The organism is Enterobacter nematophilus, assembly GCF_026344075.1.
Classification (GTDB): Bacteria; Pseudomonadota; Gammaproteobacteria; order Enterobacterales; family Enterobacteriaceae; genus Enterobacter; species Enterobacter nematophilus.
This window is the reverse complement of record NZ_JAPKNE010000004.1, coordinates 342,873-395,227: the sequence shown is the minus strand read 5'-3', so window position 1 is coordinate 395,227 and position 52,355 is coordinate 342,873. Positions and strand designations below refer to the sequence as shown.

Below are 52,355 nucleotides of genomic sequence, written 5' to 3'. Positions count from 1 at the left end.
GCCTCAGCTGCCCTCTGTAAATTGAAATGAATTAACGACGTACGGCAATCGCTTCAATTTCAATTTTCACGTCTTTTGGCAGACGAGCCACTTCAACACAGGAGCGCGCCGGGAAGGAGGCGTTGTGCTCGGTGAAGAAGGCTTCGTAGGTGGCGTTAACGGTCGCGAAGTCATTCAGATCTTTCACGAAAACGGTCGTTTTCACGATGTCGCCCACTTTCAGACCGGCAGATTCAACGATCGCCTGCACGTTTTCCAGCGACTGACGCGCCTGCGCCGCTACGTCGGCTGGCACTTCACCGGTTTTTGGGTTCACCGGGATCTGGCCAGAGGTAATGATCATGCTGCCCAGATCGACGCCCTGAACGTAAGGGCCGATAGCCGCTGGTGCACTTTCCGTCGCGAGTACTTTGGTCATGATTTCTCCAGAATAACAGCTGATTAAATGTTCCCGGCCATTATAGGGAGGCCGGGATCCTTTACCAACCTCAATTAGTTGGCCAGCACCACATAATGAGAAAACTCTTTTTCGCAGTATTTGCATTTGAGCGCGATGTCATCGGCGCGTTTTTTCACTGCAAAACTGGAGGAAACCGGCTCAGCATGACTGATGCAGTTGCTGTTCGGGCAGACCAGCACGCTTTCGATGCGATCCGGCAGGCTCGGGCGAGATTTACCCACCACGTCGTAATCGTCGATGCGGTTAACGGTGGCCTCCGGCGCGTACAGCGACAGCTGGTTGACCTGCTCGTCGGTCAGGAAGGTGTTCTCGATCTTGATCAGATCTTTGCGGCCCATTTCTCCCGACGGCAGGTTCAGGCCGATGGTGATGCGCTGGTCGGTTTCGGTCAGTTTGAACAGCGTCAGCAGCTTAAAGCCGACCTGCGCAGGGATGTGGTCAATCACGGTGCCACGCTTGATGGCTTCAACCTGGAGTTTGTTATCGTGTGTCATTGTCGTTTCCCCTTACAGTGCCAATTCGCGATTCAGAACCAGTGCCAGTAACGCCTGGCGGGCGAAGATGCCGTTTCCGGCCTGCTGGAAGTACCAGGCGTGCGGCGTTTTGTCCACGTCGGTTGCGATCTCATCGATGCGCGGCAGCGGGTGCAGGACCTTCATGTTGTCGCGCGCGCCCTCGAGGTCGCTTGCGCGCAGGACAAACTGCGCCTTCACGTTGGCGTACTCGGACGGGTCCAGACGCTCCTTTTGCACGCGGGTCATGTAGAGAATATCCACGTTGCCCACCACCTCTTCGATGCTGGCGTGCAGGCTCCACTGAATGCCTTTTTCGTCCAGCATGTCGAGAATGTACTGCGGCATCGCCAGCGCGTCCGGGGCGATGAAGAAGAAGCGGTTGCCGTTAAACTTCGCCAGCGCCTGAGTCAGGGAGTGAACGGTGCGGCCGTACTTCAGGTCGCCGACCATGGCGATGTTCAGGTTCTCAAGCGTGCCCTGGGTCTCCTGAATGGTGAACAGATCCAGCAGGGTCTGCGTCGGATGCTGGTTGGCACCGTCACCGGCGTTCAGCACCGGAACGCCGCCGGAAAACTCGGTCGCCAGACGCGCCGCGCCCTCCTGCGGGTGGCGCATCACAATCGCGTCCACGTAGGTGCCGATCACTGAAATGGTATCCGCCAGGGTCTCGCCTTTTTTGCCCAGCGACGTGTTGCTGCTGTCCGAGAAGCCCACCACGCTCGCGCCCAGGCGGTGCATGGAGGTTTCAAAGGAGAGGCGCGTGCGGGTCGAGGCCTCGAAGAAGCAGCTCGCAATCACCTTGTGCTTCAGCAGCTCCGGTTGCGGATTGGCCTTCAGTTTTGCCGCGGTTTCCAGAACCAGTTCCAGCTCTTCGCGGCTGAGGTCGTTTATGGAAATGATGTGTTTTTGATAAAGCGGATTCATGTTTATCTCCTGACGCCGGGCAAAAAAAAGCCCCTCAAATGAGGGGCTCTGGGAATAGGTTTAGCAACGGGAAGAAAAACGGCAGGCCAGCGTCTGATTTCAGACGCGGTAAGACGTTATGTCGTACACGCTTGACCATGCTTCCTCCCGGCAAATTGTCGGGCATTATACGCAGCTCGCTTTGCGGATCAAGCGATTTAATGCACGCTTTACTCAATGCAAACGGTTCTTTATGAATATTAATGCGTTCTGAGTAAATAATTAATTTGCTTATGCACCAGGGCGGTGCGCTTCACGACCCGAGGGGCGACCCAGACAATACTGCTTCCGGCCACCACGCCTAAAATTTCCGGTAACTGGTGATAATCCAGAATACGCGCCACCGCGCGGCCATATCCGGCGACGGTATGGATAAGGATAAATTCGCTATTATGCTCCACGCTCACCACCATTTCGGAGACGGTGCGCGCGGCGTCGGGGGCAGGGCGCAGCTGGGGATTCAGCGAATAAATCTTTAGCCCTTTGGCATTTCGAATTTTTATGACACCGAGCAGCTTGAGCAGACGTGAAACGGTGGACTGGCTGATGGTCTCAAAACCCCGCTCCTGCAGGTCGCGGCGGATCTCCTCCTGAGAGAGATAGCTCTTTTCCGCGATCAGACGCTGGCAGACCGTTAGCTGTAGTTGCTCTTTGGGAGAGTACTCTTCGTAATCCATCATAGTTCCCATATCAGTTCCCGAAATAACCGGTGGCACTGCACCGATCCGTAGGCCGGATAAGCGCAGCGCCATCCGGCAAATCACAACACGGCGCCCAGGCTTAACGCCACCATAATCACCACCGTTAATATCCCCAGCAGCGGCGCCACCCATTTCAGATAACGCACGTAGGGCACGCGGGCGATAGCCAGCCCGCCCATCACAACGGCAGAGGTGGGAGTAACAAGGTTAACGATACCGGACGCCGACTGGTAAGCCGTAACCACCAGGTCGCGGTTGACGTTAGCGAAATCGGCAAGCGGCGCCATGATCGGCATCGTCAGAACGGCCAGGCCGGACGAAGATGGCACAAGAAACGACAGCACCACCTCCAGCCAGTACATCACGTTGATAAACGCCACCGTCGACAACCCGGTGACCATCCCCTCGGCGCTGTGCAAAATGGTGTGGGTAATCATGCCCTTATCCATGATCACTACGATACCGCGCGCGATGCCGATAATCAGCGCGACGCCCAGCAAATCTCGCGCGCCGTTGATAAAGGTTGAGGTCAGCTCCTCTTCGCTCATCCGCGCAATCAGCCCGACGATAATGGCGCTGGCGAGGAACACTGCCGAGATCTCCGCCATCCACCAGCCCAGCACCGCCACGCCGTAGATCATCACCGCGAAGGCGAGGGCGAAAATCACCAGGATAATTTTGCGCACCGGGGTAAATTCCAGCGACCGTTCGCCCTTGTTGCCGAGGAAGTGGGCGAGGTTCTCCTCCTGCTTATCCGCCACGATCGACAGCGACGGATCCTTGCGCACCTTGCGGGCGTAGCGCATCACCCACGCCACGCAGATGACCCAGCCAATCACCAGCAGCGCGATGCGCAGCATGATGCCGTTGGTGAAGGGGATCCCGGCAGCGTTGGCGGCGATCACCGTCGCGAACGGGTTAATAGTCGAGCCGAGGGTGCCGATCCCCGCCCCGAGCAGCACGGTAGAAGCCGCAACGACCGGATCGAAACGCGCCGCCAGCATCACCGGCACCAGCAGGGTGTAGAAGGGCAGAGACTCCTCGGCCATGCCGTAAATCGTGCCGCCTGCGGCAAACAGCGCCATCAGGATCGGGATCATCCACTCTTCGCGACCGCGCAGCTTAGTGGTGACGCGTTCGATCCCGGCGTCAATCGCTCCGGTTTTGGTGACGATCCCGAGGAATCCCCCGATGATCAGGATAAACAGCGCGACGTCGATCGCCCCGGCCTGGCCGGATTCCGGATCGTATAGCCCGGCAATCGGCGCCATCAGCACCGACACCAGCCCCTGAGGATGCGCCGCCACGTGCGCGTAGGTGCCGGCAACCGGCACGTCCTTGCCGAGCGCCTCGTTCATCGCCATATGGTACTGCCCGGCCGGCACAATCCACGTCAGCACGGCGACCACGGCAATCAGAAAAAAGAGAATGGTGTAAGCGGAGGGAAACTTGAACTTGCCCATGATGTTCTCCTGAAACCCGGCGCACCCGCGGCGCGCCGGGCGGTGATTAGTCGCCGAGTGTCGCCACCATGACCGCTTTAATGGTGTGCATGCGGTTCTCTGCTTCGTCGAAGACGATTGAATTCGGTGATTCAAAGACCTCTTCCGTCACTTCCAGCCCCTTCAGGCCGTACGCCATTTCGATCTCGCGGCCCACTTTGGTGTGCTCGTTGTGGAACGCGGGCAGGCAGTGCATAAACTTGACGTTGGGGTTTCCGGTGGCCTTCATCACGTCCGCGTTGATCTGATACGGCTTCATCAGGCTGACGCGCTCGGCCCAGGCCTCCTTCGGCTCGCCCATGGAGACCCACACGTCGGTGTAGAGGAAATCGGCCCCCTGCACGCCTTCTTCCACGTCGTCGGTGAGGGTGATGCGCGCGCCCGTCTCTTTGGCGATAGCGCGGCACTGCTCAACCAGCCCGGCCTCCGGCCAGAAGGATTTCGGCGCCACGAGGCGGATATCCATCCCCATCTTGGCCGCGCCGACCATCAGGGAGTTGCCCATGTTGTTGCGCGCGTCGCCCAGATAGGCAAAGCTCAGCTCCGGCAGGGTTTTGCCCGGCGAATACTCCAGCATGGTCATCAGATCGGCGAGAATTTGGGTGGGGTGGAACTCGTCGGTCAGGCCGTTCCACACCGGCACGCCCGCGTACTCGCCCAGCTCCTCAACGATGGCCTGGCCGTAGCCGCGATATTCGATGCCGTCATACATGCGGCCTAATACGCGGGCGGTGTCCTTCATCGACTCTTTATGGCCAATCTGCGAGCCGCTTGGGCCGAGGTAGGTCACCTGCGCGCCCTGGTCAAACGCGCCCACCTCGAAGGCGCAGCGGGTGCGGGTAGAGGTTTTTTCAAAGATCAGGGCGATGTTTTTCCCGACCAGAGTTTGCTTTTCGCGCCCGGCTTTTTTGGCGGCCTTCAGCTCGATGGCGAGGTCGATCAGGTACTGGATCTCCGCCGGGGTGTAGTCCAGCAGTTTCAGGAAGTTGCGGTTTTTCAGGTTGATGGTCATGGGTAAATCCTTTTTAAAATTATAAAAACCTTTCCCCTCACCCCGGCCCTCTCCCCAAAGGGGAGAGGGTGTAATCGTCCCCTCTCCCCTTTGGGGAGAGGGTTAGGGTGAGGGGGGGAGTTCTCAGTTACGAATCAACGTGCCTTTCTCGCCCGCCAGGATCTCCGCGCCGTCATTCAGCGCGCCGATCCCGGCAATGCCGCCGCAGGCCTCAACAAACTCGCGGCAGGCGGCCACTTTCGGCCCCATCGATCCGGCGTCGAACTGCATCCCTCTGAGCAGCTCCGGCGTCACCTGCGCCAGCGGGCGATGGGTCGGCTTGCCCCAGTCGAGGTACACCGCGTCGGCATCGGTCAGGATCAGCAGGGCGTCGGCCTCGATCTGGCGCGCCAGCAGGGCGGCGGAGAGGTCTTTGTCGATCACCGCCTCAATGCCGCGATAGCCGTTGTCGCTCTCCACTACCGGCACGCCGCCGCCGCCGTTGCAGATCACCAGGTGGTCGCGCTGGATCAGCGCCGTGATGGCGTCGCTCTCGACGATGCGCTTCGGCTGCGGCGACGGCACCACGCGGCGGAAATAGCTCCCGTCGGCCTTGAACACCCAGCCTTTTACCGCGGCCAGCGTTTTCGCCTGCGCTTCGCTATAGACCGGGCCGATGTACTTGGTCGGGTTGCTGAAGGCCGGGTCGGCCGCGTCCACTTCCACCTGGGTGAGCAGGACGCTCACCTCGCGCTGGGGCAGGTTGTTTTTCAGCGCCTGCTGGAGCATGTAGCCGATCATCCCCTGGCTTTCGGCACCGAGAACGTCCAGCGGGTAGGGGGTGACTTTGTCGTAGGCGCTGTTCTGTAATGCCAGCAGCCCGACCTGCGGGCCGTTGCCGTGCACCAGCACCACGCGCCACTGCTCCGTTAACCCGGCGATGGTGCGGGCGGCCTGCTCGATGTTCTGGCGCTGGATCTCCGCTTCCAGCGGCTCGCCGCGCTTGAGCAGCGCGTTGCCGCCCAGGGCCACAACCAGAGTGGGTTTTCGTTCCATGATGGCTCCTTTAAATTCCGTCGCGTTCCAGCGGGCAGCTCATGCAGCGCGCGCCGCCGCGGCCGCGTCCGAGTTCATCACCGGGGATGGGCAGCACGGTGATGCCCGCTTTGTCGTACTTCTCGTTGGTCCAGACGTTGCGCTCGTAGCCAATCACCACGCCCGGGCGGATGGTCAGGACGTTGTTGGCGTCGTTCCACTGCTCGCGTTCGGCTTCAAAGGCGTCGCCGCCGGTGGTGATCAGTCGCACCTGGTTAATGCCGAGCGCTTTCTCGATGGCGTGCAGCAGGTCGGTTTCCTGCGTGCGCAGCAGGCCGCCGCGTCCGTCCGGGGTGAGCGTCCAGCACTGGGCGTCTTTGCGCACCACTTCCGGATACACGGAGAAGGTGTCCACGTCGATGTGGGTCATGACGGTGTCGAGGTGCATGCAGGAGCGGTGTTTGGGCAGCTCAACGGCAATCACGCGCTCGGCCTGGCGGTGTTTGAACAGGCTGTTGGCGAGGAACTCCACGCCCTGCGGGGTCGTGCGCTCGGACATGCCTATCAGCACCGCGCCGCGGCCAATCACCAATACGTCGCCGCCTTCTAAGGTGGCGTGGTCGTAATTAATATTCTCGTCGCCGAAATATTTAATAAAATCGCCGTCGGCAAACGCCGGGTGCCAGCGATATATTGCCCGCAGGTTATTGGTTTCACGCTGACGGGCCGGTTTGGCCATTGGGTTAATCGAGACGCCGTTATAAATCCAGCAGGAGGTATCGCGGGTAAATAAATGGTTCGGCAGCGGTTTCATAATAAAATCATTCGCCGTGTGGGTATCGACCACCATATTTTTAATCGCCGCCGGAATTTCGCCGTAGGTTAATCCGCCGCTCAGCCTGCGCGCCAGTTCTCGGTGCGGCATATCCGCCAGCCAGCCGCGCACGTCGCCAGCAAAGGTTGGGCCGAGGCGATAGTCAGAGATTTGCGTTTCAAGAAGCCAGGATTTTGCCTCTGCGATATCAAGGGTTTGTGTCAGGAGGTCGGTCAACAGCAGGACTTCCACACTCTGCTCGCGCAGCGTGTTTGCGAAGATGTCATGCTCCTCACCCGCCCGTTCAACGGAGAGCACGTCATCAAATAACAGCTCCTGACAGTTTGACGGGGTTAAACGTTTCAGACTTAAATTTGGGCGGTGCAGCATAACGCTACGCAATTGACCAATTTCAGAACCGACGTAATGCTTTTCCATAATTATTCCTTTAACTTTTTTCAGAATAAAAAGGGCATGCGCCATGCGTTTTGCTTAATTACATGGCGGCTAAGCTCAATTGATTTCGAGATTTATACTAGGCAGTTAAATAATCCGTAATGTGATATTGCTCACGCGAAAAAGGATATTGAAAGGTTTGTTTTCATTTGCATGATTCGCATCAGATAATGATTAATTTCATATTATTGGGATATGAATAGCTAAGCAGGATCCGGGGGCATTATTTGATGTTGTTATTATTATGTAGAATTACACACTTTGTAATTATTAGTTATCCATTTGATTTTAAACGATTAAATAAAATGAAAAGAATGACTATGCAATAATGACAATTAACTATTTTTGACTTAAGGAAAATCCATAAATAATTATGAGTTTATAACGTAAATTATCAAAGTCATAAAATGTGATACGGCAGTGGGTTTTGTTATTAAGCGCTTTATTTCAATGGGTTATGTTAGCGCCTTAGCGCGCGCGAAATGAGGTTATGCATAACCCCTGCATAATTGCCCGGGCAGGATTAACAGCGGGTTAACACCTTTCCCGATAAACATGCGCTGGCGCAAACCTCATCGAAAAAGGGCTGGTATGGCAGGCTTAACTCTCGTATAAAAGACCAAAATGAAACGTTGTTTTACATTGAGGGGTTTCTCATGATTATCGGCAACATCCACCATCTGCAGTCCTGGCTGCCTGACGCGCTGCGCCAGGCGATTGAGCACGTTAAAGCCCACGTCACCGACGCCACGCCGCTCGGCAAGCACGACATCAACGGCAACAGCCTGTTCTATCTGGTCTCGGAAGACACGACCCAGCCGTTCGCCGAGCGCCGCGCCGAGTACCACGCGCGTTATCTGGATATCCAGATTGTGTTGAAGGGTCAGGAAGGGATGACCTTCAGCACCCTGCCGCACGGCGCGCCGGACACCGACTGGCTGGCGGACAAAGACATCGCGTTCCTGCCGGAAGGCGAGCAGGAGAAAACCGTGGTGCTGAACGAAGGGGATTTTGTGGTGTTTTACCCGGGCGAAGTGCACAAGCCGCTGTGCGCGGTGGGAGCACCTGCTAAGGTCAGGAAAGTGGTCGTTAAAATGTTGGTTGAGTAATTTGCCCTCACCCTAACCCTCTCCCACAGGGAGAGGGAACTTTTACACCCTCTCCCCGTGGGAGAGGGCCGGGGTGAGGGCATCAGGCCGCACCCTCTAATATGTGATCCAGCTTAAATTTCCCGCACTCCTTCTTCCCTTCCCATTTACCTCTCCTTTTTCTGCGTCATAGTATGATCGTTAAATTAATGAACGCTGTTCTATAATGTAGAACAAAATGATTCAGCAAGGAGATCACATGCCGCAGTCCGCGTTGTTCACGGGAATCATTCCCCCTGTCTCCACCATTTTTACCGCCGATGGTCAGCTTGATAAGCAGGGCACCGCCGCGCTGATCGACGATCTCATCAAAGCGGGCGTTGACGGCCTGTTCTTCCTGGGCAGCGGCGGCGAGTTCTCCCAGCTCGGCGCCGAAGAGCGTAAAGCCATTGCCCGCTTTGCTATCGATCGCGTCGATCGCCGCGTGCCGGTGCTGATCGGCACCGGCGGCACTAACGCCCGGGAGACCGTTGAGCTGAGCCAGCACGCGCAGCAGGCGGGGGCGGACGGCATCGTGGTGATTAACCCCTACTACTGGAAAGTGTCGGAAGCGAACCTGATCCGCTATTTCGAGCAGGTGGCGGACAGCGTCACGCTGCCGGTGATGCTCTATAACTTCCCGGCGCTGACCGGGCAGGATCTGACCCCGGCGCTGGTGAAAACCCTCGCCGACTCGCGCAGCAATATTATCGGCATCAAAGACACCATCGACTCCGTCGCCCACCTGCGCAGCATGATCCATACCGTCAAAGGCGCCCATCCGCACTTCACCGTGCTGTGCGGCTACGACGATCACCTCTTTAATACCCTGCTGCTCGGCGGCGACGGGGCGATCTCGGCCAGCGGCAACTTTGCCCCGCAGGTCTCGGTAAATCTTCTGAAAGCCTGGCGCGACGGGGACGTGGCGAAAGCGGCTGAGTATCATCAGACCCTGCTGCAAATTCCGCAGATGTATCAGCTTGATACGCCGTTTGTGAACGTGATTAAGGAGGCGATTGTGCTCTGCGGTCGCCCGATTTCTACGCACGTGCTGCCGCCCGCATCGCCGCTGGACGAGCCGCGCAGGGCGCAGCTGAAAACCCTGCTGCAACAGCTCAAGCTCTGCTGAGCCGGACGATAACGATGACCATTGAGAAAATTTTCACCCCACAGGACGACGCGTTTTATGCGGTGATGACCCACGCGGCGGGGCCGCAGGGCGCGCTGCCGCTGACCCCGCAGATGCTGATGGAATCCCCCAGCGGCAACCTGTTCGGCATGACGCAGAACGCCGGAATGGGCTGGGACGCCAACAGGCTCACCGGCAAAGAGGTGCTGATCATCGGCACCCAGGGCGGCATCCGCGCCGGCGACGGACGTCCGGTTGCGCTGGGTTACCACACCGGCCACTGGGAGATCGGCATGCAGATGCAGGCGGCGGCGAAGGAGATCACCCGCAGCGGCGGGATCCCGTTCGCCGCCTTCGTCAGCGATCCGTGCGACGGGCGCTCGCAGGGGACGTACGGGATGTTCGACTCCCTGCCGTACCGCAACGACGCGGCGATTGTGTTTCGCCGTCTGATCCGCTCCCTGCCGACGCGCCGGGCGGTGATCGGCGTGGCGACCTGCGATAAAGGGCTGCCCGCCACCATGATTGCCCTGGCCGCGATGCACGACCTGCCGACCATTCTGGTGCCGGGCGGGGCGACGCTGCCGCCGACCGTGGGGGAAGACGCGGGCAAGGTGCAGACCATCGGCGCGCGCTTTGCCAACCACGAGCTGTCATTACAGGAGGCCGCCGAGCTGGGCTGTCGCGCCTGTGCGTCGCCGGGGGGCGGGTGTCAGTTCCTCGGCACGGCGGGCACCTCGCAGGTGGTGGCGGAGGCGCTGGGCCTGGCGCTGCCGCACTCCGCGCTGGCCCCGTCCGGGCAGGCGGTGTGGCTGGAGATCGCCCGCCAGTCGGCGCGGGCGGTGAGCGAGCTGGATAACCGCGGCATCACCACGCGCGATATCCTCACCGACAAAGCCATCGAAAACGCCATGGTGATCCACGCGGCGTTCGGCGGCTCGACGAATTTACTGCTGCACATTCCGGCCATCGCCCACGCGGCGGGCTGCACGATCCCGGACGTTGAGCACTGGACGCGCGTCAACCGCAGAGTGCCGCGCCTGGTCAGCGTGCTGCCCAACGGCCCGGACTATCACCCGACCGTGCGCGCGTTCCTCGCGGGCGGCGTGCCGGAGGTGATGCTCCACCTGCGCGATCTCGGCCTGCTGCATCTGGACGCGATGACCGTGACCGGCCAGACGGTGGGCGAGAACCTCGACTGGTGGCAGAGCTCGGAGCGCCGGGCGCGCTTCCGCCAGTGCCTGCGCGAGCAGGACGGCGTGGAGCCGGACGACGTGATCCTCCCGCCGGAGAAGGCAAAAGCGAAAGGGCTGACCTCGACGGTCTGCTTCCCGACGGGCAACATCGCGCCGGAAGGATCGGTGATCAAGGCCACGGCGATCGACCCGTCGGTGGTGGGTGACGATGGCGTTTACCGCCACACCGGCCGGGTGCGGGTGTTTGTCTCGGAAGCTCAGGCCATTAAGGCCATCAAGCGGGAAGAGATTCAGCGGGGCGATATTATGGTGGTGATCGGCGGCGGGCCGTCCGGCACCGGCATGGAAGAGACCTACCAGCTCACCTCCGCGCTGAAGCATATCTCGTGGGGCAAGACGGTGTCGTTAATCACCGATGCGCGCTTCTCGGGCGTGTCGACGGGCGCCTGCTTCGGCCACGTGTCGCCGGAGGCGCTGGCGGGCGGGCCGATTGGCAAGCTGCGCGATAACGATATCATCGAGATTGCCGTGGACCGCCTGACCCTTACGGGCAGCGTGAACTTTATCGGCACCGCGGACAACCCGCTGACGCCGGAAGAGGGCGCGCGCGAGCTGGCGCTGCGGCAGACGCACCCGGACCTGCACGCCCACGACTTTTTGCCGGACGATACCCGGCTGTGGGCGGCACTGCAGTCGGTGAGCGGCGGCACCTGGAAAGGCTGTATTTATGACACCGATAAAATCATTGAGGTAATTAACGCCGGTAAAAAAGCGCTCGGCATTTAATTATTTTCAGAGATAAAACTGTCTGCGGAAAATATTCCGCGGGCGGTTTCCCTATGTCTGTAATTTATTAATTTAAACAATTGGTTGCGATATATCGTTGGCGTCACAAAAGCAAAATAACATAATTCGGAAATAAGATATGACTATTGCTGGTTAATTGAACAGCTCATTACACTCCATTAACACGATGTTGTAATTCAGCACACTACATAAGGGTGTAATTCTGATGACGCAATTAACCATGAAAGACAAAATTGGCTACGGGCTGGGTGACACCGCCTGCGGCTTCGTCTGGCAGGCCACGATGTTCCTGCTGGCCTATTTCTACACCGACGTGTTTGGACTCTCCGCGGGCATTATGGGCACGCTGTTTTTAGTCTCCCGCGTGCTCGACGCCGTGACCGACCCGCTGATGGGGCTGCTGGTGGACCGCACCCGCACGCGGCACGGCCAGTTCCGCCCGTTCCTGCTGTGGGGCGCCATCCCGTTCGGCATCGTCTGCGTGCTGACCTTCTACACGCCGGATTTCTCCGCGCAGGGCAAAATCATCTACGCCTGCGTGACCTACATTCTCCTGACTCTGGTCTACACCTTCGTTAACGTGCCGTACTGCGCCATGCCGGGCGTCATTACCGCCGACCCGAAAGAGCGCCACGCCCTGCAGTCCTGGCGCTTCTTCCTGGCGGCGGCGGGCTCGCTCGCCATCAGCGGCATCGCGCTGCCGCTGGTGAGCATCATTGGCAAAGGGGACGAGCAGGTGGGCTATTTCGGCGCCATGTGCGTGCTGGGGCTGGTTGGCGTGGTGCTGCTCTACGTCTGCTTCTTCACCACCAAAGAGCGCTACACCTTTGAGGTTCAGCCGGGCTCGTCGGTGGCGAAAGACCTTAAGCTGCTGCTGGGCAACGGCCAGTGGCGGATCATGTGCGCGTTCAAGATGATGGCGACCTGCTCCAACGTGGTGCGCGGCGGGGCGACGCTCTACTTTGTGAAATACGTGATGGATCACCCGGAGATGGCGACCCAGTTTTTACTCTACGGCAGCCTCGCCACCATGTTCGGCTCGCTCTGCTCCTCCCGCCTGCTGGGCCGCTTCGACCGCGTCACCGCCTTCAAGTGGATCATCGTCTCCTACTCGCTGATCAGCCTGCTGATTTTCTTCACCCCGGCGGAGCACATTGCGCTGATTTTCGCCCTCAACATCCTGTTCCTGTTCGTCTTTAACACCACCACGCCGCTGCAGTGGCTGATGGCCTCTGACGTGGTGGATTACGAGGAGAGCCGCAGCGGGCGCCGCCTCGACGGGCTGGTGTTCTCTACCTACCTGTTCAGCCTGAAGATTGGCCTGGCGATTGGCGGGGCGGTGGTGGGCTGGATCCTGGCGTACGTGAACTACTCCGCCAGCAGCAGCGTGCAGCCGGTTGAGGTGCTCACCACCATCAAAATTCTGTTCTGCGTGGTGCCGGTGGTGCTCTACGCGGGCATGTTCATCATGCTGTCGTTCTACAAACTCACCGACGCCCGCGTGGAGGCCATCAGCCAGCAGCTGATCAAGCACCGCGCGGCGCAGGGCGAGGCCGTTCCCGACGCCGCGACAGCCGCATCCCATTAACCGGAGGCAATATGGAAATCACTAACCCGATACTTACCGGCTTCAACCCGGACCCGTCCCTGTGCCGTCAGGGCGAGGACTACTACATCGCCACCTCGACCTTCGAGTGGTTCCCGGGCGTGCGCATCTACCACTCCCGCGACCTGAAAAACTGGTCGCTGGTCAGCACCCCGCTGGACCGCGTGTCGATGCTGGACATGAAGGGCAACCCGGACTCCGGCGGCATCTGGGCGCCGTGCCTGAGCTACGCCGACGGTAAATTCTGGCTGCTCTACACCGATGTGAAGATTGTCGATTCGCCGTGGAAAAACGGCCGCAACTTCCTCGTCACCGCGCCTTCCATCGAGGGTCCGTGGAGCGAGCCGATCCCGATGGGCAACGGCGGGTTCGACCCGTCCCTGTTCCACGACGACGATGGCCGCAAGTACTACCTATACCGCCCGTGGGGGCCTCGCCACCACAGCAACCCGCACAACACCATCGTGATGCAGGAGTTTGACCCGCAGACCGGCACCCTCTCGCCCGAGCGCAAAACCCTGTTTACCGGCACGCCGCTCTGCTACACCGAAGGCGCGCACCTGTATCGCCACGCGGGATGGTACTACCTGATGGTCGCCGAGGGCGGGACCAGCTACGAGCACGCCGTCGTGGTGCTGCGTTCAAAAAATATCGACGGGCCATACGAGCTGCACCCGGACGTGACGATGATGACCAGCTGGCATCTGCCGGAGAACCCGCTGCAAAAAAGCGGCCACGGCTCGCTGCTGCAAACCCACACCGGAGAATGGTACATGGCCTACCTCACCAGCCGTCCGCTGCGCCTGCCCGGCGTGCCGCTGCTGGCCGCCGGCGGGCGCGGCTACTGCCCGCTGGGGCGCGAGACCGGCATCGCCCGCATTGAGTGGCGCGACGGCTGGCCGTTCGTGGAAGGCGGCAAGCACGCGCAATTGACCGTGAAAGGCCCGCAGATGGCGGAGCAGCCAGCATCCATTCAGGGCAACTGGCGGGAGGACTTCGACGGCAGCACGCTTGACCCGGAACTGCAGACCCTGCGCATTCCGTTCGATGACACCCTCGGCTCGCTCAGCGCGCGCCCGGGCTATTTACGGCTCTACGGCAACGACTCGCTCAACTCGACCTTCACCCAGTCGACCGTGGCGCGACGCTGGCAGCACTTCGCCTTCCGGGCCGAGACGCGGATGCAGTTCTCGCCGGTTCACTTCCAGCAGAGCGCGGGGCTGACCTGCTACTACAACAGCAAAAACTGGAGCTACTGCTTTGTGGACTACGAGGAGGGGCAGGGGAGAACCATCAAGGTTATTCAGCTCGACCACAACGTGCCGTCATGGCCGCTGCACGAGCGGCCCATTCCGGTGCCGGAGAGTGCGCAGAGCGTCTGGCTGCGGGTGGATGTGGATACGCTGGTCTACCGCTACAGCTACTCGTTCGACGGCGAGACGTGGCACGCCGTGCCGGTAACCTATGAGGCGTGGAAGCTGTCGGACGACTACATCGGCGGGCGCGGCTTCTTCACCGGCGCGTTTGTGGGGCTGCACTGCGAGGACATCAGCGGCGACGGCTGCCACGCGGACTTCGACTACTTCACCTACGAGCCGGTATAGCCCAGCGCGCGTGAGAGCTCAAGCCCGGCCTGCTGAAGCTGCTCGCGGAAGCGGGCCAGCTCGGCATCGTCCACGCGGGAGGTCAGCGTCGACAGGCTCAAGGCGGCGATGATGCGGGATTCGTGGTTCCACACCGGCACCGCCACGCAGCGCACGCCCTGCTCGTTCTCTTCGCTGTCCAGGGCAAAACCCTGCTCGCGGGTCTGCGCCAGGGCGGCCATTAACGCTTCGCGAGAGGCGAGGGTCGCGGGTGTAAAGGTGGTGTACTGATAGCCCTCCAGCAGGGCGTTCAGCTCGGCCTCGCCCAGCCACGCAATCAACACCTTGCCGATGGCGGTGGCGTGAACCGGCAGGCGGCGGCCAATGCGCGAATAGGCGATGGCGGCCAGCTTGCCTTCAATCTTCTCGATATAGACCCCTTCACGCCCGTCCAGGATCCCCAGATGGGTGGTCTGCCCGGTCCGCCGGGACAGCTCCGTCAGCCAGCCTTTCGCCTTCTGACGAATATCGATGGAGCCCACGACGAAATGGCCGCGCTCAACCAGCTTCATGCCGAGGCGATACTTACCGTTCTCCGGGTTCTGATCGATATAGCCGTGAAGCTGCAGGGTTTTCAGCAGCGAGTGGAGGGTACTCTTGCTCAGCCCCATCAGTTTGCTGATGTCGGTGATCTTAAGCTCGGTGGCCTGCTCGTTGAACAGGTCGAGGATCTGCAACGCACGTTCAACAGACTGAATAATCGGCATAATGCTGGCATGTCCACGCTGGAATTAAGGCGAAAACGTACCTTTTTCGGGGTGAAAAATCAATGAAATGGAGCCGATGTTCTCCCTCTCCCTGTGGGAGAGGGCCGGGGTGAGGGCACCAGCGCGCAGAGGACCCAATCACTCCCCAAGCGTTGCCACCATCACCGCCTTAATCGTATGCATCCGGTTTTCCGCCTGGTCGAACACGATGCTCGCCGCCGACTCAAACACCTCGTCCGTCACTTCCATTCCGCCGTGCAGATCGAACTCTTTCGCCATCTGCTTGCCGAGCGTGGTCTGGTCGTCATGGAACGCCGGCAGACAGTGCAGGAACTTCACGTTCGGGTTGCCGGTCAGCGCCATCATCTGCGCGTTCACCTGATACCCGCGCAGCAGCGCAATCCGCTCCGCCCACTTCTCTTTGGCTTCGCCCATCGACACCCACACGTCGGTATAGATAAAGTCCGCGCCCTTCACGCCCGCCGCCACGTCTTCCGTCAGGGTGATTTTCCCGCCGTGCTTCTGGGCCAGCGCGCTGCACTCCGCCACCAGGCTCTCTTCCGGCCAGCAGGCCTTCGGGGCCACCAGGCGCAGATCCAGCCCGGTCAGCGCCGCCGCTTCCAGCATTGAGTTGCCCATGTTGTTGCGCGCGTCGCCCGCGTAGACCAGCGTCATCTCGTTAAACGCCTTGCCCGGCAGGTGCTCCTGCATGGTCAGCAGGTCCGCCAGCAGCTGGGTCGGGTGGAACTCGTTGGTCAGCCCGTTCCACACCGGCACGCCCGCATACTGCGCCAGCGTTTCGACCACTTCCTGGTCGTGGCCGCGATACTGAATGCCGTCGTACATCCGCCCGAGCACTCGCGCGGTGTCCTTAATTGACTCTTTATGCCCGATCTGGCTGCCGCTCGGCCCTAAGTAGGTGACGCGCGCGCCCTGGTCAAATGCGGCAACTTCGAAAGAGCAACGTGTACGGGTCGAGTCTTTTTCGAAGATGAGCGCGATGTTTTTACCGGTAAGCTTTTGTACTTCCTTGCCATTTTTTTTATCGGCTTTGAGCTGTGCGGCAAGGGTCAGCAGAGAAGTGAACTGTGCAGGGGTAAAGTCGAGCAGTTTCAGAAAGTGTTTCTTGTATAAATCGGACATTTTATCCTCGCATGGCGAACGCCACTTATTGAATTAAAATTCACTTTATATGTGTAATTATTCATTTGCAACCCCGTTTCACAAATCTTTCCAACAAAGGTGGAGGCAAACCCGTCCGTGTGTGAAAATAGAAGTATCTGCCGCACTTTAAAGAGGATTGAGCCATGGCAAACCCGGAATTACTGGAAGAGCAACGCGAAGAGACGCGTCTGATTATTGAAGAGCTGCTGGAAGACGGTAGCGATCCGGACGCGCTGTACACCATCGAGCACCATTTCTCTGCGGATGATTTCGACGCGCTGGAAAAAATGGCCGTGGAAGCCTTCAAGCTGGGTTACGAAGTGACCGAGCCGGAAGAGCTGGAAGTGGAAGAGGGCGACACCGTCATCTGCTGTGACATCCTGAGCGAAGGCGCGCTGAAGGCGGAGCTGATCGACGCGCAGGTAGAACAGCTGATGAACCTGGCCGAGAAGTTTGACGTGGAGTACGACGGCTGGGGAACCTACTTCGAAGATCCGAACGGTGAAGACGGCGAAGAAGGCGACGACGAAGATTACGTCGACGAAGACGACGACGGCGTGCGTCACTAAGCGTTTCAGGCGGTGGCGCGCGCCACCGCTTTTTCAAGGCAGAACCATGGATTACCCGCAGATACTCGCCCCCGTACTCAACTTCCTCCAGTGCCCGACCCCGCAAGCATGGATTGATAAAGCCCGCGACCCGGCGAACCTGCCGCTGCTGCTCACCGACCACATGGTGTGCGAGCTCAAGGCCGCCCAGACCGCGCTGCTGCTGGTGCGTAAATACGTCGCCGACGAAAGCGGTGCCGACGCCCTGCTCGACTGGCTCAAGCCCTACGAACAGTTCACCTTCCGCGACGGCCCGGAGCCGGACTTCATCGCCCTGCACAAGCAGATTGGCAAAAGCGTAATGCCCAAAACCGACGACCCGTGGGGCCAGGCGCTCATCGACAGCATGGTGCTGCTGATTAAAGAGGAGCTGCACCACTTCTGGCAGGTCCGTGAGGCGATGCTGGCCCGCGACATTCCGTACGTCAAAATCACCGCCAGCCGCTACGCCAAAGGGATGCTGAAGGAAGTGCGCACCCACGAACCGCTGACGCTGATCGACAAGCTCATCTGCGGCGCCTACATCGAAGCCCGCTCCTGCGAACGCTTCGCCGCGCTGGCCCCGTTCCTCGACGACGATCTGCAGAAGTTCTATCTCTCGCTGCTGCGCTCGGAAGCGCGCCACTATCAGGACTACCTGACGCTGGCCCAGCAGGTGAGCGACGACGATATCTCACCGCGCATACAGCATTTTGGCGAAATTGAAGCCACACTTATCTCGACACCGGACAACGAGTTTCGCTTCCACAGCGGCGTGCCGGTGTAAACCGGCATAACGCAAGGATAAGGATGCGAGATGAAAAAAACGTGGATCAGTACGGTCATTGTTGTTGTCGCGGCTGCCGCCGTGGCGTTCTGGGTCTTCTTCGACAGGCAGCGCGCTCCGGAAGCGCAAATTGATACTGCCCTTAACGCGATGCCCGCCTGGCAGGTGATTAAGGAGCAAGAGCCTGTGCTGCACCAGCGCATTCTTGACCAGATGGCCGCCCTGCAAAAGGCCGGCGAGCCGGAGCAGCAGATTATCGACACCATCCAGCCGCAGATCCTGCATTTGCAGATGTCGCGCCTGCAAAACGCCCCGGACGCCAACGTGGTGAACTACATGACCATCAATATGGAGCAGACCGCCGCCATCCAGAAGGTGAGCGACGACGCCTGCTTCCGCTTCCTCTACCCGACGGTAAAGGGCGGCGTAAACCCGATGCGCATGCTGGATAAAGACCTGATGACGCGGCGCATGCAGGCCGACGCCGACATGATGCGCGCGGCCTACGGCAAAAACCGCCACACCGTGACCCCGGCCGAACGCGAGGCGGCTGTCGAGGATGTGCGACCGATTATGAAGGCGCTTGCCGATAAGTACGGCGAGGATATCCAGCTGCTGCAGATGCCGGAGAAGGCGGCGGGCAAAGAGAAGCTCTCCTGCGATATGGTGCAGGAGATGTGGGCGAAGGTGCTGGCGCTGCCGGAGCAGAAGGCTGCGGGGGTGATTCGGCTGGCGGTGTCTGAGCTGGACTGAAGGTAGCGCTGGTTTTTTGGGCACTTAGCGCGGGTTTCGCGCGTCGTCGCTTGCATGGCGGCGCGCGACAGGTATAATCCACAACGTTTCCGCATCCCCTTCAGTGCCGAAGTGGCGAAATCGGTAGACGCAGTTGATTCAAAATCAACCGTAGAAATACGTGCCGGTTCGAGTCCGGCCTTCGGCACCAAAAGATGCAAATCAAAGTCGCTTAAGAGCGGCTTTTTTTTGTGTCTGAAATCAGCGCCACATAAGGCTATCCGCTATATTCCTTTCACCAGACGTTAATCTGAGTCAATACACATCAAGCCGCTTGTGAGGACAGAACTGTAGTGGTCAACAAGTATTTCGATCTGCTCAAGTGTCATGGGTGAAGTTATGGGTGATTTGCCCGCTCGCTCTTCTTTCAACTGGCGGGCCCACTTATCCATCATGGATTTGCCGACATTCATTGCAGTGGCAGCAGCGGCAACGGTGTAATGCTGATCGAGTACAAGCTGGGCAGCTTCAAGGCGAAACTCAGGGCTAAAATTGCGTCTGTTACGTCCGGTCATAATGTCACCTATTTTTGACTATGAGGCGATGATATCACCTCTACTCAGGTGGCCAAATTCACTATGCAACTACAAACTGACTCCTTTTGATGAACTCTATCGGCGGCGGTTGTTAACTTTGTTATAATCTGCACATCGTATTGCTTGGATAATCAGCACTGGCTTTGGCATGCAAAATGCTACTCGGCTACTATTGTTCTTTCGCTTTAACCATTTGGGAAGCGATTGTATCGAGAATCTGGTGCTATGCCTTTAAAGCATGCGTACAGCAGCAAGTGGGCAGAGTTAACACACTAGAATTGATTTAGATGACCGATTTTACTATAAAATGACCAACAAGAGTGTGCTACATAAGTTGTCGCTATCTTCTGTAAGAAGATGAATATTATGATAATAGTGTTAAATAAGGAATGGGTGGCGTGAGCAAACTATGGCAAATCCCCGATACATGGCTCTGGACAACAATGGGGAATGTTGCTGAGGTTGTTGGTGGAGGGACTCCAAGCACCAAAAACCCGAAAAATTTTGAGGGCTCTATTCCTTGGATCACGCCTGCTGATTTGTCTGGGTACTCCGAAAAACATATTTCTGGTGGAGTTCGATCAATTTCAAAGCTGGGGTTTGAAGAGTCGGGAGCTCGTTGGCTACCTAAAGGAACAGTGCTGTTCAGCTCCCGAGCTCCCATTGGTTATGTTGCGATAGCATCTAGACCAGTTACTACAAATCAAGGTTTCAAGAGTTTCATTCCAGCACAAGGAGTACTCTCTGATTACGTTTACTATTGGCTTACGTTAGCTAAAAGTCATGCAGAAAGCTTAGCGAGCGGGACAACTTTTTTAGAGTTATCTGGAGCAAAAGCTGCGTTAATTCCGTTTCCTCTTGCTCCCACTGCCGAGCAAGCCCGTATTGTAGAAAAAATTGAAGAATTACTCACCGTTCTTGATGCCGGAGTCGAGGAGCTTAAAACTGCGCGTAAGAAGCTTCTCCAATACCGCCAATCCCTACTAAATGTTGCTGCTAATGGAGGGCTTACAGAAAAATGGCGAGAAAATCATAGAATTGAAAAAAACGGAGTTCAGTTAGTTCATGATGTTCTGAATGAACGTCGTTCTCATTGGGAGGGCGGTAAACTAGCCAAAATTACTGAGCAAGGTAAGAAACCAATTAAAGGTTGGCAGAAAGAATCTCCGGACTTTTTACGACCCGGTATGGCTAATCTGTCGCAACTACCAAGTGCTTGGGAATGGGCAAATGTGCAGCAGATTGTATCCGATGAACGGCACAGTCTTGCTATAGGACCATTTGGTAGCAATCTTAAAGTATCTGATTATCGTGACTTCGGTGTACCGTTGGTTTTTGTACGTAATATTCGTTCGGGTAATTATGGTGGCGAGTTCACTAAATTTATATCGCAGGACAAAGCAAAAGAATTGAATGCGCATAGTGTGGTTGCAGGCGATGTCTTGGTCACAAAAATGGGAGAACCTCCGGGAGATGCTGACGTATATCCAGACAGTCAACCTCTCGCAGTTATTACTGCGGACTGCATAAAAATTCGCTGTAATGAAGCACTTATGAATCCATTTTTCTTAAAGATTGTGCTTAACTCGAACATCGGGAAGCGACAAATAGGGCCAATGACTCAAGGAGTTGCTCAAAAAAAAGTAAGTCTTGGTCGTTTTAGCAATCTAACAATTCCGGTACCACCTGTCGATGAGCAAAAAATGATTGTGAGAATGATTGGAGAAGCTGAGAACAATATTCGTGCACAATTGGCTTCCATTGATCTTTCGCTTCAACAATGTTCCGCCCAGCGAAAAAATATTCTGCGAACTGCATTCTCTGGCCAGCTAACACCACAAGATCCTAGAGACGAAAGTGTCCATTTATTAATGGAACGCATATTTACTCAGAAAAACTCACAAAAAAAAGTGATTAAGTCACGGAAAAATAAGATGAAAAAGGAGGTGGCCACTGTGGGAATGAAATTAGTTGATGTGTTGAGCGAGGCCGGGGATTGGTTGACAGCTCAAGAGGCATTCCATCGTTGTGGTGTTGCGGATCATGCTAGCACCGCGGAAATCGAGGTGTTATATGCTGAGTTACGGACATTAGATAAGAGTAATCGCTTGTCGGTCGAGCCAGTAGTGGATTCACAAGGGCGAAAAATTACTGATCGAATAAAATTAGTGGGCTAATTCATGCGCTTAGATAAGCTTATTTTAGGTAGTAGTAAAGATAGTCCTACTCATCAGTTCAAGAATCTGAAAAATATCACAATCGATTTCAATCAGGACCATTGGGTTACAGTTGTGATTGGCTGGAATGGAACTGGAAAATCAAATGTGTTGGAAGCATTAGCTATTATTTTCCGTGATTTGATAGCTAGAAAACGAAAGCCGCTTTTTGCCTTTCAGTTAGCGTATCGGATGGGTAGTGGTAGTGGAATGAGACATATTTTTATAAATGCTGACCCAGATCGAATAAAAGAACCTTACATTATTCATGTGGCAACTGATGATGAAGTAAAAGGTAAATATGACGCGATAGATCCCCCTGATAATGATAAGACCATACAAGCTCTATGTGGTAAAAAGCTTAGACTAACGGCATTTTTGAATGCTGATACTGAGTATTTACCACGCTATGTTTTTAGCTATTACTCAGGTGAAAGCACTCGAATGCATGAGGTTTTCCGCCCTTACTTGGAAAGTTACGATAGCAAATTACGTAAAGGCGAGGATCCAGGCTTAAAACGATTGTTTTATGCCATGCCCGTGCATAGCCAGTTCGTTCTATTAGCATTTTTGATACAACAATCTGAAAGTGTTAGAGTTTTTTTAGATGAACATCTAGGGCTCGACTCTAATGAAGGTATTGAGTCCGTGCTATTCGTATTGCGTCAACCACCATGGAAGTCTAACGCAACTGATAGCGATGCTCGATTTTGGAATGCGCGCGGAGTTGTGCGGGATTTCTTGTCACGCCTAAATGATATTGCATTAGCACCAATTGAAATCTCAAGACGGATACCAGTCTCACTATGGAACGAAAAAACACTACAATTCAAATACTTGTATGTAAAAGATATTAACGCGTTACGTAGTCTTGTCGGCGATCAGGCTCCCGCACAGTTCTTTAGAGACTTAGAAAGCACCTACGTTTCGGAACTGATCGAAGAGGTTAAAATTCGGGTCCGCCTTAAAAAAAATGATGGCAGTGTAACTTTTCGCGAGCTGAGTGAGGGGGAGCAGCAGTTATTAACAGTACTAGGCTTGCTCCGTTTTACTGCTGAGGATGAAAGTCTTTTTTTACTTGATGAGCCCGATACACATCTGAATCCTCGATGGAGTGTACAATATTTAAACTACCTGAGGTCGTTTATTGGACAAAATGACACTGGAGATAATAACAGTCATATTGTACTGACAACTCATAACCCACTTGCTATTGCTGAACTAGTTAGGGAGCAGGTCCAAATATTGTATCGCGAATTCGGCAGCGGTGCCGTACGCGCGGAAAATCCAGCAGTCGATCCAAAAGGAATGGGGTTTGCTGGAATTGTTACCAGCGATATGTTCGGCTTGGGTAGCAGTCTGGATAAGGCAACCAATAATGATCTTCTGGAATTGCATCGACTTTCTACACAGAAGGATCCTCTCAATGACGCAGAGCGTGAGCATTTAAGAGATATTCGTCAACGCCTTGAAGGTCTTGACTTTAATTTTGCTTCAAGGGATCGGCTCGAACAAGAATTTCTTCGTGCCCGCTTTGATCTCTCTTCAGATTCTATTACTAATGAAGCAATTCTTACTCCTGAGAACAAGCAAAAAGCTATGGAGGTTTTAGTGCAAAGCTTGCTTCGTAATTTGCAGGATGATAAATAATGATTTTCATACATATTCCTACTCCTCCTAACCTACCTACACACTGGAATAAAATTTATTTAGGAAGAATCGCAAAAGTTCGAGAGTTAACCACCCAAGAGCTTCGTTCTACATATATTAAAAGCCATGGTAGTTGGGGGAGATTAAAGAAATGGCTATCAATGTTGAGCTGCGATAAATGCTGGTATTGTGAAGCGAAGAGCACGAGAGCCCCCTTCGATGTCGACCATTTTCGTCCAAAATTAGGCATTACAATCGATAGAGTGGGTTTAACTGGGCATGATGGTTACTATTGGTTGGCTTACGAATGGTGGAATTTTCGGCTTTCATGCCAGCGGTGTAATCGTCCCGAAAAAAGTGAAGCAGGAACGAACTACGGTAAATCTAATGAATTCCCGATTCAGGATGAAGCACAACGTTGCTCATTACCTGAGCAAGACTTAAATCGAGAATTTCCAAAACTTTTAGATCCTTGTGTACAAGCTGATACAGAGCTACTAGCGCATGGTATTGATGGTGAGGTGAAGCCAACTGCTTCACTTGGAACATGGGAATTTCAAAGAGCTCGTTATACAATTGATCTACTTGGTTTTAATGAATGGAATACTCCAGAAATTAAAAGAAACGCTTGGCGTGTACTGGATGATTTAATTCGTTGTGCTGGCAATCAGCCTGCAGTCATATCACATTTGCAAGAACATCTATCAACAAATCATGAATACGCAGGTTTTTTTCGAGCTGCCATTGGCACACATCGAGATAAGCCTTGGGTTGAGGGGCTTTTATGAACGCAAACACACTTGTTCAGAAACTTTGGAGCTTTTGTAATACTCTGCGCGATGATGGCGTAGGGTATGGCGATTATTTAGAGCAGTTAACTTATCTCCTTTTTTTGAAACTAGCATACGAATACTCGCAAAAACCTTATCGTCAGGACACGAAAATCCCCAAAGGCTATGACTGGAGCAGCCTTAGTAGTAAAACTGGCGAGCATTTAGAGGCCCATTATCTAGCCATCCTGCACAAGTTGGGCCATGAACCGGGTATGCTGGGTGCAATCTTTTACAAAGCTCAGAATAAGATCCAAGATCCAGCTAAGCTTTCTCGTTTAGTCCAGCTCATTAATGCTGAAAGCTGGATTAACTTAGATACTGATACAAAGGGAGAGCTTTATGAAGGTTTGCTACAAAAAAATGCAGAGGATACTAAAAGTGGCGCTGGTCAGTATTTTACTCCACGCGCGATCATTCAAGCAATGGTTGCTTGTATACAACCTGAACCGTTGAAAACAATTGCAGATCCTGCTTGCGGTACTGGCGGGTTTTTCTTAGTTGCAAACGAATGGTTATCAGGTTCGGGTAACTGGTTGAAAGAAAATACCAACTGGTTGCAGCGTGATGTGCCTAAACTTAATAAAAAACAAGCACAGTTTTTGCGAGAAAGGACCTTTTATGGGAATGAGATAGTCCCAAGCACACGACGTATGTGTCTGATGAATCTTTTTTTACACAACATTGGAGAATTATACGCTGAACCAGCTATAGATCGATCTGATGCTTTGATTTCAGAACCAAAAATTAAGGTCGATTATGTTTTAGCTAATCCGCCATTTGGAAAAAAGAGCAGTTTGACCATCACTAATGATGAAGGGGAAGAAGAGCGTGATGCGTTAACATACGAGCGCCAAGACTTTTTGGAAACAACTTCAAACAAACAGCTTAACTTTCTGCAACACATAATGAGTATGTTAAAGATAGATGGAAAAGCTGCGGTTGTCTTGCCGGATAATGTATTATTTGAAGGTGGGGCTGGTGAAAAAATCCGTCGTAAGTTAATGCAAAACTGCGATGTTCACACAATATTACGGCTTCCTACTGGCATCTTTTACGCACAGGGAGTGAAAGCTAACGTAGTTTTCTTTGATTCCAAGCCGAGAGATGGGCAAGTTCATACAAAAGGCATCTGGTTCTATGATTTGCGCACTAACAAGCATTTCACTTTAAAGACACATACTCTAAAGTTACATGATTTGCAGGAATTCGTAATCTCCTATAACCCTAAAAATCGTCTCGAACGACAAGAAAACGCACGTTTTAAATACTTTACTTATGAAGAGTTGGTTGCGCGCGATAAAGCTAATCTTGATATCTTTTGGTTAAAAGATGATAGTTTAGATAGCCTGGATGATATGCCACCGCCGGACGTGCTACAACATGAGATAATCGAGCATCTAGAAGCTGCATTAAGTTCATTTCGTATGGTAGCTAGTAATCTTCCAGCTAGTGAAAATTAAGTAAGTATGTTTGGTATTAAAAAAGCTAGGCAAAGATGAGGGGGAACTGGTATATTAGTGGCTACATATTTTAGAACCGATTTAGCTAAAATTTAACCTGTCCATTTACAATATTAAGGCCTTCTCACACAATGAAGGCCTTATGTATCATGCATGTGATAGTTAAATTTGGCTACATTATTGTAATTACGATTTCTTAAAATCCAATAAATCTGCTTTAGAGGCTCGGTTTCCTTAGACTGCTTTAGTATATAGCCAATATATTGCTTCATTAACTTCTTGAGAATATTCTCGGTTAATTCTCCGGGAAGTGGCAGACTTTGCTGGTATAATATTAGTCAACTACAACTGGCCATCATTTTAAAATTCCTCCAGTAACGTTTTTCCGATTCGTTTGGTGGTATCCTACCATTATAATCGTATGACCTGATCGATCTGGAATATTACGCCGGCTAGCTTGCTGCGCGTTTTATCATTATATTTTCAGCGCTTTCATATTGAGTCTGCTGATTGTAAGAATGACATAGCCTAGCCCACTGGCTTTCTCGTGAAAAGTCCGAGAAAAACGGCGAGGTATGCCCAACTTTTGTCTGTTCAGATACGTCATTGTCATTAATCGTGTGCTCAATTTGGCCGGATAGTTGCATTCCACTACCGCCAGATGTTTGGTAATACGACGTATCGGGGTCAATACTCGTCTCTGAAAGAAGTTATGGGTTAGTCAGTAAATAGAAAAGCTAATAATGGGATAATGGGCTAAACTTTGATGCTTCTTTTTATAGTGAAAAATGACTTGCTTTACCTTTTTTACCTGTAATCCTGAGCGTGTTGGTAGTTCAGGAGCAACAATATTGGAAATTTGAAAGTATGAATAAAGCAGAAATTCTGGATAATAATGATTGGATTGAAACCAATATCAATGATTTTGCGCAAAGAGTTAAGGGAATCATTCGGGATAGTTATCCTCCATTACGTTGCCTCGCTTGTGAAAGACCGGTGCATGATAGTGGACTGGTAACACCTAACCCCAATTATCGCCCCAGGTTTTCGCATTCTACTCCTCCAGAGAATGGAGAGTTTTGCCCACTAAGTGCTGAAACACGCCGTTTTAGTGGTTTTTCTGGGAATGACAGTACTGCAACTACAGAGCAAGCCAGAACTCGTCGTGCTCAATTTATGGCCTTCGATAGTCTGTGTAAGGCTTGGATTGTTTGTCGCTCATTACGAGGAGGAAAAGGAAAGCTTGATCAAAAGTCGTTTATTCGATTGGTCAGGACAGCTGATAGCTTTGGGATCTGGCGCTATAGCTATCTCCCAGAATGGGGCATCCCTCTTCTTTTAATGCTGATGGACAATCATCCAACACCTAATGGTAAATCTGCATTTTTTTATTGTCTTAAGAAAGATAGGGCCCGCCGGGACGTTGAATGGTGAAATCTCAATGTTAGGCTGGAGGCTCATTGGGTTAGTAACGGTAAAATTATTGTTCCAAATCTTGAAAGACCAGCTTCGTTCCTGCTGGAGATCCCATTCAAAGAGGATGTAGTAAATGAAATTTTGAGGAAAGAGGATCTTTCGTGGTGTTCGAGGGATGTACTTAGAAACTTGAATGCCTTTAGTATCAGTGAAATACATTAAAATACCCCTTAAGATGTAATGAGAGATAAGAATGGAATTTGAATTGAAAGATTTATTGACTCCGATAGCTTCACTTCTAGCTGTCTGGCTTACTGCCAGGTTTACGCTTAACCGCGAAATTCGTAAGAAAGAGCTTGAGATCCGTATAGACCGGCTGGAGAAGCTCTCTGCTGAATGTGACGAGGTCTTATCACAACTTATCAACTATGCAGGTGGCATTAGTGGGCTTGTTCAGTCTCGGCTCTTAGAAGTTACTCAGGCTGATTCAAATGCCTGGATTCCTGTTCAAGTATTTACCGAAGATAAGGACCTACTAGATGACAGCAAATGGGCTCCAGATAAGGAAAAAGGACGAAGATGCGAACACGGCTTACGCTTCCACCATTATCATGAATGGCAAAAATGGGAAGCTATTGTTACGAAGCTGCAAAACGATATTTATGATTTTTTTATGATTACACGTGCTGGTGATATTGTTAAAGATTTAAAGGATCAGTGCAGAACACAAGAAGATTGTGAGGTATTCGTTCGACAGCTAAGCAAATGGCAAAAAGATGCTGATACACTTCGAAAACAGCTGCTTGACAAAATGTCCAGCGATTTTTATGAGTTGACCAAATCGAAGACAAACACATTTTTTCGACGGAATTTTTTACGTTAATATTTAACTAAATTTGGGAAATAAATATTTTAAACATCAGGATATCAATGGAATTTCATGTGCCATTAAATACTTTATGAAGTGAGCAAAAACAAGCTTAAGTAGTTCAAGAAGACTATAGTCTGGACTGCCAAAAAAATCGCCTATAACATAGCCCGTTAGACTACATATGGAGATGTAAGCATGAGCACCAGAAGAGAGATTAAGGATGGGGCACTCTTTGACGTTCTCGACAGAGGAATAGTCTACACCGAGGCGTTAGGCTGGCTTGATATGGGACATGCCCGTGGCAATGACGTGGCGGCGCTCAAACGTCAATTCGTTGAAGGAGAGCGTAGCGGTAAGCCATCTTATTCCGTCATGTATCGGCAAGATATGGGCGTCTTAAAATTCAAATCACGGCTCGGCGTCGGGAAGTTCTCTCATTGGGAAATTAAGCGTGGCCGGAGCACAGAAGACATTAACAGAATCATGCTGGCGATGATGATGAACACCGCATCCAGATTTGAAGGCCTGCAAAGTCTGCGATCATTCTCCTGGTATACGGACAGCGGCTTTAGCGGTGAGGATCTAGTTTCTGACCTGTTCGGTTTCTATCGGGCAATTATTCCAGGTCGGTACGGCTACCGTCTCAAACCCGTGAGCTATGAATCAGCCGTTCGCCGCTGGGATTACTACGGCGCTATCGGTTCCCATAAAAACCATGGCTTTCGCCCGATTCTCTTTCCTGATCCACAGGACCCGTGTGTGCGGCATCAGCCGTACACGGTCAATCTTCCGCATTTTATGACCTGGCTCAGGCCGTGGGATGATTTTGCATCCGAAGTGGTGAAGGTCATTACAAACGATGGGACATCGCTCTCGTTCATGGGAGCTAAGCTATGACAATGCTTTTAAAAATCCTGAAGTGGTGTGCACTCTCGGTCGCCACCGTCTTTATTCTCGGATGGCTGTTTGTCTGGCTCGTGGCATCGGGTTCTGATGAAGCGACTGTTTACACAGAAAATGACTTTTTCCACTACCACACGCTGACTGACAAGGATATTGAAAACGCCCCGCGTATCACGCACGATTACTATTTCGAGGCGCATCCAGGCGATGGTTATCCCCCTTCAAATAGCATCTTTTTTAAAGGGGCCACTGGTGCAGCACCGTTGCGCGTGTATCTCGAAACGCTGGGATACACGAAGGAAAAGCGTCGCCTGGGGGATAAGGAAATTTGGTCAAAACCCGATCAGTTAAAAGGGGACATTTTCTATTTGTACTTTAATGCCGCTACGGGTGAAGTTGAGCTGACCAAGGTGATGAATTACTGAACTCACTTACTCCATGTCGATTAGCACCGCCTGATGATCAAGCGGCGTTTTTTCGTAATATCCCGTTCAGCCATGTCTCATCCCTGTCCGGGCGGTTATCCTGAGTCGCCCAAAGCAAAGATATCTCTATTCCCGGAACCGCCCTCAGCAACACCCGCAACCCCTCTTCATCCAGATCCGTAAACCGTCTTTCACCCTGCACGCGCTCACCATTGCCATACTTAAACGACACGTACCAGACTCCGCTAGGCTTAAGCGCATCCGCAAGCTTCTGCATCACTGCAGGCAACTCAGAAGAGGGGACATGCAGCAAAGAGGCACAGCACCAGATCCCATCGTACTGCGCTTTACAGTCGATCTCTGAAAACGTCGTCAGCTTCACGGGTAACCCGGTATGTTGCCTTGCCAGCTCCACCATCGCGGAAGAGGCATCAAAAGCATCCACCTGATAACCCATCTCATGAAAGGCTTTTGCGTCCCGGCCTGAACCGCAACCCGCATCCAGAACCCGTGCAACGTGTGGCAGATGTTGGGTGAAGGCCTCGTATAGCGGGGTCATATCGACATTGACTGTGCCATCGAAGAAATCCTGCGCGTGGTTTTGATAGTAGTGAAATGTCATTAAAACGTTGCCTCGCCTTCCGCGTTGGGTTTCCAGGTATGGATAAGTTTGTTCAGCGCGGCCTGCCAGTTACGCTGAAGAAAGCTTTTCCGTGCTTCAGGACGTTGCCCTGTCTGTAGAACAATCGTCTCATGTAAGGGCAGTTTGCTCTGAATAAAATACTCATTGCGGGTGTGTAACCGCTGCAGGAGCCTGAGCTCGGGAATGCGTGCCGACTTGCCTTCAACGCCACGGTTACAACATCGACAGGCCAGCACTAAGTTCCATACCCCGTTAATATTGCTCACTTCATGGCGTGCAGACCAGGGAATAAAGTGGTCGACGTCCGCCAGTTCTGCGTCTCCCGGTACCAGGCTGATGGGCTTGAAGCAGTAAAAACACCGTCCTTTCTGGTACCCATTCAGGCTGTCGCGGCAGCTGGTGATGTCTACGCGCCGCGCGTTCACCCTCGTGAACAACAGCTGATTATCTTCATCGAACTCCACGCCCACAAGGTTACGCGAAATCCCCATCGACCAGGCCTGTTCCACCAGGTTCCAGCGGGCATTGGTTTCAAAGGCGAGGTTTTTATACTGCAGGCGTTCGCCCAGTGAATAGAAGTTATCCGTCAGGCGGATCCCGTTGTGGGTTTTGCGCTCATCAAGGAAAAAACGTTTATCGATCTCACCCTGGTTCACGTAGTGAAAGGCATCAATCACGTTGTTAAAGCCCAGGCGCACCGTCGCTTCAATGAGCTGGGCGTGGGTGATTTCACCTCGGTTGAACTTCAGACAGGTTTCCAGAAATTGGCTGCTGCGGGAGGTGATCTGTTTTGGCGCATGCTTCAGATGCTCGCAAAGATAGTGGCTGAACGGTACGGCAAGCTGGTCGAGCGTAATCAAATCGCTGCCCGTCTTATCCACTTCATACAACGCCGACGCCAGCGCAAATTTGTAAGATGCGACGTTCCTTCCAAAGAGGATCACACCACGCCAGTAGTTCTCAAGCGTCGGATCGGCCTGATAAAATTCCATCGATGAAGTCCTGTTACGGTTGGCTGGGCAGGGCGTTACTAAAGCCTGTAACAGGATCACATAACAAAATCAGAGTGATGTAAATCGTTAATCTATCGGTTTGATGAATTTTTGAGAGATATGTGAGAAAGGTGTGGAGGCAACCGATGCGGCATTAGCGCCAGATTTGCGAACGAACAGATATCTGGAGGAGGTGAGTTGAAGTGATTTCCAGCCGAAGCGTTGTCATCTCTCGAATTAAAACCCTATTTCCTGAATCCCCCTCGCACATTCCAAATTTACCCCACCCAAAACCGCTGTATTTATATTCAGCCCTGTATAATGGTCACCAGAAATTACGCCGTACGGCAAAGGAAGTATCAAGGAATATTTAAAGAGAGAACTCGCGATATGAAGGTGCTGCAACACCCCCATACCGCTAACCACAACCAACTTGATAGGAGTTGTATATGGCTGCGACGAATTTTAAGCCAGAGTTTACTGTTTGCAAAACAGAATCAGACGCTTTCTCCGGCATGATTGAAAACCGCGAGCTGGTACGCAAAAACAGCGCCCGCCGCCTTCATGGCAACCAGCCCAACGCGGCACCCATTCACCCCCGCGCAGAAACGCCGCAGGACAGTGCCGCCTGCTGCGAACTCTATGCTCGCATAGACATGAAATATCTTCTGCTAGGCGGCGAGTGGTTAACCCGTGCGGGCTTTATAAACGGCATGCCCGTAAAAATCCGCGCCATGAAAGACTGCATTGTGATCACTCCACAACATACAAGAGAATTATGGGGATGCCTGGAAGGTATGAGTGTGGTGAATATAAATAAAAAGAAAGTCGCGCAGTGGTTGAAGACGTTTCCGGGAGCGCTGAATGATACCGGTGATATACCGGCTGTTAAGCGTGGAACAGGGAAGGCGATGTCGGAGTAATCGTGCTTCCCATCTAATGTAACCCTTAAGTAATAAAACGGGCATATCATCCCATGCCCGTTGTAAGTAAAAATCACTCGTGCTTTACCTGCTTTTTCACAGCTTTAACCAGCACAGCATGAAGTTCGCCGACGGTTAAATCGCGTATAACAGGTTCGGGTATGCCACGTACCCAGCGCATAAACCGACAGATGCCAAAAAAGTCTATACCTTCACCCGTAAACAGATACTCATTCTCTGCGAGAGAGAACGTTGTCATATAGCCATCTTCTTCCTTGGCAAGCTGAACGCCAAACGCTTCTTCGCAGTCTTCCAGTAGGTCTTCGCCGTCCATACCGCAAATATGCAAATCGGCCTCAATCAACGTATTGCTATCGATAGGTTTACGATGCTCACCTGAGGAGTTTCGAACAACCTCAATGACTTGTGAGATAGTGGGTTCCATCATGATGCTCTCCTTTAAAGCGATGGAAATATTCACCAGCGCTTCCTGACTGTGCTCCGCTTGGTCGGACCGGCAGGCACAAAGTTACCTCGGCCCGAGAAATATTAAAGTCAGTTCAGGCTATCGCCATATGATTCCAGGCATCTCTGTAAACGATATTCCCGTCACAGTGTTTCCAGGTGATTGCCTCATATCTTAGCTCGAGCGTCTCTGTATGCGTTCCTGTTCCAGAATTCGGGAACAGATTTGGCGTGATACCCGTGATTTTTACATTCTCCAGGATAATGTTGAAATATTCTCTCTCGATTCCTGCATCATCAATTTGATACATTTTGATCGTAGCCGATTTTAGCGTTTGGTTTTCACACAGTGCCCTGATTAGAACCGGTGTTGTTTTATCAAACTCTTTCTGGACGGCAATTGGTGTATGTACACGGGTACCTGTTAGTCGGCCTGTATTTCCACTCACAGGAATGGTGAGGTGATGAGCGACCGCCTTTAATTCAATAGCGCCTAACCTACCGGACACCATGGAACCTCCTACGACTGGTGAGCCATTAGCATCGGTTAACCAAAGATATGCTGGATTTGACATGATTATTCCTCATCTATATTTAAAAAAGAAGGTAGGCGTAACATCGCCACGACCCATATGAATAAGCCAATGATTTTCAGCGGCCATGGTTCAAGGACTGCTATACAAGCAAATGCACCGATGATAAGTAAGGGACCTGATAACACATCCAGGATCCCGCCAAAAAGGTATATCTTTCCTGGCAGTAATTTATTCATTACCAATGAAATAATGTAAGCGCTTATGGTAATGATGCAAAAGGCGATTGTTTTATCATGCCAGGTTTCGAATTCTACCCAGCAAAGGATATAGGCTAAAACTAAATATGAGCAAAGCAGCAGATTTATAATTGGGATAATAAATTTACTCATACGCGCCTTCCGTAGTGTGTGCAGTTAATTTTTCATTAACTTTCTTCATGATCTGAATAAATACAGGTTTTCCTTCTGAATAACCTGCATGGATGGCATCTACGAAAGGCTGAACGGCATCAGCGAACAGAAAATAAAGCAGGTCATAGTCTCTGGACCTCAGAAGTTGATATACCTCTGGGGCTTCGGCTTTGAGTCTTTCAGACGTTCTGATTGAGCGTTCAGCCATCCCCCCAAACAAAAGGAGTGTGCTCAGTGCCGTGATTGGGTTGCCTTTCCCTTTAAAAACAATAAACGTGAAGGACGTTCTTTCAATAACATGCTTCGCGATAGTTGATGCAATAATATTTGTTGATACTCTGCCTGCAATTGAAGTCATTACAGATCTGTATATTTTATCCTGCTCCGCTTCCGTTAAATATCTGTTGAATTCTTTAAGTATAACTTTGACGGCGCTGACAATATTCTCGTAATTCAAAATGTCATTTTTTATGGCAGTAATCATTCGTATGCGTTGAGTTTCACGAGCATATCTGGTATCCGTGTCAAAGATTCCATAAACCAGATATCCATAATCTAGCGGTACAGATAACCCTCCATTTATAAGCCCAGTAACTGTATCAGGAGAAGCGATAATGTTGCATAATCTCCGGGCTATATCTTCTACATCAGCCATAATAATCCTTTAAATGCGCAATAAAGGATTTATCAATGTAATATTAATGTGATTGAAGCAATTTATCTTATCTAAATAAGGAATTAAGAATTGTTAGAGGTATCAATTTCATCTTTAATGAGATAATCAGCGGCTTCGTGCCAATCCCACGCACTCCACCGCTAAATCTACTTTAACTAAACACCGGCACCCCCAACCCCACCTTCACCTCCCTCAACGTCTCCTGCGTCACTCCCTGCGCCCGTTCGGTCCCGCGCTTCAGCATCGCCATTAGCTCTCCCTTGTCCTGCATATACATCGCCCTCCGCTCCCGCATCGGCGCAATCAGTTCCTGCAAACACGCCTCCAGCTCGTTCTTACATACCCGGTCACCCAGCCCGCCCGCCTGATAGTGCGCCTTCATCGCCGCCACTTTCTCTTTGTCCGGATGAAACGCGTCGAGATACGTAAACACCACGTTCCCCTCAATCTGCCCCGGGTCGCTCACCTTCAGATGGTTCGGGTCGGTGTACATGGCGCTGACCGCACGGTAAATGGTCTCTTCGCTGGCCGAAAGGTGCAGCGTGTTGCCCAGCGATTTCGACATCTTGGCGCAGCCGTCGATGCCGGGCAGGCGGCTGGTGTCGCTCAGCATCGCCTTGCAGTGGCGCAGCACCGGGGCGGGCAGCAGGCTGTTCATCTTGTGCACAATCTCGTTGGTCTGCTCAATCATCGGCAGCTGGTCGTCGCCGACGGGCACGCACTCGGCCTTAAATGCGGTGATGTCCGCCGCCTGGCTGATGGGGTAGGCCATAAACCCGACCGGCAGCGAGCGGGCGAAGCCCTTCTGCGCAATCTCGTTTTTCACCGTCGGGTTACGCTCCACGCGGGCGACGGTGACGATGTTCATATACAGCATCGTCAGCTCGGCGAGGGCGGGCAGGGCGGACTGCAGGCAGATCGTGGTCAGGTTCGGGTCGATGCCGGCGGCGAGATAGTCGGCCAGCACTTCGGGGATGTTGTCGCGGATCTTCTGCGGGTTGCTGCCGTTGTCGGTTAGCCCCTGCAGGTCGGCAATCAGTACAAACTGGTTGTGCGTCTGCTGGAGCGCCACGCGCTGGCGTAGCGATCCGACGAAATGACCGAGGTGCAGCGGGCCGGTTGGGCGGTCGCCGGTGAGGATGGTTGGTGCGTTCATAAAGACTCCTTAACGTTGTAATGCCGAAAGGGGTCTTAGATGTGTGAAAGCCGCCTTTCGGCGGCTATCTGAAAATGGGGAAAACTACTCCGTGCCGCCTTTAAGAAGGCAGCCACCAGCGGTTTACGGTGAGCACGGCGTGGTTTATGTTCATCTCTTTACCGTACCACGTCCGGCGCGAAAAACAAAAGGGCACGTCATGCTGCAATCTCTCAACCACCTGACCCTTGCGGTCAGCGACCTGCAAAAAAGCGTCACCTTCTGGCACGAGCTGCTGGGGCTGGCGCTGCACGCCCGCTGGAATACCGGGGCCTATCTTACCTGCGGCGATCTGTGGGTCTGCCTGTCGTACGACGAGGCGCGCCAGTATGTGCCGCCGCAGGAGAGCGACTATACCCACTACGCCTTTACCGTGGCGGAAGAGGATTTTGAATCGTTCTCGCACAGGCTTGAGCAGGCGGGCGTCACCGTCTGGAAGCAGAACAAAAGCGAGGGGGCGTCGTTCTATTTTCTCGACCCGGACGGCCACAAGCTGGAGCTGCACGTGGGCAGCCTCGCCGCGCGGCTGGCGGCGTGCCGCGAGAAGCCCTACGCGGGCATGGTGTTTACCTCAGACGAGGCTTGAGGCGCGCACCTTCAGCCTGCCCGCCAGCGTCACGTGCGTGGCGGCATCTTCCTGATTGCACAGGTACTCCACCGCCAGCCGTCCCAGCTCGCTGTAGGGCAGCTGGATACTGGTCAGCGGCGGGGTGAGCTGCTCGGAAATCTTCTGGTCGTCGTAGCCCGCGAGCAGCATGTCCTGCGGAATGCGAACGCCGTTCACCGCCAGCGCCTGATAGCAGCCAATCGCCAGCCAGTCGCTGGCGCAGAAGATAGCGTCCGGGCGCTCGGCCAGTTCCAGCAGGGAAGTGGTCGCGGTAAAGGACTCGCTGAACTGCCAGTTGGTCTGGCGCACGAGACTGTCGTCGCACGCCAGTCCGGCTTGCTGTAATGCCGCCCGGTAGCCCGCCAGACGCTGGCGCGAGGCCTCCATCCAGCTCTCCCCGGTGATGTGGGCGATGCGCGTGGCCCCGCAGGCGATGAGGTGTTTAGTCACCTGGAAGGCGTTGGCGTAGTCGTCCGGGATAAACGACGGCAGCAGCGGCGAGCCGGGGTCGCGCTGGTTGAGCAGCACCAGCGGGATGCGGGTGCAGTCCTGGAACGCCGTCATGTCCACCAGCGTGGTGACCGGAGAGGCGAGAATAATCCCTATGCAGTTGCGCTTCTCCAGCTGGCGGATGATGTTCAGCGCCAGCTCGATGTCGTCGCCGTAGTCGTAGACGGTGAGCAGGGTCTCGTTGCGCCACGCCGCTTCCCGCGCCTGGCTGATGGCGTCGATAAAAGGGTCGAAGCTCTGCATGGAGCTCACCAGCAGGGCGATCTCCTCCTGGTTGCGCGGGGCGTGAACGGCGGGGAGGCGGTCGTAGCCGAGCTCGGTGGCCACGTTAATCACACGCTGGCGGGTGTCGTCGCTGAGCTTGATGTTGCGGGACTGGTTAAGCACCAGCGATACCGTCGCCTGCGACACGCCCGCCGCCCGCGCAATATCGTTCATCGTCACTTTCGTTTTTCGCTTCATCCGTCCTCTCCCTTTCGCGACTTCGCATCATACCCTAACCGCACGCTTTAGCGCCGTCGATCACGTTTCTCATTCATCGAAGCGCGAACTTTGTGAGAGCCGTCGCTTTTCGGAGCGCCGTGATTTGCGCATTTATCCTGCAACTAATATTTATTAGCTAAATATTATCAGTAAGAGGACGCGTAATGAAAGAGCAGTGGAGCAGGGAGCAGGCACAGGCGTGGTATCAGCAAAAAGGCTGGCTGTGCGGGTTTAACTATCTGCCGTCGACGGCGGTGAACTGGACGGATATCTGGCAGGAGGAAACGTTCGATGCCGCCACTATCGAGCGCGAGCTGGGCTGGGCGGCGGACGCGGGCTACAACACCCTGCGCATCAACCTGCCGTTTATCGTCTGGGAGCACGACCGCGACGGGCTGATGGCGCGTATCGACCGCTTTTTGACGATTGCCGACGGTCACGGGTTCAGCACCATGCTGACCCTGATGGACGACTGCGGCTTCTCCGGCGACGAGCCGTACCTCGGCCCGCAAAAGCCGCCCGTACCGGGCAAGCATAACAGCCAGGCGGCGGCGAGCCCCGGTCGCGATAAGGTGTGCGATCCCGACTGCTGGGGAGACATTGAACGCTATATCCGCGACGTTGTCCGCCAGTTCCGCGACGATAAGCGCGTGCTGCTGTGGGATCTGTACAACGAGCCGGGCAACCGCGGCATTTTCGCGACGGGCACGCAGGAGGTGCAGTACGACGCGAAGCTGGAGTCCTGCGCCCACGCGCTGATGAAGCTGGCGTTCCAGTGGGTTCGTGAAGAAGATCCGACCCAGCCGCTCACCGTCTGCGCGTGGCGCGTTCCGCCGCAGGAGGAGGACGAGACGTTCTTCCAGCACCCGCTGGACCAGACCGCGCTGGCGCTCTCGGACGTGGTGAGCTTCCACGCCTACACCCACACCGGGCGGATGACGGCGATGATCCAGCAGCTGCAAAAGCTCGGCCGGCCGCTGTTCTGCACCGAATGGCTGGCGCGCCACGTGGGCAGCACCATCGAAGAGCAGCTTCCGATGATGTACATGGCGAAGGTCGCGCCGTACCAGTGGGGGCTGGTGCGCGGCAAAACCCAGACGTGGCTGCCGTGGCCGGTGGTGATGAAGGAGTCCACGGACTACTGCCGCCTCTGGTTCCACGACGTGTTTGAGGAGAACGGCATTCCGTTCTCGCGCCGTGAAATCGCATTAATGCAGCAGCTGCGTAAGATCGCCCCGAAAGTTCAGGGCTAATAATATCGACCCGGCGGTCCACCGCCGGGCAACCAGGCAGGCATATAACAATGGCAACGACAATGAAAATACCGTCTCGCGAGTTGTGGTCTTATTTTGGCTATGGTTTAGGTCAGTGTTTTAGCTTTGGTTTAGTGGGTTCGTTTATTAACTATTTTTACACCGACGTGCTGGGGATCTCGGCGCTGGCGGCGAGCACCATCTTCCTGATTGCCCGCGCGTGGGATGCGGTTCACGATCCGCTGTTTGCCAGCATTATGGACACCATTAACAGCCGGTTCGGCAAGTTTCGCCACTTTTTGCTGATCGCCCCGCTGCTGATCACCGGCGTCACGCTGCTGTCGTTCTATAAAATCGAAGCGGACATGACCACCAAAATCCTCTACGCCGGGGTGACGTATATCCTGTGGGGGACGCTGTACGCCATCTCCGATATCCCGTTCTGGTCGATGTCGTCGGTGATGACCAACGACTCCGGTCAGCGCACCCGCGCGGTGACGGCGGCGATGCTCGGGGTCAACGCGGGGATCGCCTGCGCCAACATCTTCTTCCCGAAGCTGGCGGCGTTCTTCGCCCAGTACAGCAACGATAAAGGCTACTTTATGGCGGCGCTGGTGATGATGCTGGTGGGTCTGCCGCTGATGCTCAACGGCTTTATGCAGATCAAAGAGCGCGTACCGCCGAGCCCGGAGAAGGTGACTATCCGCGACACCTTCCACAACCTGCGCCAGAACAAGCCGCTGTTTATCGTCCTGCTGTCGTTCTTCTTCTGCGTATTTCACAACGTGGCGGGCGGGCTGTATATCTACTTCTTTATCAACAACCTGGGCGACGGCAGCCTGCAGATGGCGATTGGCGTAATGGGAATAGTGGCGGCGGTGCTGTGCCTGGTTGCGCCGATGCTGACGCGCCGGATGCAGAAGCGGAAGCTGTTTATGATCCTCTGCGGGCTGGACGTGGCGGTGCGCGTGGTGATGTGGTTCGTCGGGTATCAGCAGGTGACGATGCTGTTTATTCTGCTCGGCCTGAGCACGCTGTTCGTGATGATGACCAACATCCTTACCTCGTCGATGATTGCCGACACCATCGAGTACGCGGAGTACCACACCCACAAGCGCTGCGCGGCGATCACCTTCTCCGGGCAGACCTTTACCGGCAAGATGTCGGTGGCGGTGGGCGGCGGGCTTATCGGCGTGTTTCTGACGATGATCGGCTACGTGCCGCAGGCGCAAATTCAGAGCGACGGCGTGCTGTCGGGGCTGTTCTTTGGGATATGTTTGTTACCGGCGATAGGCTCGCTGATCCGAATGGGCTTTATGTCGCGCTTTACCTTTACCGAGGAGAAGCATGCGGAGATTTGTCGGCTGCTGGCGGAGCGGAACGCGTCTGCGAAAGCGCCGGGTGGCGGCTGCGCCTTACCCGGCCTGGAAAAAATTACAGCGACTTCACAAACGTCAGCAGATCTTCGTTGAGCTGGTCCTGGTGGGTCAGCGCGAAGCCGTGCGGGGCGTTGTCGTACACCTTCAGCGTGGCGTTTTTGATCATCTCTGCCGCCAGCTTGCCGGTGCTTTCAAACGGTACGATCTGGTCGTTGCTGCCGTGGATCACCAGCGTCGGCACGTCAATTTTCGCCATATCCGGGCGGAAGTCGGTTTCGCCGAACGCGGTCACGCAGTCGATAGTGCCCTTCAGTGACGCCAGCAGGGCGATGTTCAGCGTCTGGGTCAGTGCGCCTGCGGATACGGTCTGCCCGGCGTTGGTGCCGTAGAACGGGGTGGCGAAATCGCTGATGAACTGGGCGCGATCTTTACGCAGCCCGTCGCGAATGCCGTCAAACACGCTCTGATCCACGCCCTGCGGGAAGGAGTCGGATTTACCGAAGATCGGCGTTACCGCGCCCAGCAGCGCAAGCCCGGCGACGCGTGAGCTGCCGTAGTTGTTGATGTAGCGCGTCACGTCGCCGCCGCCCATGGAGAAGCCCACCAGCGTCACGTCGCGCAGGTCCAGGGTGGTAATCAGGTCGTTGATGTCGGACGCAAAGGTATCGTAGTCGTAGCCGTTCCACGGCTGATCCGAGCGGCCAAAGCCGCGACGGTCAAAGGCGATGGCGCGGAAGCCGCGCTCCGCCAGGTAGTTCAGCTGGCTGTCCCACATGTCTCCGTCCAGCGGCCAGCCGTGGCTGAAGAGAACCGGTTTGCCCGCGCCGCAGTCTTTGTAGTAAATCTGCGTGCCGTCTTTTGCCTTAAACGTTGCCATAGTGTCTTCCTCTACAGGTGATGGTTATGGTTATACCGGCGCGACCAGATAGCGAATTGCCGGTGATGTTGTGCCCTGATGAAAAGCCAGAACGCGGCTCTGCAGCAGGAGGTCATTCATGGTGTGGCGCTCCTGCTGGCGCAGATGCTCAATCCAGGAGCCCATCAGGAAGGTCTCGATAAACAGACCGGGGCGCTCAATATCTTCGTACACCGCCCAGCTCATCGCCCCGGCGCGGCGGCGCACCCGGCGCAGCTCGTGCACCGCCTCCAGGAAGGCTTTCGCGTTCTGCGGGTCGATGATGTACTCGTGCGATACCAGCACCGGGCCGCGCTCGTTCGGCAGGTCGATCTCCACGCCGTCCAGCGGCTGGCCGCTGAGGTCGAGGTTCAGATCGGGATCTTTCTCGAGCTTCCAGCGGAACACCGTTGCGCTTGCCAGCACCATGCCCAGCGTAGCGACCACCAGCGAGGTCGGGGTGCCAAACTGCGAGGCGATCTGCCCCCAGATGGCGCTGCCGGTGGTCATCGAGCCGAAGAACACCGTCAGGTAGACCGCCAGCGCGCGGGCCTTCACCCAGCGGGCGGCGCTGCGCTGTGCGCCGAGGTTGAGGGTGGAGAGCACCGCAATCCACGCGAAGCCGGTGAAAAATTCAAACAGGTTCAGCAGCCAGACGTGACGCACGAACGCCAGCGCCAGCATGGTGAGGGCAAAGGTCAGGCTGGCGGCCACCATCAGGCGGTCGGCGTTCAGCCGCTGGCGCAGGCGCGGCAGCAGGATCGCCCCGGCAATCGCCCCCAGGCCGATGCAGGCCAGCATCACCCCGTAGCCCGCCGGGCCTAAGCCCAGCTCGCGACGCGCCACCAGCGGCAGCAGTGCCCAGCCCGCGCTGCCGAAAACGAAGAAGGCCACCGTGCGTACCAGCACGTTGCGCAGCACCGGCGCGGCGTGCACGTAGCGAATGCCGGAGCGCACCGCAGAGAAGAAGTGCTCCGGCGGCAGACGCTGCACGGACGGCGCCGGACGCCAGCGCCACAGCACCCACGCCACGCCGACCACGGACAGCGCGTTTAGGGCAAACACCATCCACGGCCCGGCGAGCGACAGCAAAAAGCCGCCCAGCGCGGGGCCTATCGCCCGGCTGATGTTCACCCCGAGCGAGTTCAGCGCCACGGCGGCACCCAGCTCCGGCTTGCTCACCAGATCGGGCACCACGGCCTGGAACGGCGGCGAGCTCATCGCCGCCCCCACGCTCAGCAGGAACGTCGCCACCAGCAGAACGGTAGGGGTAACGTGCCCGGTAAAGGAGAGCACCGTCAGTACGGCGGCGGCGATAAACACCCACAGCTGGGAGAAGAGCAGGTATTTACGCCGGTCGACGATGTCCGCCATCACCCCGGACGGCAGGGCGAAGAGGAACATCGGCAGGCTGCTGGCCGCCTGTACCAGCGCGATATCCAGCGGATCGGCGCTCAGGGTTAGCATGCTCCAGTTGATGCCGACGTCGCTCATCCATGAGCCGACGTTAGAGACCACCGTGGCGATCCACAGCATGCGGAACACCGGCTGGCTCAGCGGCTGCCACGGCGAAACCGCCTGCGCGGGCGTCGTCTCGACGTGTGCGTCGCGAACGTCGTTAACCTGGGTCATGCGAACCTCTCCGCTGCCTTACGCTGCAGCCGCCACTGGCCCGGCCCGGTGAGGGCGAGGGTGGTGAAGATAATCAGCAGCAGCCAGCCAAACTGCCCTTCGGCAATCGACCAGTTCGGGTGGACCGCCAGCATCGCCACCAGCAGCACGGCGATAATCGGCAGGCACGCCAGGCGGGTGTACACGCCCGCAATGATAAACAGCGGGCAGATCACCTCGGCGACGATCGCCGGGATCAGGCTTGCATAGGGCCCGAAGCCGAACGGATCTTCAATGCGCGTCAGCTCTTCGCTGAAGTGCAGCACCTTCGGCAGGCCGTGCACGTAGAGCAGCAGCAGGCTGCCGGTCAGGCGCAGGAAGAACAGCCCCAGGTCGACCCTGGGCGGAGCAAAGGTGTTTTTCATCAGAATGCAAAGCAGCTGCAGCCCAGCGCCCCCCAGAAAGCGTTATCGTCGGACACCGGCATCTCTGACGTGCGGGCGAAATCATGCTGGTGGCTGTGAACCCCGCACGGGCCGCTGCAGTGGTGAATTGGGTTCATGCCAACGCGTGCGGCCTGCGGCGGCGCGCTGCGGTAGTGGCCCGGCACCTTCACCACCGGGGACCACTCGGGCAGAACCGGAATGGCCGGCGGCGCGAGCGGGCCAAAGCTGCCTGCGGCGTAAACGATATCGCCGTTCACCACCGTCAGGACGGACTCAATGCCCTTGATCTCCTCTTCCGGCACGCGGAAGTAGTCTTTGCTGAGCACCGCCAGGTCCGCGAGCTGGCCGACCTTGATCTGCCCCTTCTGGTTCTGCTCGCTGGAGAACCACGCGCTGCCCTGGGTCCAGAGCATCAGGGCGGTGTCGCGGTCCAGACGGGCGCTGTGGTCGTACATCTGCATCCCGCCGACGGTGCGGCCGGAGACCAGCCAGTAGAGCGCGGTCCACGGGTTGTAGCTCGCCACGCGGGTGGCGTCCGTCCCTAAGCCCACCGGCACGCCGGTCTCGAGCATTTTTGCCACCGGCGGCGTGTGGCGGGTGGCTTCGATGCCGTAACGCTCGGCAAAGTACTCGCCCTGGAAGGCCATGCGGTGCTGCACGGCAATGCCGCCGCCCAGCGCTTTGATGCGGTCGATATTGGCCTGCGTGACGGTTTCCGCATGGTCGAAGAACCAGTGCAGGCCGTTGAACGGAATGTCGCGGTTCACCTTCTCGAACACGTCCAGCATGCGGCTGATGGACTCGTTATAGGTGGCGTGCAGGCGGAACGGCCAGCGGTGCTCCACCAGGTGGCGCACCACGCGCTCCAGCTCGTCCTCCATGCCCGGCGCGAGGTCAGGACGCGGCTCGAGGAAGTCTTCAAAATCGGCGGCGGAGAAAACCAGCATTTCGCCCGCGCCGTTGTGGCGGAAGAAGTCGCTGCCCTGGCCCGGCGTGAGCATGTCGGTCCATTTTTCAAAGTCCTCCAGCTCGTGGCCCGGACGCTGGGTGAACAGGTTGTAGGCGATGCGGATGGTCATCTGCTTTTTCTCGTGCAGCTCGGCAATCACCTCGTAATCTTCCGGGTAGTTCTGGAAGCCGCCGCCCGCGTCGATGGCGCTGGTCAGCCCCAGACGGTTCAGCTCGCGCATAAACTGGCGGGTGGAGTTAACCTGCTGCTCCAGCGGCAGCTTCGGCCCTTTGGCCAGCGTGGCGTAGAGGATCATGGCGTTCGGACGGGCGATCAGCATCCCGGTCGGGTTGCCGTTGGCGTCGCGCTGGATCTCGCCGCCCGGCGGGTTTGGCGTGTCTTTGGTGTAGCCGACCACCTTCAGCGCGGCGCGGTTGAGCAGGGCGCGGTCGTACAGGTGCAGGATGAAGACCGGGGTGTCCGGCGCGGCGTCGTTAATCTCGTCCAGCGTCGGCATGCGGCGCTCGGCAAACTGGAACTCGGTCCAGCCTCCCACCACGCGCACCCACTGGGGCGATGGCGTGCGCAGGGCCTGCTCCTTGAGCATGCGCAGGGCGTCGGCCAGAGACGGCACGCCTTCCCAGCGCAGCTCAAGGTTGTAGTTCAGCCCGCCGCGAATGAGGTGCAGGTGCGAGTCGTTCAGGCCGGGGATGGCGGTGTGGCCTTTTAAGTCGACCACCTTGGTGCCGTCGCAGTGGTGCTGCATCACCTCGGCGACGGTACCCACTTCAAGAAATTTTCCGTCGCGCACGGCAACGGCTTCCGCGACAGGATTCTCGCGATCGACGGTGTGAAACTGGCCGTTAACCAGAATAAGATCGGCTTTACCGAGGGTAACCATAACTGCTCCTGACTGAGAGGGGGAATGGTCAGGATTATGGGAACCGGTTTCGGCAAAGATCCAGTTATACAATAGGATAGGTATACCAAAGTATAACTATACCTAAGGTTAACTATACGAAGAGATAATTACGCGCGGCGACGGAAAACCGCAGGATGAGGGTGACTTTATCGTCGTGGCACTCACGGCGATTTCTACCCTTAACCACTGGAAAATGCTATGACCTCTTCAAAGCTCGAAGTGTTAACCCCTGCGAACTGTCAGATCATCTTTATCGATCACCAGCCTCAGATGGCGTTTGGCGTGCAGTCTATTGACCGCCAGGTGCTGAAGAACAACACCGTGGCGCTGGCAAAAGCGGCCAAAGTGTTCAACATCCCGACCATCATCACCACCGTAGAGACCGAAAGCTTCTCCGGTAACACCTATCCGGAGCTGCTGGACGTCTTCCCGGGCCAGGACATTCTGGAGCGTACCTCAATGAACTCCTGGGACGACCAGAAGGTGCGCGACGCGCTGAAGGCTAACGGCAAGAAGAAGGTGGTGGTTGCCGGCCTGTGGACCGAAGTGTGCAACAACAGCTTTGCCCTGTGCGCGATGCTGGAAGGCGACTACGAAATTTATATGGTGGCGGACGCGTCCGGCGGCACCTCCAAAGAGGCCCACGACTTCGCGATGCAGCGCATGATCCAGGCGGGCGTGATCCCGGTGACCTGGCAGCAGGTGATGCTGGAGTGGCAGCGCGACTGGGCGCGTAAAGAGACCTACACCGCGGTGATGGATATCGTGCGCGAGCACTCCGGCGCGTACGGCATGGGCGTGGATTATGCCTACACCATGGTGCACAAAGCGCCGTCTCGCCAGAAGAGCGAGCACCGCACCTTAGCGCCGGTCCCGGCTCGCTAAGTTCCGCTGGCGGGCTGGTCCCTCGTCCGGCTCGCCGCTGCCTCTTTCTCTGGAGTTCACAATGAGTACTGGGCTGATATCCCTTGCCGCAGGCGTGTTGATTGGCCTGATGTATGCCGTGCTGAAGGTGCGCTCCCCCGCGCCGCCCGCGCTGGCGCTGATTGGCCTGCTGGGGATGCTGGCGGGTGAAAAGGCGACGCGCCATCTGTTATCCCGCGACGGCACGCCGCCTCCTCAGGTGACGGTTCCGCAGGTTAAATCGCAGACGGGAGCGTCGTCATGAAAGCATGGATAATTTCGCTGGTGTGCGGCGTGGTTGCTGGGGTAATTTACGCCCTGCTCGACGTTCATTCCCCGGCGCCGCCGGTTGTCGCCCTGCTTGGCCTGTTTGGCATGCTGGTGGGTGAACAGCTCATCCCGGTGGGACGGCGTTTACTGAGTCGCGAACCGCTTACCCTTGCCTGGTTTCGTCACGAATGCGTGCCGAAAATCAGCGGCACGGCGCCCCCCGCGCCCGCGAAGGACGATCGCGACGTTTAATGATTTTTTTGAGGAAAGACAGCATGACGCTGCCGTGGCGCATTGCCATCATTGATGACGAACGTTCCGTCCGCAGCGGGCTGAGTAATCTCCTGGAGTCGGAAGGCTATGCCGCCGACGCGTTTGATTCGGCAGAGGTGTTTCTGAGCCATCCGCTCGCCCTGTCCGGCGCGGCGCTGGTGATTGCCGATATCAAGCTGCGGGGCATGAGCGGCCTGGAGCTGTATGAAAAGCTGCGGCTGCTGGCCGTCCCGCCGCCGCCCGTGATCTTTATCTCCGGTCATGCTGATGAAAATATGCAGCGGTACGCTCTTAGCCTGGGCGCCGCTGCATTTTTGCGTAAACCCATTAACATCGATATTCTGCTGGATCATATACAGCGGGAGCTGGCCCGCCGACGATAAGGATCGCGGATGAACGAACACGAGCAGCCTGCATTCTGGCCCGCCCAGGGGAATCTTCACCAGGGGCGGGTTTTTGTCCTTAAAGAGGATGTGATTTTTACCGTGCTGGCGCAGGAGGGCGGTATCTCCTGGATGAACGCGCGCCATCCCCATTCCGGCGGCTCGTTTATCATTGCCACCGCGGTGAGCGACGAAGAAGAGGAGCGGGCCACCCGGCTGCTGAAAAACGAGTTTGCCCTGCGCGACGTGCTGCAGGACAGCTGGGCCATCCGCGCCGTTGCCTCCACCCAGTACCGGGGACGCTTCGCGCTGGTGTATGCGCCGTTTTCGTTTGAACTGCTGGCGCGGCGCGCGGGCAGGGCGATCTCTGGGATCTCGCGCTTTATCGAGCTGGCGATCCAGATCTGCGCTCCCCTGCGCCAGATGCACCTGCAAAACCTGATCCACGGCGATATCAAGCCCGGCAGTATTTTTGTTCATCACGATGCCACCTGCCGTCTGGGCAGCTTTGGCCTCTCCTGTAGCCTCTCCGGTGCCTTCTCCCAGACCCGGCTTGCCGTTTCAGGCGGAACGCCCGCCTATATGTCGCCGGAGCACACCACCCGCACCCGCCGCCCCGTTGACGGCCGCAGCGATCTCTACAGCCTCGGCATGGTGCTGTATGAACTTCTGACCGGACGCCTGCCGTTTGAGCTGGGAGAGCACGATCAAACCAACTGGGCGCACTACCATATTGCCTCGGAGCCGCTGGCCCCGGACGTGATTCGCCCGGACGTGCCGGGAATGCTGTCGACCATCATCCTCAAGCTGCTGGAAAAGCATCCCGATAACCGCTACCAGACGGTCGACGGGCTGATTGCCGACCTCCGCCGCTGCCAGGCGACGCTGACCTGCGAGGGCGAGATCGTCGCCTTTACGCCCGGCCAGCAGGACCGCACCCCGGCGCTCCATCTGGCGGACACCCTGTTCGCGACGCACCCGCAGGCGAATGACGTCATTGCCGCGTTTGAGCGGGTGGGGCAGAGCATGGTGCCGGAGCTGGTGACGATCGGCGGGCCGTCGGGGATCGGCAAATCGTCCATCATCGCGACGGCGCTCAAAACGCTGCAGCAGCGTCAGGTATTGCTGGCGGTGGGGAAAGTCGATCAGTTCTCTCCGTCTTTGCCCTACGGCGTATTAAGCTCCGCGTTCCGCACCCTGACGCTGCACCTGCTGGGGCTGCCCGCGGAAGACGTGGCGAAGTGGAAAATCCGCCTGTCCCGCGCCCTGGAGGGGTACGAGGCGCTGGCCGTCAGCCTGGTGCCCGAGCTGGGGCTGCTCCTTGAGAGCAAGCCGCGCTTCTCGGCGGATACGTTTTCCATTGATGCCCGGGCGCGCTTCAGCCATATGGTGCTGGCCCTGGTGAAAACCTTTGCCACTCAGGGCTGCCCGCTGGTGCTGGTGCTTGACGATCTTCAGTGGAGCGACGCCGCCAGCCTGCACACGCTGAAACATCTGCTGGTGACCTGCGGCGCTATCCCGCTGCTGCTGGTGGTGGCCCACCGCGATATCGGTTCGTTGTCCGAACCGACACTGCAACAGCAGCTGGCGAGCCTGCCGGAGGCGGCGCAAAACGCGACTGAAATTATCCCGCAGGCGCTGTCCGTGAAGGCGGTGGCGCGCTGGCTGGCGACGATATTTCGTGCCCGCAGCGCGGCGACGACCGACCTCGCCACGCTGATCCACGAGAAAACCGGGGGCAACCCGCTCTTTGTGCACGAGTTTTTCCGCCGCATCGTGGATGACGGCCTGGTGGTGCACAACAAATATCAGGACAAGTGGCACTACGATCTGCAGGCGATCCGCGCCCGACACTACACCGAAAACGTCGTTACCCTGGTGCTGGAGCAGCTCGAAGAGATGCCAGACGAGACGCGGCGCCTGCTGGGCAGCATTGCCTGCCTCGGCGGCGCGGGCGAACTGGAGATGATATGCCGCGTGGTCGGTGTGTCGGTGGCAGAAATTCGCTATGCGCTGCACCCGGCGGTGATGGCCCAGCTCATCGTGCTGACGGAAAAAGAGTACGCCTTCACCCATGACAGGGTGCAGGAGGCCGCCTTTGCGCTGCTGGATCGGCATGAGAAAAGCCATCTTCACCTGACCACCGCCAGCCTGCTGGCCGACGCCGCGCGTCAGGCGGCGGGGAACGAACTGCTGTTCCGCGCCGTTCATCACGTCACGGCCGCGCTGGACAGCATTCAGCCCGCGCCGCAGCGGCAGATGTTCCGCGAGCTGAGCCTGCTGGCCGCGCGACGGGCGAAGCGCACGGGAGATTATCTTTCGGCGCTCGGCTACCTCCAGACCGCCAGAGCGTTGGGCAACGCCGGGGCGGTGTCAGACTTTATGCTTGATATCGAAGAGGCGGGCTGCGAGTTTGCGCTGGGGCACCTGGAGCGGACCCGCGAGCTGTGTGACGCCATTCTCGGCTGCCCCGGCGGGCTGACCGAAAAGGCGCTGGCGGCCAACCTGCTGGTGGAGGTGTACACTCGCCAGTCGGACAGCCGTCTGGCGCTGGAGGCGGCGCTCTGCTGGCTGGGCATTTTTAGTATTCAGATTGGCCGCCATCCGGAAGACGCCGACTGCGACGAGGCCTGGGCGCTCTTTTGCAACCGCACGGGCGACGCGCCGCAAAACCTATTTGCCCAGCTCTCGCGAATGGATAACCCGGAAACCGAAGCGGTGATGAACCTGCTCTACAGCGCCAGCATTTGCGCCAGCTTCATCTGCCCGCGCCTGCATTTTTTGCTGCTCTGCCGCATGATGCACCTCACCCTCGACCACGGCATCACCGGGGCCTCCACCACGGCGATGGCCTGGTTTGGCGTGCTGATTGGCCACCGCTACGCCGAGTATCGCCTCGGGTTCCAGTACGGCACGCTGGCCCGCGAGCTGGTGAACCGCCACGGCTACGACGCGTTCGAAGCCAAAACCCTGCTGCCCCTCGACCAGCTCAGCGTCTGGACCCAGCCTTTGTCGTTTACCATCGAGTGCGCAAAAGCCTGCTTCACCGCCGCAGTTACTCACGGTGATATGACGGTGGCCTGCTTTGCGGCCTGCCACCAGGTGATAAACTTCCTCTCACGGGGCGATCACCTGGACGGGGTGTTGACCAGCATCGATCGCGGCCTGGCGTTTGTGCGTAAAACCCACTTCCAGGACGTTGAAACCATATTGATGCTCCAGCGCACCTTCGTGGAGTTTTTGCGCACGCCGACGATCGGCACCTGGACCGCGTCGCAGGCGCTGCCCGAGGCGCTGCTTCCCGCGTCGCCGGAGCAGGCCCCGGAGCAGACCTCCACCATGCTGTTCTGGTACTGGCTCTACCGCGGCATGGCGCACTTTACCTGCGGGGAGTATGCCGACGCGCAGGCGGATCTTGAGATGGCGGGCTGGTACGCGTGGTCTGCGCCGGGGCACATCCATCTGCTGGATTACCATCTTTACAGCGCGCTGGCGCTCTCCCGTCAGCTGACGCCGGAGACGTTTTCGGCAAACCACCGCCGCAGCATTCACGCTCACTACGACAAAATCGCCCTCTGGGCGCGCATTAATCCCGGCACGTTCGCGGATAAAGAGGCGCTGATCTACGCCGAAATTGTCCGTCTGGACGGGATGAACAGCATTGCGCTTGAGCAGTACGAGAAGGCGGTCCGGCTCTCCCGCGAGGGCGGCTTTAACCCGATTAACGCCCTGGCCCACGAGCTGGCGGGCCGCTTCGCGCTGGCCTGCGGCTACCCGACCGCGTCAGACGCGCACTTCCGCGGCTCAATTGCCGCCTGGGGCCGCGCGGGCGCGCAGGCCAAGGTGCGCCAGCTGGAGCAGGATTTCCCGCACCTGCTGGCCTCCGGGCAGGCCAGCGCCTATGACACGGTGGCGTTTGCCCAGAACGAGACGATCCGGGATCTGCAGAGCGTGATCAAAGCTTCCCGCGCGCTGTCGGAAGAGATCAATCTTGAGCGCCTGATTGAAAACCTGATGACGATCCTGCTCGAACGCGCCGGGGCGCAGCGCGGCCTGCTGCTTCGCGTGAGCGATAACCTGATCCCGGAGATCGAGGCCAGCGCCTGGACCAGCACCGACGGCGTGCGGGTGCGGATCCTGAAAGACGTGCCGATGGCGACCGACATGCCGCTGTCGGTGCTGGCCGCGGTGATCCGCACCGGGCAGGAGATCCGCACCGGCAGGCCGGAGGAGTTTCACCCCTTCAGCCAGGACCCTTATCTGGTGACTTCGGGAGCGGCGGTGATGTGCGTCCCGATGTTCAAACAGGCGCGGCTGGTGGGCGTGCTCTACCTGGAAAACCGCCTGATGCCGGAGGTCTTCACCGCCGAGCACTCGCGCGTGGTAAGCCTGCTGGGCGCGCAGGCCGCGGTATCCCTGGAGACGGCGCGGCTCTACGCCGAGCTGCTGGCGGAGAACATTCAGCGCCGCCGGGTGGAAAAAGAGCTGCGCGCCAGCCAGACCTCGCTGATGCTGGGCGAGCAGATCAGCCACACCGGCAGCTGGCGCTGGGAGCTGGAGCAGGATCTGATGTTTGTCTCGGAAGAGTACGCCCGCATTCTCGGCCTGCCCGACCAGCAAAAGATGATCTCCATGGCGGAGTTTTTGACCTTCGTTCACGAGGACGATTACGCCCGCATCAGCGCCATCGTCACCCAGAGCGTGCGCGACGGGCTCTCCATGCGCGCCGAGTTTCGTATTAAGCGCACCGACGGCTCGACGCGCTACATCCTCGGGATTGGCGATCCGGTGGGGGTGGGCAGCGAGGTGAACGAGTACTACGGCATTATCACCGATATCACCAGCCAGCGCGCCGCGGAGGATGCCATGCGGGTGGCGCAGGCGGATCTGGCGCGCGTTTCCCGCGCCACCACCGTCGGGCAGCTGACCTCCTCCATCGCCCATGAGATCAACCAGCCGCTGATGTCCATCGTCTCGAACGCCGGGGCGAGCCTGCGCTGGCTCAGCCGCGAGCCCGCCCGCCTGGATAAAGTGCGTGAAGGGCTGGAGGAGATCGCCGCGGAAGGTGCGCGGGCGGGGGAGATCATTCGCAGCATCCAGTCCCTGACGCGCAAGCAGGATCCCACCTTCTCGCGCATCGACATGCACTACCTGATCCGCCATATCCTCACGCTTTCCCGCAGCGAGCTGGAGCAGAGACACATTAGCGTTGATTATCTGTTGAACGCCAGCGACAGCTTTATCACCGGGGATAGCGTGCAGATCCAGCAGGTGCTGCTGAATCTGGTGATGAACGCGGTAGAGGCCATGGCCGAGGTGAAGGATCGCGCCAGCACCATCATCCTCAGCACCGCCAACGCGGACGGGAAAGTGATTGTCGAGATCGCCGATACCGGGAGCGGCATTGAGCCCGAGCGGCTGGAGCAGATTTTTGACTCGTTCTACTCCACCAAGCCGCAGGGGATGGGGATGGGGCTGACCATCAGCGCCAGCATCATCGAGCGCCACTGCGGGAAGCTGAGCGCGCGCCGCCGGGAGCCGCACGGCACGGTGTTTACCTTCGCGCTGCCGCTGGCCGCGCAGGAAGGATAAACGTTACTCCGCGGGCTGGCTTTTGGTCAGGCGCTCAACGGCCCTGACCAGCTCGGCCACGGAGCGCACCTGCATTTTTTCCATCACGCGGCGGCGGTGCACCTTCACCGTGATCTCGCTGACGCCCAGCTCGGCGGCTATCTGCTTGTTGAGCTTGCCGGTGATGGCAAGCTCAAGCACCTCGTGCTCGCGCGGGGTGAGGGACAGATGGCGCTGCTTCAGGGCGTAGTGCTCTTTATTGCGCTCGGCGTTGTTTTCCGCCAGCTGCAGCGCGGACTCAATGGCGTCGATCAGCGCGGCGGATTCAACGGGCTTGGTGAGAAATTCGTACGCGCCGCCTTTAATGGCGCGCACCGACATCGGGATAGTGCCGTGGCCGGTGAGAAAAATAATCGGGATCTCGCGCCCGCTGTCTTTGAGCGCGTCCGCCACCTCAAAACCTGAGATGGCGGGCATTTGCATGTCGAGGATCACGCACGACGGCAGATCCTCAAACCGGTGTTGAAGAAATGTTTCTGCTGATGAAAAGCCGATGGCGTTCAGTCCCGCTGATTCCAGCAGCCCGATTACGGACTGCCTGACCGCGTCATCGTCATCAACCACATACACAATGTGTTCCATTCACCGCCCCGGTGCTGATTTAAATGTCGAGGATGCAAACAGTCCCAACGGTGACGTAAGAGACTGTTTATGCTGACTTTCATCTTAACACATTAAATATCATTATCATTTAACAATATGATAACC

General features: G+C 56.1%; 50 protein-coding genes, 1 tRNA gene and 2 pseudogenes. 27 read left to right on the top strand and 26 right to left on the bottom strand.

Annotation, left to right across the window (positions count from 1 at the left end):
* Positions 1 to 31 precede the first annotated feature (31 nt).
* From ridA to OSH03_RS14425, 4 genes are all read right to left on the bottom strand, one after another.
* Complete coding sequence (gene ridA / locus OSH03_RS14440) at positions 32 to 418, bottom strand: 2-iminobutanoate/2-iminopropanoate deaminase (protein ID WP_061099418.1); 387 nt, start codon at positions 416 to 418, stop codon at positions 32 to 34.
* Between the two features lie 74 nt (positions 419 to 492).
* Positions 493 to 954, bottom strand: a complete 462-nt coding sequence (pyrI, locus tag OSH03_RS14435) for an aspartate carbamoyltransferase regulatory subunit (protein WP_061099417.1) — start codon at positions 952 to 954, stop codon at positions 493 to 495.
* Positions 955 to 966: 12 nt separating this feature from the next.
* Positions 967 to 1,899, bottom strand: a complete 933-nt coding sequence (pyrB, locus tag OSH03_RS14430) for an aspartate carbamoyltransferase (protein WP_061099416.1) — start codon at positions 1,897 to 1,899, stop codon at positions 967 to 969.
* Between the two features lie 34 nt (positions 1,900 to 1,933).
* Positions 1,934 to 2,038, bottom strand: coding sequence for a pyrBI operon leader peptide (locus OSH03_RS14425; RefSeq protein ID WP_022646880.1), 105 nt, complete (start codon positions 2,036 to 2,038; stop codon positions 1,934 to 1,936).
* Here OSH03_RS14425 and OSH03_RS14420 point away from each other — a divergent pair.
* Positions 2,018 to 2,135, top strand: a pseudogene (locus tag OSH03_RS14420) (hypothetical protein). The gene OSH03_RS14425 and the pseudogene OSH03_RS14420 overlap by 21 nt on opposite strands.
* A gap of 3 nt (positions 2,136 to 2,138) precedes the next feature.
* Here OSH03_RS14420 and OSH03_RS14415 read toward each other — a convergent pair.
* The 5 genes from OSH03_RS14415 to arcA all read right to left on the bottom strand — a co-directional run bounded on the left by OSH03_RS14415 (position 2,139) and on the right by arcA (position 7,419).
* Positions 2,139 to 2,618, bottom strand: a complete 480-nt coding sequence (locus OSH03_RS14415) for an arginine repressor (RefSeq protein ID WP_003863366.1) — start codon at positions 2,616 to 2,618, stop codon at positions 2,139 to 2,141.
* A gap of 80 nt (positions 2,619 to 2,698) precedes the next feature.
* The gene (locus OSH03_RS14410; protein WP_061099415.1) at positions 2,699 to 4,102 is read right to left on the bottom strand and encodes a YfcC family protein; all 1,404 of its coding nucleotides are present in this window, start codon (positions 4,100 to 4,102) and stop codon (positions 2,699 to 2,701) included.
* Between the two features lie 46 nt (positions 4,103 to 4,148).
* Positions 4,149 to 5,153, bottom strand: coding sequence for an ornithine carbamoyltransferase (argF, locus tag OSH03_RS14405; RefSeq protein WP_266179407.1), 1,005 nt, complete (start codon positions 5,151 to 5,153; stop codon positions 4,149 to 4,151).
* Positions 5,154 to 5,276: 123 nt separating this feature from the next.
* Positions 5,277 to 6,188 carry a carbamate kinase gene (gene arcC / locus OSH03_RS14400; RefSeq protein ID WP_266179406.1) on the bottom strand — a complete coding sequence of 304 codons (912 nt, stop codon included), beginning with the start codon at positions 6,186 to 6,188 and terminating at the stop codon, positions 5,277 to 5,279.
* Positions 6,189 to 6,198: 10 nt separating this feature from the next.
* Positions 6,199 to 7,419, bottom strand: coding sequence for an arginine deiminase (gene arcA, locus OSH03_RS14395; protein WP_266179405.1), 1,221 nt, complete (start codon positions 7,417 to 7,419; stop codon positions 6,199 to 6,201).
* 674 nt (positions 7,420 to 8,093) lie between these two features.
* Here arcA and OSH03_RS14390 point away from each other — a divergent pair.
* The 5 genes from OSH03_RS14390 (at position 8,094) to OSH03_RS14370 (ending at position 14,906) form a co-directional block, all read left to right on the top strand.
* On the top strand, positions 8,094 to 8,546 hold the full coding sequence (locus OSH03_RS14390) for a YhcH/YjgK/YiaL family protein (RefSeq protein ID WP_266179404.1): 453 nt from the start codon (positions 8,094 to 8,096) through the stop codon (positions 8,544 to 8,546).
* 238 nt (positions 8,547 to 8,784) lie between these two features.
* Positions 8,785 to 9,693, top strand: a complete 909-nt coding sequence (gene yagE / locus OSH03_RS14385) for a 2-keto-3-deoxygluconate aldolase (RefSeq protein ID WP_266179403.1) — start codon at positions 8,785 to 8,787, stop codon at positions 9,691 to 9,693.
* Between the two features lie 14 nt (positions 9,694 to 9,707).
* Complete coding sequence (gene yagF, locus OSH03_RS14380) at positions 9,708 to 11,675, top strand: xylonate dehydratase YagF (protein ID WP_266179402.1); 1,968 nt, start codon at positions 9,708 to 9,710, stop codon at positions 11,673 to 11,675.
* Positions 11,676 to 11,901: 226 nt separating this feature from the next.
* Entirely contained in the window at positions 11,902 to 13,284 is a 1,383-nt protein-coding gene (locus OSH03_RS14375) for an MFS transporter (protein ID WP_266179401.1), read from the top strand.
* Between the two features lie 11 nt (positions 13,285 to 13,295).
* Complete coding sequence (locus tag OSH03_RS14370) at positions 13,296 to 14,906, top strand: glycoside hydrolase family 43 protein (RefSeq protein ID WP_266179400.1); 1,611 nt, start codon at positions 13,296 to 13,298, stop codon at positions 14,904 to 14,906.
* Here the strand turns inward: OSH03_RS14370 and xynR are convergent.
* The 3 genes from xynR to argL all read right to left on the bottom strand — a co-directional run bounded on the left by xynR (position 14,891) and on the right by argL (position 16,860).
* Positions 14,891 to 15,652, bottom strand: coding sequence for a DNA-binding transcriptional repressor XynR (xynR, locus tag OSH03_RS14365; protein WP_266179399.1), 762 nt, complete (start codon positions 15,650 to 15,652; stop codon positions 14,891 to 14,893). The two genes, OSH03_RS14370 and xynR, sit on opposite strands and share 16 nt — an antisense overlap.
* Before the next feature lie 138 nt (positions 15,653 to 15,790).
* The gene (argF, locus tag OSH03_RS14360) at positions 15,791 to 16,795 is read right to left on the bottom strand and encodes an ornithine carbamoyltransferase (RefSeq protein WP_266179398.1); all 1,005 of its coding nucleotides are present in this window, start codon (positions 16,793 to 16,795) and stop codon (positions 15,791 to 15,793) included.
* Entirely contained in the window at positions 16,765 to 16,860 is a 96-nt protein-coding gene (gene argL / locus OSH03_RS14355; protein WP_213328991.1) for a putative translational regulatory protein ArgL, read from the bottom strand. The genes argF (OSH03_RS14360) and argL overlap by 31 nt, the downstream gene beginning before the upstream one ends.
* Before the next feature lie 99 nt (positions 16,861 to 16,959).
* Here argL and rraB point away from each other — a divergent pair, with 99 nt between their 5' ends.
* The 4 genes from rraB to OSH03_RS14335 all read left to right on the top strand — a co-directional run bounded on the left by rraB (position 16,960) and on the right by OSH03_RS14335 (position 19,133).
* On the top strand, positions 16,960 to 17,385 hold the full coding sequence (rraB, locus tag OSH03_RS14350) for a ribonuclease E inhibitor RraB (RefSeq protein WP_008501374.1): 426 nt from the start codon (positions 16,960 to 16,962) through the stop codon (positions 17,383 to 17,385).
* Between the two features lie 46 nt (positions 17,386 to 17,431).
* Complete coding sequence (gene miaE, locus OSH03_RS14345) at positions 17,432 to 18,190, top strand: tRNA isopentenyl-2-thiomethyl-A-37 hydroxylase MiaE (RefSeq protein ID WP_048225408.1); 759 nt, start codon at positions 17,432 to 17,434, stop codon at positions 18,188 to 18,190.
* 30 nt (positions 18,191 to 18,220) lie between these two features.
* Positions 18,221 to 18,943, top strand: coding sequence for a topoisomerase II (locus tag OSH03_RS14340; protein ID WP_266179397.1), 723 nt, complete (start codon positions 18,221 to 18,223; stop codon positions 18,941 to 18,943).
* Between the two features lie 105 nt (positions 18,944 to 19,048).
* Positions 19,049 to 19,133 (top strand) — tRNA-Leu (locus OSH03_RS14335).
* Between the two features lie 154 nt (positions 19,134 to 19,287).
* Here OSH03_RS14335 and OSH03_RS14330 read toward each other — a convergent pair.
* Positions 19,288 to 19,497 (bottom strand): annotated as a pseudogene (locus tag OSH03_RS14330) (transposase); the annotation flags it as partial.
* A 419-nt stretch (positions 19,498 to 19,916) separates the two neighbouring features.
* Here OSH03_RS14330 and OSH03_RS14325 point away from each other — a divergent pair.
* The 8 genes from OSH03_RS14325 to OSH03_RS14290 all read left to right on the top strand — a co-directional run bounded on the left by OSH03_RS14325 (position 19,917) and on the right by OSH03_RS14290 (position 29,292).
* The gene (locus OSH03_RS14325) at positions 19,917 to 21,695 is read left to right on the top strand and encodes a restriction endonuclease subunit S (protein ID WP_266179396.1); all 1,779 of its coding nucleotides are present in this window, start codon (positions 19,917 to 19,919) and stop codon (positions 21,693 to 21,695) included.
* Positions 21,696 to 21,698: 3 nt separating this feature from the next.
* Positions 21,699 to 23,384, top strand: coding sequence for an AAA family ATPase (locus OSH03_RS14320; RefSeq protein ID WP_266179395.1), 1,686 nt, complete (start codon positions 21,699 to 21,701; stop codon positions 23,382 to 23,384).
* Positions 23,384 to 24,172, top strand: coding sequence for an HNH endonuclease family protein (locus OSH03_RS14315; protein WP_266179394.1), 789 nt, complete (start codon positions 23,384 to 23,386; stop codon positions 24,170 to 24,172). The genes OSH03_RS14320 and OSH03_RS14315 overlap by 1 nt, the downstream gene beginning before the upstream one ends.
* Positions 24,169 to 25,677, top strand: a complete 1,509-nt coding sequence (locus OSH03_RS14310) for a class I SAM-dependent DNA methyltransferase (protein ID WP_266179393.1) — start codon at positions 24,169 to 24,171, stop codon at positions 25,675 to 25,677. The genes OSH03_RS14315 and OSH03_RS14310 overlap by 4 nt, the downstream gene beginning before the upstream one ends.
* 867 nt (positions 25,678 to 26,544) lie before the next feature.
* Positions 26,545 to 27,111 carry a hypothetical protein gene (locus OSH03_RS14305; RefSeq protein ID WP_266179392.1) on the top strand — a complete coding sequence of 189 codons (567 nt, stop codon included), beginning with the start codon at positions 26,545 to 26,547 and terminating at the stop codon, positions 27,109 to 27,111.
* Between the two features lie 235 nt (positions 27,112 to 27,346).
* Positions 27,347 to 27,976: a hypothetical protein gene (locus tag OSH03_RS14300; protein WP_266179391.1), complete on the top strand. Its 630-nt coding sequence runs from the start codon at positions 27,347 to 27,349 to the stop codon at positions 27,974 to 27,976.
* Between the two features lie 183 nt (positions 27,977 to 28,159).
* Positions 28,160 to 28,861, top strand: coding sequence for a hypothetical protein (locus OSH03_RS14295; RefSeq protein ID WP_266179390.1), 702 nt, complete (start codon positions 28,160 to 28,162; stop codon positions 28,859 to 28,861).
* Positions 28,858 to 29,292 (top strand): hypothetical protein, encoded by a 435-nt coding sequence (locus OSH03_RS14290; protein ID WP_266179389.1) that lies wholly within the window; start codon positions 28,858 to 28,860, stop codon positions 29,290 to 29,292. Before OSH03_RS14295 ends, OSH03_RS14290 begins: the two co-directional genes overlap by 4 nt.
* A 37-nt stretch (positions 29,293 to 29,329) precedes the next feature.
* Here the strand turns inward: OSH03_RS14290 and OSH03_RS14285 are convergent, their stop codons facing one another.
* Positions 29,330 to 29,914 (bottom strand): class I SAM-dependent methyltransferase, encoded by a 585-nt coding sequence (locus OSH03_RS14285; RefSeq protein WP_266179388.1) that lies wholly within the window; start codon positions 29,912 to 29,914, stop codon positions 29,330 to 29,332.
* On the bottom strand, positions 29,914 to 30,927 hold the full coding sequence (locus tag OSH03_RS14280; RefSeq protein WP_266179387.1) for an HNH endonuclease: 1,014 nt from the start codon (positions 30,925 to 30,927) through the stop codon (positions 29,914 to 29,916). Before OSH03_RS14280 ends, OSH03_RS14285 begins: the two co-directional genes overlap by 1 nt.
* A 449-nt stretch (positions 30,928 to 31,376) precedes the next feature.
* Between OSH03_RS14280 and OSH03_RS14275 the strand changes: the two genes are divergently transcribed.
* Positions 31,377 to 31,850 (top strand): SymE family type I addiction module toxin, encoded by a 474-nt coding sequence (locus OSH03_RS14275; RefSeq protein ID WP_266179386.1) that lies wholly within the window; start codon positions 31,377 to 31,379, stop codon positions 31,848 to 31,850.
* 73 nt (positions 31,851 to 31,923) lie between these two features.
* Here OSH03_RS14275 and OSH03_RS14270 read toward each other — a convergent pair whose 3' ends face one another.
* The 5 genes from OSH03_RS14270 to trpS all read right to left on the bottom strand — a co-directional run bounded on the left by OSH03_RS14270 (position 31,924) and on the right by trpS (position 35,093).
* Complete coding sequence (locus OSH03_RS14270) at positions 31,924 to 32,295, bottom strand: hypothetical protein (RefSeq protein WP_266179414.1); 372 nt, start codon at positions 32,293 to 32,295, stop codon at positions 31,924 to 31,926.
* A 115-nt stretch (positions 32,296 to 32,410) separates the two neighbouring features.
* Positions 32,411 to 32,890: an Hcp family type VI secretion system effector gene (locus OSH03_RS14265; RefSeq protein WP_266179385.1), complete on the bottom strand. Its 480-nt coding sequence runs from the start codon at positions 32,888 to 32,890 to the stop codon at positions 32,411 to 32,413.
* A 2-nt stretch (positions 32,891 to 32,892) separates the two neighbouring features.
* A complete protein-coding gene (locus OSH03_RS14260; protein WP_266179384.1) occupies positions 32,893 to 33,240 on the bottom strand; it encodes a hypothetical protein in 348 nt (115 codons plus the stop codon).
* Entirely contained in the window at positions 33,233 to 33,916 is a 684-nt protein-coding gene (locus tag OSH03_RS14255; protein ID WP_266179383.1) for a hypothetical protein, read from the bottom strand. Before OSH03_RS14255 ends, OSH03_RS14260 begins: the two co-directional genes overlap by 8 nt.
* A gap of 172 nt (positions 33,917 to 34,088) precedes the next feature.
* Entirely contained in the window at positions 34,089 to 35,093 is a 1,005-nt protein-coding gene (gene trpS / locus OSH03_RS14250) for a tryptophan--tRNA ligase (RefSeq protein ID WP_266179382.1), read from the bottom strand.
* 199 nt (positions 35,094 to 35,292) lie between these two features.
* Here trpS and fosA point away from each other — a divergent pair, with 199 nt between their 5' ends.
* Positions 35,293 to 35,718, top strand: a complete 426-nt coding sequence (gene fosA / locus OSH03_RS14245; RefSeq protein WP_266179381.1) for a FosA/FosA2 family fosfomycin resistance glutathione transferase — start codon at positions 35,293 to 35,295, stop codon at positions 35,716 to 35,718.
* Here the strand turns inward: fosA and OSH03_RS14240 are convergent.
* Positions 35,704 to 36,711 (bottom strand): LacI family DNA-binding transcriptional regulator, encoded by a 1,008-nt coding sequence (locus OSH03_RS14240; RefSeq protein ID WP_266179380.1) that lies wholly within the window; start codon positions 36,709 to 36,711, stop codon positions 35,704 to 35,706. The genes fosA and OSH03_RS14240 overlap by 15 nt on opposite strands.
* Before the next feature lie 185 nt (positions 36,712 to 36,896).
* Here OSH03_RS14240 and OSH03_RS14235 point away from each other — a divergent pair, with 185 nt between their 5' ends.
* Entirely contained in the window at positions 36,897 to 37,985 is a 1,089-nt protein-coding gene (locus OSH03_RS14235; protein WP_266179379.1) for a cellulase family glycosylhydrolase, read from the top strand.
* Positions 37,986 to 38,035: 50 nt separating this feature from the next.
* Positions 38,036 to 39,457: an MFS transporter gene (locus OSH03_RS14230; RefSeq protein WP_266179378.1), complete on the top strand. Its 1,422-nt coding sequence runs from the start codon at positions 38,036 to 38,038 to the stop codon at positions 39,455 to 39,457.
* On the opposite strand, the gene OSH03_RS14225 is transcribed toward OSH03_RS14230, so the two are convergent.
* Genes OSH03_RS14225 through OSH03_RS14210 form a run of 4 tightly spaced genes read right to left on the bottom strand, consistent with a single transcriptional unit; the run spans position 39,420 to position 44,166 of the window.
* Positions 39,420 to 40,241, bottom strand: a complete 822-nt coding sequence (locus OSH03_RS14225) for an alpha/beta fold hydrolase (protein WP_248058302.1) — start codon at positions 40,239 to 40,241, stop codon at positions 39,420 to 39,422. The two genes, OSH03_RS14230 and OSH03_RS14225, sit on opposite strands and share 38 nt — an antisense overlap.
* Positions 40,242 to 40,271: 30 nt before the next feature.
* On the bottom strand, positions 40,272 to 41,891 hold the full coding sequence (locus OSH03_RS14220) for an MFS transporter (RefSeq protein WP_266179377.1): 1,620 nt from the start codon (positions 41,889 to 41,891) through the stop codon (positions 40,272 to 40,274).
* On the bottom strand, positions 41,888 to 42,295 hold the full coding sequence (locus tag OSH03_RS14215; protein WP_032642739.1) for a DoxX family protein: 408 nt from the start codon (positions 42,293 to 42,295) through the stop codon (positions 41,888 to 41,890). The genes OSH03_RS14220 and OSH03_RS14215 overlap by 4 nt, the downstream gene beginning before the upstream one ends.
* Positions 42,295 to 44,166: an amidohydrolase gene (locus OSH03_RS14210; protein WP_192981864.1), complete on the bottom strand. Its 1,872-nt coding sequence runs from the start codon at positions 44,164 to 44,166 to the stop codon at positions 42,295 to 42,297. Before OSH03_RS14210 ends, OSH03_RS14215 begins: the two co-directional genes overlap by 1 nt.
* A gap of 219 nt (positions 44,167 to 44,385) precedes the next feature.
* On the opposite strand from OSH03_RS14210, the gene OSH03_RS14205 reads away from it, so the two are divergent.
* From OSH03_RS14205 to OSH03_RS14185, 5 genes are all read left to right on the top strand, one after another.
* The gene (locus tag OSH03_RS14205; protein ID WP_023331928.1) at positions 44,386 to 45,072 is read left to right on the top strand and encodes a hydrolase; all 687 of its coding nucleotides are present in this window, start codon (positions 44,386 to 44,388) and stop codon (positions 45,070 to 45,072) included.
* 61 nt (positions 45,073 to 45,133) lie between these two features.
* Positions 45,134 to 45,355 (top strand): DUF1427 family protein, encoded by a 222-nt coding sequence (locus tag OSH03_RS14200; protein WP_266179376.1) that lies wholly within the window; start codon positions 45,134 to 45,136, stop codon positions 45,353 to 45,355.
* Positions 45,352 to 45,612: a XapX domain-containing protein gene (locus OSH03_RS14195; protein ID WP_010427264.1), complete on the top strand. Its 261-nt coding sequence runs from the start codon at positions 45,352 to 45,354 to the stop codon at positions 45,610 to 45,612. Before OSH03_RS14200 ends, OSH03_RS14195 begins: the two co-directional genes overlap by 4 nt.
* Before the next feature lie 23 nt (positions 45,613 to 45,635).
* Complete coding sequence (locus OSH03_RS14190) at positions 45,636 to 46,016, top strand: response regulator transcription factor (RefSeq protein ID WP_253540519.1); 381 nt, start codon at positions 45,636 to 45,638, stop codon at positions 46,014 to 46,016.
* Between the two features lie 9 nt (positions 46,017 to 46,025).
* Positions 46,026 to 51,608, top strand: coding sequence for a trifunctional serine/threonine-protein kinase/ATP-binding protein/sensor histidine kinase (locus OSH03_RS14185; protein WP_266179374.1), 5,583 nt, complete (start codon positions 46,026 to 46,028; stop codon positions 51,606 to 51,608).
* Between the two features lie 3 nt (positions 51,609 to 51,611).
* On the opposite strand, the gene OSH03_RS14180 is transcribed toward OSH03_RS14185, so the two are convergent.
* Complete coding sequence (locus OSH03_RS14180; protein ID WP_061099372.1) at positions 51,612 to 52,229, bottom strand: response regulator transcription factor; 618 nt, start codon at positions 52,227 to 52,229, stop codon at positions 51,612 to 51,614.
* Positions 52,230 to 52,355: the final 126 nt, after the last annotated feature.

What these genes read in the sequence shown, in the direction of transcription:
- OSH03_RS14240 (WP_266179380.1), bottom strand. Translation starts at nt 36,711, where the DNA reads ATGAAGCGAAAAACGAAAGTGACGATGAACGATATTGCGCGGGCGGCG.
- OSH03_RS14230 (WP_266179378.1), top strand. Translation starts at nt 38,036, where the DNA reads ATGGCAACGACAATGAAAATACCGTCTCGCGAGTTGTGGTCTTATTTT.
- OSH03_RS14300 (WP_266179391.1), top strand. Translation starts at nt 27,347, where the DNA reads ATGGAATTTGAATTGAAAGATTTATTGACTCCGATAGCTTCACTTCTA.
- OSH03_RS14220 (WP_266179377.1), bottom strand. Translation starts at nt 41,891, where the DNA reads ATGACCCAGGTTAACGACGTTCGCGACGCACACGTCGAGACGACGCCC.
- OSH03_RS14370 (WP_266179400.1), top strand. Translation starts at nt 13,296, where the DNA reads ATGGAAATCACTAACCCGATACTTACCGGCTTCAACCCGGACCCGTCC.
- OSH03_RS14295 (WP_266179390.1), top strand. Translation starts at nt 28,160, where the DNA reads ATGAGCACCAGAAGAGAGATTAAGGATGGGGCACTCTTTGACGTTCTC.
- OSH03_RS14415 (WP_003863366.1), bottom strand. Translation starts at nt 2,618, where the DNA reads ATGATGGATTACGAAGAGTACTCTCCCAAAGAGCAACTACAGCTAACG.
- argF (WP_266179407.1), bottom strand. Translation starts at nt 5,153, where the DNA reads ATGACCATCAACCTGAAAAACCGCAACTTCCTGAAACTGCTGGACTAC.
- OSH03_RS14235 (WP_266179379.1), top strand. Translation starts at nt 36,897, where the DNA reads ATGAAAGAGCAGTGGAGCAGGGAGCAGGCACAGGCGTGGTATCAGCAA.
- ridA (WP_061099418.1), bottom strand. Translation starts at nt 418, where the DNA reads ATGACCAAAGTACTCGCGACGGAAAGTGCACCAGCGGCTATCGGCCCT.
- OSH03_RS14410 (WP_061099415.1), bottom strand. Translation starts at nt 4,102, where the DNA reads ATGGGCAAGTTCAAGTTTCCCTCCGCTTACACCATTCTCTTTTTTCTG.
- OSH03_RS14185 (WP_266179374.1), top strand. Translation starts at nt 46,026, where the DNA reads ATGAACGAACACGAGCAGCCTGCATTCTGGCCCGCCCAGGGGAATCTT.
- OSH03_RS14205 (WP_023331928.1), top strand. Translation starts at nt 44,386, where the DNA reads ATGACCTCTTCAAAGCTCGAAGTGTTAACCCCTGCGAACTGTCAGATC.
- yagF (WP_266179402.1), top strand. Translation starts at nt 9,708, where the DNA reads ATGACCATTGAGAAAATTTTCACCCCACAGGACGACGCGTTTTATGCG.
- yagE (WP_266179403.1), top strand. Translation starts at nt 8,785, where the DNA reads ATGCCGCAGTCCGCGTTGTTCACGGGAATCATTCCCCCTGTCTCCACC.
- OSH03_RS14200 (WP_266179376.1), top strand. Translation starts at nt 45,134, where the DNA reads ATGAGTACTGGGCTGATATCCCTTGCCGCAGGCGTGTTGATTGGCCTG.
- xynR (WP_266179399.1), bottom strand. Translation starts at nt 15,652, where the DNA reads ATGCCGATTATTCAGTCTGTTGAACGTGCGTTGCAGATCCTCGACCTG.
- OSH03_RS14225 (WP_248058302.1), bottom strand. Translation starts at nt 40,241, where the DNA reads ATGGCAACGTTTAAGGCAAAAGACGGCACGCAGATTTACTACAAAGAC.
- OSH03_RS14340 (WP_266179397.1), top strand. Translation starts at nt 18,221, where the DNA reads ATGAAAAAAACGTGGATCAGTACGGTCATTGTTGTTGTCGCGGCTGCC.
- rraB (WP_008501374.1), top strand. Translation starts at nt 16,960, where the DNA reads ATGGCAAACCCGGAATTACTGGAAGAGCAACGCGAAGAGACGCGTCTG.
- OSH03_RS14305 (WP_266179392.1), top strand. Translation starts at nt 26,545, where the DNA reads ATGAATAAAGCAGAAATTCTGGATAATAATGATTGGATTGAAACCAAT.
- argF (WP_266179398.1), bottom strand. Translation starts at nt 16,795, where the DNA reads ATGTCCGATTTATACAAGAAACACTTTCTGAAACTGCTCGACTTTACC.
- OSH03_RS14310 (WP_266179393.1), top strand. Translation starts at nt 24,169, where the DNA reads ATGAACGCAAACACACTTGTTCAGAAACTTTGGAGCTTTTGTAATACT.
- trpS (WP_266179382.1), bottom strand. Translation starts at nt 35,093, where the DNA reads ATGAACGCACCAACCATCCTCACCGGCGACCGCCCAACCGGCCCGCTG.
- OSH03_RS14215 (WP_032642739.1), bottom strand. Translation starts at nt 42,295, where the DNA reads ATGAAAAACACCTTTGCTCCGCCCAGGGTCGACCTGGGGCTGTTCTTC.
- OSH03_RS14425 (WP_022646880.1), bottom strand. Translation starts at nt 2,038, where the DNA reads ATGGTCAAGCGTGTACGACATAACGTCTTACCGCGTCTGAAATCAGAC.
- OSH03_RS14260 (WP_266179384.1), bottom strand. Translation starts at nt 33,240, where the DNA reads ATGAGTAAATTTATTATCCCAATTATAAATCTGCTGCTTTGCTCATAT.
- OSH03_RS14315 (WP_266179394.1), top strand. Translation starts at nt 23,384, where the DNA reads ATGATTTTCATACATATTCCTACTCCTCCTAACCTACCTACACACTGG.
- OSH03_RS14255 (WP_266179383.1), bottom strand. Translation starts at nt 33,916, where the DNA reads ATGGCTGATGTAGAAGATATAGCCCGGAGATTATGCAACATTATCGCT.
- OSH03_RS14390 (WP_266179404.1), top strand. Translation starts at nt 8,094, where the DNA reads ATGATTATCGGCAACATCCACCATCTGCAGTCCTGGCTGCCTGACGCG.
- fosA (WP_266179381.1), top strand. Translation starts at nt 35,293, where the DNA reads ATGCTGCAATCTCTCAACCACCTGACCCTTGCGGTCAGCGACCTGCAA.
- pyrB (WP_061099416.1), bottom strand. Translation starts at nt 1,899, where the DNA reads ATGAATCCGCTTTATCAAAAACACATCATTTCCATAAACGACCTCAGC.
- OSH03_RS14265 (WP_266179385.1), bottom strand. Translation starts at nt 32,890, where the DNA reads ATGTCAAATCCAGCATATCTTTGGTTAACCGATGCTAATGGCTCACCA.
- OSH03_RS14285 (WP_266179388.1), bottom strand. Translation starts at nt 29,914, where the DNA reads ATGACATTTCACTACTATCAAAACCACGCGCAGGATTTCTTCGATGGC.
- miaE (WP_048225408.1), top strand. Translation starts at nt 17,432, where the DNA reads ATGGATTACCCGCAGATACTCGCCCCCGTACTCAACTTCCTCCAGTGC.
- OSH03_RS14210 (WP_192981864.1), bottom strand. Translation starts at nt 44,166, where the DNA reads ATGGTTACCCTCGGTAAAGCCGATCTTATTCTGGTTAACGGCCAGTTT.
- OSH03_RS14375 (WP_266179401.1), top strand. Translation starts at nt 11,902, where the DNA reads ATGACGCAATTAACCATGAAAGACAAAATTGGCTACGGGCTGGGTGAC.
- OSH03_RS14270 (WP_266179414.1), bottom strand. Translation starts at nt 32,295, where the DNA reads ATGGAACCCACTATCTCACAAGTCATTGAGGTTGTTCGAAACTCCTCA.
- arcA (WP_266179405.1), bottom strand. Translation starts at nt 7,419, where the DNA reads ATGGAAAAGCATTACGTCGGTTCTGAAATTGGTCAATTGCGTAGCGTT.
- OSH03_RS14190 (WP_253540519.1), top strand. Translation starts at nt 45,636, where the DNA reads ATGACGCTGCCGTGGCGCATTGCCATCATTGATGACGAACGTTCCGTC.
- OSH03_RS14280 (WP_266179387.1), bottom strand. Translation starts at nt 30,927, where the DNA reads ATGGAATTTTATCAGGCCGATCCGACGCTTGAGAACTACTGGCGTGGT.
- pyrI (WP_061099417.1), bottom strand. Translation starts at nt 954, where the DNA reads ATGACACACGATAACAAACTCCAGGTTGAAGCCATCAAGCGTGGCACC.
- argL (WP_213328991.1), bottom strand. Translation starts at nt 16,860, where the DNA reads ATGAATAATTACACATATAAAGTGAATTTTAATTCAATAAGTGGCGTT.
- OSH03_RS14275 (WP_266179386.1), top strand. Translation starts at nt 31,377, where the DNA reads ATGGCTGCGACGAATTTTAAGCCAGAGTTTACTGTTTGCAAAACAGAA.
- arcC (WP_266179406.1), bottom strand. Translation starts at nt 6,188, where the DNA reads ATGGAACGAAAACCCACTCTGGTTGTGGCCCTGGGCGGCAACGCGCTG.
- OSH03_RS14290 (WP_266179389.1), top strand. Translation starts at nt 28,858, where the DNA reads ATGACAATGCTTTTAAAAATCCTGAAGTGGTGTGCACTCTCGGTCGCC.
- OSH03_RS14180 (WP_061099372.1), bottom strand. Translation starts at nt 52,229, where the DNA reads ATGGAACACATTGTGTATGTGGTTGATGACGATGACGCGGTCAGGCAG.
- OSH03_RS14320 (WP_266179395.1), top strand. Translation starts at nt 21,699, where the DNA reads ATGCGCTTAGATAAGCTTATTTTAGGTAGTAGTAAAGATAGTCCTACT.
- OSH03_RS14195 (WP_010427264.1), top strand. Translation starts at nt 45,352, where the DNA reads ATGAAAGCATGGATAATTTCGCTGGTGTGCGGCGTGGTTGCTGGGGTA.